Source organism: Anoxybacillus sp. FSL W8-1294 (assembly GCF_037965005.1).
Classification (GTDB): Bacteria; Bacillota; Bacilli; order Bacillales; family Anoxybacillaceae; genus Anoxybacillus; species Anoxybacillus flavithermus_G.
This window is the reverse complement of the sequence record NZ_CP150179.1, coordinates 1,564,731-1,622,401: the sequence shown is the minus strand read 5'-3', so window position 1 is coordinate 1,622,401 and position 57,671 is coordinate 1,564,731. Positions and strand designations below refer to the sequence as shown.

The 57,671-nt window shown below is 40.7% G+C and carries 56 protein-coding genes, 7 pseudogenes and 1 CRISPR repeat array (2 of these 64 cut by a window edge); of the genes and pseudogenes, 38 read left to right on the top strand and 25 right to left on the bottom strand.

Annotated elements, in window-relative coordinates:
• Positions 1-16, top strand: the final stretch of a protein-coding gene (locus tag NSQ23_RS08670; protein WP_339170201.1) for an MFS transporter. The gene continues 1,175 nt to the left of window position 1, outside the view; the window shows 16 of its 1,191 coding nt (coding positions 1,176-1,191); its start codon lies off the left edge, out of view; its stop codon occupies positions 14-16.
• A 165-nt stretch (positions 17-181) separates the two neighbouring features.
• Here the strand turns inward: NSQ23_RS08670 and NSQ23_RS08665 are convergent, their stop codons facing one another.
• From NSQ23_RS08665 to NSQ23_RS08655, 3 genes are read right to left on the bottom strand one after another with little or no spacing between them, the layout of a single operon-like run.
• Positions 182-886: a pirin family protein gene (locus tag NSQ23_RS08665; RefSeq protein ID WP_128356657.1), complete on the bottom strand. Its 705-nt coding sequence runs from the start codon at positions 884-886 to the stop codon at positions 182-184.
• 11 nt (positions 887-897) lie between these two features.
• Positions 898-1,296 carry a DoxX family protein gene (locus NSQ23_RS08660; RefSeq protein ID WP_035018704.1) on the bottom strand — a complete coding sequence of 133 codons (399 nt, stop codon included), beginning with the start codon at positions 1,294-1,296 and terminating at the stop codon, positions 898-900.
• 56 nt (positions 1,297-1,352) lie between these two features.
• Complete coding sequence (locus NSQ23_RS08655) at positions 1,353-1,793, bottom strand: MarR family transcriptional regulator (RefSeq protein ID WP_004890850.1); 441 nt, start codon at positions 1,791-1,793, stop codon at positions 1,353-1,355.
• Positions 1,794-1,972: 179 nt separating this feature from the next.
• Between NSQ23_RS08655 and NSQ23_RS08650 the strand changes: the two genes are divergently transcribed.
• The 7 genes from NSQ23_RS08650 to NSQ23_RS08620 are packed head-to-tail and all read left to right on the top strand — an operon-like array spanning position 1,973 to position 8,578.
• Positions 1,973-2,395, top strand: a complete 423-nt coding sequence (locus tag NSQ23_RS08650) for a c-type cytochrome (RefSeq protein ID WP_339170198.1) — start codon at positions 1,973-1,975, stop codon at positions 2,393-2,395.
• An 18-nt stretch (positions 2,396-2,413) separates the two neighbouring features.
• Positions 2,414-4,279, top strand: coding sequence for a Sec-dependent nitrous-oxide reductase (gene nosZ, locus NSQ23_RS08645; RefSeq protein WP_339170196.1), 1,866 nt, complete (start codon positions 2,414-2,416; stop codon positions 4,277-4,279).
• 49 nt (positions 4,280-4,328) lie between these two features.
• Complete coding sequence (locus tag NSQ23_RS08640; protein ID WP_339170195.1) at positions 4,329-4,895, top strand: hypothetical protein; 567 nt, start codon at positions 4,329-4,331, stop codon at positions 4,893-4,895.
• Positions 4,892-6,190 (top strand): nitrous oxide reductase family maturation protein NosD, encoded by a 1,299-nt coding sequence (gene nosD, locus NSQ23_RS08635; RefSeq protein ID WP_339170194.1) that lies wholly within the window; start codon positions 4,892-4,894, stop codon positions 6,188-6,190. The genes NSQ23_RS08640 and nosD overlap by 4 nt, the downstream gene beginning before the upstream one ends.
• Entirely contained in the window at positions 6,187-6,984 is a 798-nt protein-coding gene (locus NSQ23_RS08630; RefSeq protein ID WP_339170192.1) for an ABC transporter permease subunit, read from the top strand. Before nosD ends, NSQ23_RS08630 begins: the two co-directional genes overlap by 4 nt.
• Positions 6,981-7,652 (top strand): ABC transporter ATP-binding protein, encoded by a 672-nt coding sequence (locus NSQ23_RS08625; protein ID WP_004890837.1) that lies wholly within the window; start codon positions 6,981-6,983, stop codon positions 7,650-7,652. The genes NSQ23_RS08630 and NSQ23_RS08625 overlap by 4 nt, the downstream gene beginning before the upstream one ends.
• Positions 7,649-8,578 (top strand): FixH family protein, encoded by a 930-nt coding sequence (locus tag NSQ23_RS08620; protein WP_339170190.1) that lies wholly within the window; start codon positions 7,649-7,651, stop codon positions 8,576-8,578. Before NSQ23_RS08625 ends, NSQ23_RS08620 begins: the two co-directional genes overlap by 4 nt.
• Here the strand turns inward: NSQ23_RS08620 and NSQ23_RS08615 are convergent.
• The 5 genes from NSQ23_RS08615 to NSQ23_RS08595 all read right to left on the bottom strand — a co-directional run bounded on the left by NSQ23_RS08615 (position 8,575) and on the right by NSQ23_RS08595 (position 11,361).
• Complete coding sequence (locus NSQ23_RS08615; RefSeq protein ID WP_192953322.1) at positions 8,575-8,880, bottom strand: metal-sulfur cluster assembly factor; 306 nt, start codon at positions 8,878-8,880, stop codon at positions 8,575-8,577. The two genes, NSQ23_RS08620 and NSQ23_RS08615, sit on opposite strands and share 4 nt — an antisense overlap.
• A gap of 14 nt (positions 8,881-8,894) precedes the next feature.
• Positions 8,895-10,148 carry a hypothetical protein gene (locus NSQ23_RS08610; RefSeq protein ID WP_339170187.1) on the bottom strand — a complete coding sequence of 418 codons (1,254 nt, stop codon included), beginning with the start codon at positions 10,146-10,148 and terminating at the stop codon, positions 8,895-8,897.
• Complete coding sequence (locus NSQ23_RS08605) at positions 10,145-10,354, bottom strand: DUF2249 domain-containing protein (RefSeq protein WP_035019230.1); 210 nt, start codon at positions 10,352-10,354, stop codon at positions 10,145-10,147. Before NSQ23_RS08605 ends, NSQ23_RS08610 begins: the two co-directional genes overlap by 4 nt.
• Positions 10,351-10,590 carry a DUF2249 domain-containing protein gene (locus tag NSQ23_RS08600; RefSeq protein ID WP_339170185.1) on the bottom strand — a complete coding sequence of 80 codons (240 nt, stop codon included), beginning with the start codon at positions 10,588-10,590 and terminating at the stop codon, positions 10,351-10,353. The genes NSQ23_RS08605 and NSQ23_RS08600 overlap by 4 nt, the downstream gene beginning before the upstream one ends.
• Before the next feature lie 78 nt (positions 10,591-10,668).
• Positions 10,669-11,361: a Crp/Fnr family transcriptional regulator gene (locus NSQ23_RS08595; protein ID WP_004890822.1), complete on the bottom strand. Its 693-nt coding sequence runs from the start codon at positions 11,359-11,361 to the stop codon at positions 10,669-10,671.
• Between the two features lie 190 nt (positions 11,362-11,551).
• Here NSQ23_RS08595 and NSQ23_RS08590 point away from each other — a divergent pair, with 190 nt between their 5' ends.
• Positions 11,552-13,912 (top strand): nitric-oxide reductase large subunit, encoded by a 2,361-nt coding sequence (locus tag NSQ23_RS08590; RefSeq protein ID WP_339170182.1) that lies wholly within the window; start codon positions 11,552-11,554, stop codon positions 13,910-13,912.
• Between the two features lie 86 nt (positions 13,913-13,998).
• On the opposite strand, the gene NSQ23_RS08585 is transcribed toward NSQ23_RS08590, so the two are convergent.
• Positions 13,999-14,130, bottom strand: a complete 132-nt coding sequence (locus NSQ23_RS08585) for a hypothetical protein (RefSeq protein ID WP_284693473.1) — start codon at positions 14,128-14,130, stop codon at positions 13,999-14,001.
• 126 nt (positions 14,131-14,256) lie between these two features.
• Here NSQ23_RS08585 and NSQ23_RS08580 point away from each other — a divergent pair, with 126 nt between their 5' ends.
• The 4 genes and pseudogenes from NSQ23_RS08580 to NSQ23_RS08565 all read left to right on the top strand — a co-directional run.
• The gene (locus tag NSQ23_RS08580) at positions 14,257-14,490 is read left to right on the top strand and encodes a DUF2249 domain-containing protein (protein WP_183184666.1); all 234 of its coding nucleotides are present in this window, start codon (positions 14,257-14,259) and stop codon (positions 14,488-14,490) included.
• A gap of 65 nt (positions 14,491-14,555) precedes the next feature.
• Positions 14,556-15,173, top strand: a complete 618-nt coding sequence (locus NSQ23_RS08575) for a molybdenum cofactor guanylyltransferase (RefSeq protein ID WP_339170176.1) — start codon at positions 14,556-14,558, stop codon at positions 15,171-15,173.
• Complete coding sequence (locus NSQ23_RS08570) at positions 15,173-15,439, top strand: hypothetical protein (RefSeq protein ID WP_339170174.1); 267 nt, start codon at positions 15,173-15,175, stop codon at positions 15,437-15,439. Before NSQ23_RS08575 ends, NSQ23_RS08570 begins: the two co-directional genes overlap by 1 nt.
• Before the next feature lie 106 nt (positions 15,440-15,545).
• Positions 15,546-15,812: pseudogene (locus tag NSQ23_RS08565) on the top strand (GTP 3',8-cyclase MoaA); the annotation flags it as partial.
• A 40-nt stretch (positions 15,813-15,852) separates the two neighbouring features.
• Here the strand turns inward: NSQ23_RS08565 and ric are convergent.
• Positions 15,853-16,557, bottom strand: coding sequence for an iron-sulfur cluster repair di-iron protein (gene ric, locus NSQ23_RS08560; protein WP_064213990.1), 705 nt, complete (start codon positions 16,555-16,557; stop codon positions 15,853-15,855).
• Positions 16,558-16,835: 278 nt separating this feature from the next.
• On the opposite strand from ric, the gene NSQ23_RS08555 reads away from it, so the two are divergent.
• The 12 genes from NSQ23_RS08555 to NSQ23_RS08500 all read left to right on the top strand — a co-directional run bounded on the left by NSQ23_RS08555 (position 16,836) and on the right by NSQ23_RS08500 (position 33,928).
• Complete coding sequence (locus NSQ23_RS08555) at positions 16,836-17,423, top strand: cell wall hydrolase (RefSeq protein ID WP_339170172.1); 588 nt, start codon at positions 16,836-16,838, stop codon at positions 17,421-17,423.
• A gap of 588 nt (positions 17,424-18,011) precedes the next feature.
• The gene (gene cas3, locus NSQ23_RS08550; protein WP_192949375.1) at positions 18,012-20,204 is read left to right on the top strand and encodes a CRISPR-associated helicase Cas3'; all 2,193 of its coding nucleotides are present in this window, start codon (positions 18,012-18,014) and stop codon (positions 20,202-20,204) included.
• A 19-nt stretch (positions 20,205-20,223) separates the two neighbouring features.
• The gene (gene cas5c, locus NSQ23_RS08545; protein ID WP_035018693.1) at positions 20,224-20,934 is read left to right on the top strand and encodes a type I-C CRISPR-associated protein Cas5c; all 711 of its coding nucleotides are present in this window, start codon (positions 20,224-20,226) and stop codon (positions 20,932-20,934) included.
• The gene (gene cas8c / locus NSQ23_RS08540; RefSeq protein ID WP_339170169.1) at positions 20,915-22,690 is read left to right on the top strand and encodes a type I-C CRISPR-associated protein Cas8c/Csd1; all 1,776 of its coding nucleotides are present in this window, start codon (positions 20,915-20,917) and stop codon (positions 22,688-22,690) included. Before cas5c ends, cas8c begins: the two co-directional genes overlap by 20 nt.
• Positions 22,687-23,802 carry a type I-C CRISPR-associated protein Cas7/Csd2 gene (cas7c, locus tag NSQ23_RS08535; RefSeq protein ID WP_004890797.1) on the top strand — a complete coding sequence of 372 codons (1,116 nt, stop codon included), beginning with the start codon at positions 22,687-22,689 and terminating at the stop codon, positions 23,800-23,802. The genes cas8c and cas7c overlap by 4 nt, the downstream gene beginning before the upstream one ends.
• A 22-nt stretch (positions 23,803-23,824) precedes the next feature.
• Positions 23,825-24,436: a CRISPR-associated protein Cas4 gene (gene cas4, locus NSQ23_RS08530; protein WP_004890794.1), complete on the top strand. Its 612-nt coding sequence runs from the start codon at positions 23,825-23,827 to the stop codon at positions 24,434-24,436.
• On the top strand, positions 24,433-25,464 hold the full coding sequence (gene cas1c, locus NSQ23_RS08525; RefSeq protein WP_192949376.1) for a type I-C CRISPR-associated endonuclease Cas1c: 1,032 nt from the start codon (positions 24,433-24,435) through the stop codon (positions 25,462-25,464). Before cas4 ends, cas1c begins: the two co-directional genes overlap by 4 nt.
• Before the next feature lie 6 nt (positions 25,465-25,470).
• A complete protein-coding gene (gene cas2, locus NSQ23_RS08520) occupies positions 25,471-25,761 on the top strand; it encodes a CRISPR-associated endonuclease Cas2 (RefSeq protein ID WP_004890789.1) in 291 nt (96 codons plus the stop codon).
• A gap of 222 nt (positions 25,762-25,983) precedes the next feature.
• Positions 25,984-28,460: direct repeats of the CRISPR family, unit length 37 nt; unit sequence GTTGCACCCAGCATAAAAGCTGGGTGAGGATTGAAAC.
• A gap of 14 nt (positions 28,461-28,474) precedes the next feature.
• The gene (locus NSQ23_RS08515) at positions 28,475-28,657 is read left to right on the top strand and encodes a hypothetical protein (protein WP_155116428.1); all 183 of its coding nucleotides are present in this window, start codon (positions 28,475-28,477) and stop codon (positions 28,655-28,657) included.
• 132 nt (positions 28,658-28,789) lie between these two features.
• Positions 28,790-30,973, top strand: a complete 2,184-nt coding sequence (locus NSQ23_RS08510) for a malate synthase G (protein WP_339170163.1) — start codon at positions 28,790-28,792, stop codon at positions 30,971-30,973.
• A 59-nt stretch (positions 30,974-31,032) separates the two neighbouring features.
• Positions 31,033-31,803 (top strand): IclR family transcriptional regulator, encoded by a 771-nt coding sequence (locus NSQ23_RS08505; RefSeq protein ID WP_164970107.1) that lies wholly within the window; start codon positions 31,033-31,035, stop codon positions 31,801-31,803.
• Positions 31,804-31,867: 64 nt separating this feature from the next.
• Complete coding sequence (locus NSQ23_RS08500) at positions 31,868-33,928, top strand: GDYXXLXY domain-containing protein (protein ID WP_339170160.1); 2,061 nt, start codon at positions 31,868-31,870, stop codon at positions 33,926-33,928.
• 36 nt (positions 33,929-33,964) lie between these two features.
• Here NSQ23_RS08500 and NSQ23_RS08495 read toward each other — a convergent pair whose 3' ends face one another.
• Positions 33,965-34,729, bottom strand: a complete 765-nt coding sequence (locus NSQ23_RS08495; RefSeq protein WP_171700087.1) for a CAP domain-containing protein — start codon at positions 34,727-34,729, stop codon at positions 33,965-33,967.
• A gap of 226 nt (positions 34,730-34,955) precedes the next feature.
• Here NSQ23_RS08495 and NSQ23_RS08490 point away from each other — a divergent pair.
• A pseudogene (locus NSQ23_RS08490) lies at positions 34,956-35,390 on the top strand (PTS transporter subunit EIIC); the annotation flags it as partial.
• A gap of 236 nt (positions 35,391-35,626) precedes the next feature.
• On the top strand, positions 35,627-36,031 hold the full coding sequence (locus NSQ23_RS08485) for an ATP-binding protein (protein ID WP_339170155.1): 405 nt from the start codon (positions 35,627-35,629) through the stop codon (positions 36,029-36,031).
• A gap of 29 nt (positions 36,032-36,060) precedes the next feature.
• On the opposite strand, the gene NSQ23_RS08480 is transcribed toward NSQ23_RS08485, so the two are convergent.
• The 3 genes from NSQ23_RS08480 to NSQ23_RS08470 all read right to left on the bottom strand — a co-directional run bounded on the left by NSQ23_RS08480 (position 36,061) and on the right by NSQ23_RS08470 (position 39,899).
• Positions 36,061-36,951 (bottom strand): response regulator, encoded by an 891-nt coding sequence (locus tag NSQ23_RS08480; protein WP_004890771.1) that lies wholly within the window; start codon positions 36,949-36,951, stop codon positions 36,061-36,063.
• Between the two features lie 15 nt (positions 36,952-36,966).
• Positions 36,967-38,217, bottom strand: coding sequence for a sensor histidine kinase (locus tag NSQ23_RS08475; RefSeq protein ID WP_339170151.1), 1,251 nt, complete (start codon positions 38,215-38,217; stop codon positions 36,967-36,969).
• A 308-nt stretch (positions 38,218-38,525) separates the two neighbouring features.
• A complete protein-coding gene (locus tag NSQ23_RS08470) occupies positions 38,526-39,899 on the bottom strand; it encodes an IS1380 family transposase (protein ID WP_339174355.1) in 1,374 nt (457 codons plus the stop codon).
• A 16-nt stretch (positions 39,900-39,915) separates the two neighbouring features.
• Here NSQ23_RS08470 and NSQ23_RS08465 point away from each other — a divergent pair, with 16 nt between their 5' ends.
• Positions 39,916-40,674 carry a hypothetical protein gene (locus tag NSQ23_RS08465; RefSeq protein WP_339170148.1) on the top strand — a complete coding sequence of 253 codons (759 nt, stop codon included), beginning with the start codon at positions 39,916-39,918 and terminating at the stop codon, positions 40,672-40,674.
• Positions 40,675-40,718: 44 nt separating this feature from the next.
• Positions 40,719-40,877, top strand: coding sequence for a hypothetical protein (locus NSQ23_RS08460; RefSeq protein WP_339170146.1), 159 nt, complete (start codon positions 40,719-40,721; stop codon positions 40,875-40,877).
• 65 nt (positions 40,878-40,942) lie between these two features.
• Here the strand turns inward: NSQ23_RS08460 and NSQ23_RS08455 are convergent, their stop codons facing one another.
• The 5 genes from NSQ23_RS08455 to NSQ23_RS08435 form a co-directional block, all read right to left on the bottom strand.
• The gene (locus tag NSQ23_RS08455; RefSeq protein WP_339170145.1) at positions 40,943-42,601 is read right to left on the bottom strand and encodes an IS1634 family transposase; all 1,659 of its coding nucleotides are present in this window, start codon (positions 42,599-42,601) and stop codon (positions 40,943-40,945) included.
• Between the two features lie 825 nt (positions 42,602-43,426).
• The gene (locus NSQ23_RS08450; RefSeq protein WP_339170142.1) at positions 43,427-44,077 is read right to left on the bottom strand and encodes an amino acid ABC transporter permease; all 651 of its coding nucleotides are present in this window, start codon (positions 44,075-44,077) and stop codon (positions 43,427-43,429) included.
• 19 nt (positions 44,078-44,096) lie between these two features.
• Positions 44,097-44,750, bottom strand: a complete 654-nt coding sequence (locus NSQ23_RS08445; RefSeq protein WP_004890757.1) for an amino acid ABC transporter permease — start codon at positions 44,748-44,750, stop codon at positions 44,097-44,099.
• A 62-nt stretch (positions 44,751-44,812) separates the two neighbouring features.
• The gene (locus NSQ23_RS08440) at positions 44,813-45,664 is read right to left on the bottom strand and encodes a glutamate ABC transporter substrate-binding protein (RefSeq protein WP_004890754.1); all 852 of its coding nucleotides are present in this window, start codon (positions 45,662-45,664) and stop codon (positions 44,813-44,815) included.
• Between the two features lie 21 nt (positions 45,665-45,685).
• Entirely contained in the window at positions 45,686-46,414 is a 729-nt protein-coding gene (locus tag NSQ23_RS08435) for an amino acid ABC transporter ATP-binding protein (RefSeq protein ID WP_064214056.1), read from the bottom strand.
• A 228-nt stretch (positions 46,415-46,642) separates the two neighbouring features.
• Here NSQ23_RS08435 and NSQ23_RS08430 point away from each other — a divergent pair, with 228 nt between their 5' ends.
• Together NSQ23_RS08430 and NSQ23_RS08425 are read left to right on the top strand one after the other, a co-directional pair.
• Complete coding sequence (locus NSQ23_RS08430) at positions 46,643-46,990, top strand: YkgJ family cysteine cluster protein (RefSeq protein ID WP_339174353.1); 348 nt, start codon at positions 46,643-46,645, stop codon at positions 46,988-46,990.
• On the top strand, positions 46,945-47,148 hold the full coding sequence (locus tag NSQ23_RS08425; RefSeq protein ID WP_004890748.1) for a hypothetical protein: 204 nt from the start codon (positions 46,945-46,947) through the stop codon (positions 47,146-47,148). Before NSQ23_RS08430 ends, NSQ23_RS08425 begins: the two co-directional genes overlap by 46 nt.
• Here NSQ23_RS08425 and NSQ23_RS08420 read toward each other — a convergent pair.
• Positions 47,145-47,398: pseudogene (locus NSQ23_RS08420) on the bottom strand (sigma-G-dependent sporulation-specific acid-soluble spore protein CsgA). The gene NSQ23_RS08425 and the pseudogene NSQ23_RS08420 sit on opposite strands and share 4 nt — an antisense overlap.
• A 54-nt stretch (positions 47,399-47,452) precedes the next feature.
• Positions 47,453-48,181, bottom strand: a pseudogene (locus tag NSQ23_RS08415) (iron-containing alcohol dehydrogenase family protein); the annotation flags it as partial.
• Between the two features lie 32 nt (positions 48,182-48,213).
• On the opposite strand from NSQ23_RS08415, the gene NSQ23_RS08410 reads away from it, so the two are divergent.
• A complete protein-coding gene (locus NSQ23_RS08410; protein WP_329403927.1) occupies positions 48,214-48,390 on the top strand; it encodes a UPF0236 family protein in 177 nt (58 codons plus the stop codon).
• 59 nt (positions 48,391-48,449) lie between these two features.
• Entirely contained in the window at positions 48,450-48,800 is a 351-nt protein-coding gene (locus NSQ23_RS08405) for a UPF0236 family protein (RefSeq protein WP_276319113.1), read from the top strand.
• A 759-nt stretch (positions 48,801-49,559) separates the two neighbouring features.
• Here the strand turns inward: NSQ23_RS08405 and NSQ23_RS08400 are convergent.
• Positions 49,560-50,056 (bottom strand): annotated as a pseudogene (locus NSQ23_RS08400) (IS66 family transposase zinc-finger binding domain-containing protein); the annotation flags it as partial.
• Positions 50,057-50,377: 321 nt separating this feature from the next.
• Here NSQ23_RS08400 and NSQ23_RS08395 point away from each other — a divergent pair.
• The 5 genes from NSQ23_RS08395 to NSQ23_RS08375 all read left to right on the top strand — a co-directional run bounded on the left by NSQ23_RS08395 (position 50,378) and on the right by NSQ23_RS08375 (position 55,958).
• Positions 50,378-51,493 carry an IS4 family transposase gene (locus NSQ23_RS08395; protein ID WP_064214425.1) on the top strand — a complete coding sequence of 372 codons (1,116 nt, stop codon included), beginning with the start codon at positions 50,378-50,380 and terminating at the stop codon, positions 51,491-51,493.
• 511 nt (positions 51,494-52,004) lie between these two features.
• Complete coding sequence (locus NSQ23_RS08390) at positions 52,005-53,153, top strand: YcaO-like family protein (RefSeq protein ID WP_064220516.1); 1,149 nt, start codon at positions 52,005-52,007, stop codon at positions 53,151-53,153.
• A gap of 30 nt (positions 53,154-53,183) precedes the next feature.
• On the top strand, positions 53,184-53,939 hold the full coding sequence (locus NSQ23_RS08385; RefSeq protein WP_004890727.1) for a hypothetical protein: 756 nt from the start codon (positions 53,184-53,186) through the stop codon (positions 53,937-53,939).
• A 65-nt stretch (positions 53,940-54,004) separates the two neighbouring features.
• Positions 54,005-54,715, top strand: a complete 711-nt coding sequence (locus NSQ23_RS08380; RefSeq protein ID WP_155116425.1) for an AAA family ATPase — start codon at positions 54,005-54,007, stop codon at positions 54,713-54,715.
• A gap of 1 nt (position 54,716) precedes the next feature.
• On the top strand, positions 54,717-55,958 hold the full coding sequence (locus tag NSQ23_RS08375) for a pitrilysin family protein (RefSeq protein ID WP_064214547.1): 1,242 nt from the start codon (positions 54,717-54,719) through the stop codon (positions 55,956-55,958).
• Positions 55,959-55,964: 6 nt separating this feature from the next.
• On the opposite strand, the pseudogene NSQ23_RS08370 reads toward NSQ23_RS08375, so the two are convergent.
• The 3 genes and pseudogenes from NSQ23_RS08370 to NSQ23_RS08360 form a co-directional block, all read right to left on the bottom strand.
• Positions 55,965-56,490 (bottom strand): annotated as a pseudogene (locus NSQ23_RS08370) (transposase); the annotation flags it as partial.
• A 359-nt stretch (positions 56,491-56,849) separates the two neighbouring features.
• Positions 56,850-57,086 (bottom strand): annotated as a pseudogene (locus NSQ23_RS08365) (iron-containing alcohol dehydrogenase); the annotation flags it as partial.
• Between the two features lie 94 nt (positions 57,087-57,180).
• Positions 57,181-57,671, bottom strand: a protein-coding gene (locus NSQ23_RS08360; protein ID WP_339170135.1) for an IS630-like element ISBs2 family transposase (it continues 552 nt past the right edge of the window). Within the gene, positions 57,181-57,671 belong to an annotated coding region that runs on past the window's edge; the region does not span the whole gene.

Sequence of the window (57,671 nt, the reverse complement as noted above, 5' to 3'; positions counted from 1 at the left end):
GCCGAAAGAAGCATAGTGGCAAGTGTATCGCTTGCCACTATACAGATGCTCGTTCAATAAGGCGAACGGGTAGTTTTTCTTTTTTGGGCTGTGTAAAAAGGTCATGCATTCGCATGTTAAAGTAATGAAAAAGCATATAGACATCAATCCGGCTTGCCCGTTTTTCTGGGCAAGCTGGCAACTATGGTAAGTCGATAAGCATAAATTGGCTGTTTGTTTTCGATGTGATGTGTAATGTTGTTATATCTGTTATACGAGCAGCATCGCGACGTTGTAACATTGTATCATCATTTAATACGAGTTCTCCTTCAATAACAAACAGGTATATGCGACGTCCTTCTTGTTGATGGAATGTTATGTGCTGATTATTTTCTAAATCGGATAAATACATCGTTATGTCTTGATGAATGTAGGCAACTTCATTTCCGGCCTGTGTTTTCGAAACAATAGGCAATAAACGGTTCTTCATTTTTTGAATATCGTATGAAACTTGTTCATATGACGGGGTAAGGCCGCGTGCTTCAGGTAGAAACCAAAGTTGTAGAAGATTGACTTCTTCTGTAGCAGATGGATTCATTTCTGAATGTACAATGCCTGTTCCGGCTGTCATCCGTTGTACTTCACCGAATGAAATGATGCGATGATTGCCGAGATTATCGCGATGTTCAAGTTGTCCTTTTAGAACGACTGTAACAATTTCCATTTCTTGATGGGGGTGCGCTCCAAAACCACGTTGTGGCGCGATGATATCATCATTAAATACACGTAATGGACCAAAGTGCATATTGTTTCGATCAAAGTATTCAGCGAATGAAAAACTAAAATAGCTTTGTAGCCAACCGTGGTTTGATTGAAACCGTTTATGTCCAGGATATACGTGAATCATGGTGTGCCTCCTTATTTTATGAGTGCATCAATTGAGTAGTCGCCTGCGCCGATAAGAGCAATACCGATCACAACAACAATCAAAATAAAGTTGTACTCAAAGCCATTTTGAGTGACCCAAAATCCATTCGGAGCGTGCACTTTTACAATAGCGACGACCATTGTAGCAGCGAGCAACAAAGCGGCAAATGGGGTGAACAGCCCGAGAGCAAACAACAATCCCCCAACGAACTCCGCTAGGCCAGCAATGAGTGCCATTGTCACTCCCGGTTTTAACCCAATGGACTCAAGCCACCCACCTGTTCCTTTTAAGCCGTATCCTCCGAACCATCCAAACAACTTTTGAGCCCCATGACCGACAAACGTTAAACCAACAGCGAGACGAATAAGTAAAATACCAATGTGCATCATGATCATTTCTCCTTTCATATATCTTGATTTCAAGATAAAAGTTGTGCGATAGGCCTTTAAAAAGGCGCTAATGAAAGACCTATCTTTTTGAGCAAATGAATCGCCATTTCTTTTTCATCTGTGGACAAAGATTGGAAAATCTCCAACATTTTTTGTGCGTGTTGCGGAAAAATGTGATCCATTAGTGCTTTTCCTTCGTCAGTAATAACAGCGTACGTAATGCGCCGATCTTTTTCACAACGTTGCCGGACAATATATCCTTTTTCTTCGAGTTTGTCGACGACATATGTCATACTTCCACTAGTGAGTAAAATTTTGTCACCTATTTGTTGAATCGGCTGCGCTCCTTTATGATACAGTAAATCGAGCACACCAAACTCCGTTGGGTTTAGTCCGTAACGTTGGATGTCATGCTTAACATGTTCGGATACGGCTTTATGTGCCCTAGAAAGAACAACGAATAGTTTTAACGATAATGTTTGCTCGTTTTGATTCATACGCATCAACCTTTATCTTGACTTCAAGATAATTATAAACTTACGAAAAGTAAGTTGTCAACGGTTAATATGTCATCATTTGTTCAAAAAATTCCATCGTCAAGTGATTTGTAGCACAACTTGAATTTTATGTAAGACATTATAATAGATGTGAAGGAAAAATGAAAAGAGGTGAGGAAATGAAACAGTCACTGCTTATTTTTTTGCTTAGCGCTGTTATAGGCTTGGCAGGTGGATATACATATTTCCATTTCGCTAACAAAGAGCCTGCCAAAGAACAACCAACAGCTACTGAGCAAAGCAACGAAACGTCGACTGAACAAAAGGACACCACTGTAAGTTCGAAGGAGGGGGAAATTTTTAAACAAAAAGGGTGTATTTCTTGTCACGCTATTTCTAAATTGAATGTGCAAGGCGGTACGACAGGACCCGACTTATCGAACGCTTATGTAGAAGTCGAAGGAAAACATGGAAAACCAATTGATGAGTTTTTAAAGGAGCCAACGTCTGCCGTGATGTCTGGTGTAATCAAATCGAATCCATTAACGGATGAGGAACGAAATGCGATCGTTCAAGCGTTAAAAGTTGCCTCCGAAAAATAAACGAAAAGAGGTGTTCGTATGAAGAAAAAATGGATTTCCGCCATTTCTGGATTGGCTGTCGGTGTGTTAGCTTCCACTGTTTTTTTCGGCGATTTTTCTCCAAAACAACCGACTTCAACGGCATCTGCGAAAACCAATGCGGAAAAAGTATACGTTCCGTTTGGCGAGAGAGATGAATACTACTTATTTGCTTCTGGTGGCCACTCAGGACAGTTATTTGTATATGGTGTTCCATCGCTTCGACGCATTCGAACTGTCCCTGTATTTTCACTTGACTCCGCTACCGGATATGGATGGGACGAACATTCGAAAAAAATGCTTGGCGGCTACACATGGGGAGATTTGCACCATCCTGCGCTTTCCGAAACGAACGGAGATTATGACGGAAAATATTTATTTGCGACCGATGTCGCCAACAGCCGTGCGGCAGTGATGGATTTGAAAACGTTTACCGTTAAAGACATTATTAGTGTGCCAAATACAAGCGGTCCACACTGTGCGGCATTTGTGACGGAAAATACGGAATATTTATTTCTGCCGACGCGCTTTGCCGTTCCGCTTGGGGATAAATATGAATCGCTCGATGACTACAGCACAAAATATCGCGGCGTGATGAGCGCTGTCACATTTGATGAAAACGAGCAAAAATTAAATATTGCCTACCAAGTGGCGTTGCCGCCATGGTCATATGACTTGTCCGATGCAGGAAAAAAAGTATCAAAAGACTGGGCGGTTATTACGACATATAACACAGAAGAAGCAACAACGAACTTAGAAATTAACGCTTCTAAGGAAGACCGCGACTTTATCGTTTTATTTAACTGGCGGGAGCTTGAGAAAATGGTGAAAGAGGGAAAATACGATACGGTTGAGGGGCAAAAAGTGATTTTCCCAGAAAAACATAAAGGTGGCATTTATTTAATACCAGTGGCGAAATCGCCGCACGGGGTAGACGTTACGCCTGACGGCAAGCGATTTATCGCTTCAGGGAAATTAGCGCCATTACTTACTGTATTCTCGTTTGAAAAGGCGTTTAAAGCGATTGAAAATAAAGACTTCGCCGGTGAGCGAAATGGCATCCCAATTTTAAAATATGAATCTGTCATGGAGCGTGAAGTGAATCCAGAAAATGCAATTGGACCACTTCATACCCAATTCGATGATAAAGGAATGGCGTATACGACGATGTTCATTTCTTCTGAAGTCGTCAAATGGGATCCGAACACAGGCGAAGTGCTTGACCGTGTGCCGGTGCAATATTCGCCAGGCCACTCGGTTGCTGCAGAAGGCGACACCGTTTCTCCGGACGGAAAATATTTAGTTTCGTTGAATAAATTGGCAAAAGACAGCTATTTATCTGTTGGACCATCGCACCCAGAGTCGATGCAATTAATCGATATTAGTGGAAAAATGGAAGTTATTCAATCGGCACCGGTCGATCCGGAACCGCACTACGGGCAAATGATTAAAGCAGATAAAATTAAAACGATTGAAGTATATCCAAAAGACGAGAAAAACCCGTACGCTGTCTTTAACCAAAAAGATACGCGCATCGTTCGAAAAGGAAATGAAGTGCACGTATATGGTATTGCGATGCGTTCGAAATTCATTTTTGATGCGAAAGCAAAACGTCCAGATGTCATAGAGGTAAACGAAGGCGATAAAGTATTTATCCATCTCACGAACATCGACCGTGACGAAGATATTACACACGGTTTTGCGATTAACAAATACAATCTTAATATCGAAATACAACCAGGGCAAACGAACACAGTAGAATTTGTGGCGGATAAAGCAGGAACATATCCAATTTATTGCACAAATTTCTGTTCAGCATTGCACCAAGAAATGACAGGATATTTACTCGTCAAACCAAAGCAATAAGAAAAAGGGGGGAATCTTTCCCCCTTTTAATTAAAAGGAAGTGAAAAGAATGAAGAAAGCGAAATTATCTGTTTCATCCGCACTCATCATTAGCTGTGCGGCTGTTTTAATCGGTGCATCGCTCTTTTTTCCGTGGTGGGGAATGCGGTTTGTTGCACCGCAATATCCTGAGGGACTCGATATTATTGTCTATCCCAATAAGCTGAAAGGAAATATCGACATTATTAATGGGTTGAACCATTATATCGGCATGAAACCGTTCAGCGAAGAAAGCTTTCCGGAATTGTCGTATTTGCCGTACGTTATCGGGGCGCTGGCGGTTTTGACGTTAGTGGTCGCGTGGCTTCGCGATAAACGATGGCTGTTCGGACTAATCATTGTTTTTGCTTTCGGTGGATTGTTAGGGCTTTATGATCTTCATCGCTGGTTAGTTGACTTCGGAACAAATTTAAGCGATGATGCACCAATTAAAATCGAACCGTTCGTTCCGCCAGTGTTTGGGGAAAATCGCATCGCTAACTTTGTGACGAACAGCTATTTTTCTACCGGTGCGTATATGATTGGGGCAGCATTTCTCTTGCTTATACTTCCGTTATGGAGGGAGCGAAAACGATGAAAAAGTGGTTGCTTGGGCTTGTCCTTCTTTTCTTTCCGTTCCTCTCTCCACCGGCGACTTATGCAGAGGGGACGCTGCAACAACTAATTGATGAAACGCCAGCGAACGGAACGCTTTTATTAAAAAATAAAACATATGTCGGCGATATCGTTATCGAAAAGCCGATAACGATTAAAGGGGCAGCCCATACGGTTATTAAAGGAAGCGGCAACGGAAACGTCATCAGTATTCGCGCACCGCATGTGACGATTGCGAATGTGACGGTGACAAATAGCGGGAAAAGTCGTAGCACACAAGAAGAGTATGCCGCCATTAAAGTATATTCCGATGATAACACATTGAAACATATTACGATTACCAATTCGTTTCACGGTATTTACTTAAGCCAAGCTCATCATAATGTCGTCGAATATGTGCGCGTCATTGGGAAAAGTGGGGAGATAGCTGGACAAGGGAATGGATTGCACGTGTATTACTCTAATTTTAACAAGCTTGCCCATAATACAATTGTCGGAACGAGAGACGGCATGTTTTTTGACTACGCCAATCATAACGTTGTGAAAGATAATGACGTTTCGCGTACAAGATACGGACTTCATTATATGTATTCAGACGATAACGAGTTTTACCGAAACCGATTTACGTTAAATACTGGCGGTGCGGCAATTATGAATTCGAATCGCATCGTGTTAAAAGGTAATGAATTTTTGTTAAATAAAGGAATGCGTTCGTTTGGAGTGTTGTTGCAAATGGCGAATGACAACAAAATTATTGGTAACGAATTTTATCAAAACGAACGAGCGTTCTATATTGATCAATCGACGAACAACTTTATAGAGGGCAATACGATTGTCAAAAACCAAATTGGCGTTGAATTATGGGGAAGTTCACAGCGCCAAACATTTACGAACAATCGTTTTTGGAATAATACGATTTCTGTATTAAGTTTAGGGGGCGAAGAAAATAATCGCTTCAGTTTTCGTGGCGTAGGAAATCATTGGGGAGACGACGCGCACTTTTTCGACTTAAATCAAGACGGAAAAGGCGATTCTCCGTTTCAATATAAATCATCGTTACACAAAATCGTCGAACAAAATGAATTAGCGTATTTATTTTTAAATACACCAAGCATTAAACTATACGAAAAAATAAACGAGTTGATGCACGAAACAGAAGTTATGGCAACCGACAATCATCCGTTTGTCGATCGCCACAGCATGCCGTGGACAACGATATTAGTTGCGCTTGTAATGATGGTCTGGATTTTACAAAGCAAAAGGGGTCAACGACAATGAACTTTATTTGGAAAGAATGGTTAGAAATTTCTCGTGGAAAAGCGTTTTGGCTTTTCTTTATTTTGGTAGTTGCTATGTCTTTTTCCGTTTTTTTAAACACAAAAAATTTGCCGGTAGATGAAGGATTTGCAGTGTTTTTATTAACGCTGTTTGAAATGAATATTTATGTCATCCCAATTCTTTGTCTCTTTTTTGCTTCATTTGCTGTGATGCAAGAAAAAGAGTTTAAGACGCTCCTTATGATGATGGCGCGCAGCGGTTCATACGGCTCGTTTTTATGGCGAAAAAGCGTAGCAGTGCAAACGATCACGATCGGCATGTTTCTCCTTTCGTATTTTGTACTGATGATACCAGTAAAATTTGTTTTTTCGTTTCACGCGACACATTTTCTTTCTTTTTTAGCTGCTATCACGGTGCTCATTGTCATCTTTAATCAAATTGGGCTATTGTTAGGAAGCGTTTGCCGAACGAAAATTCAACTGATCGGTGCGAACTTATTTGTTCTTTTCTTTTTCTTATATTTGTACGATTTCGTGTTGCTTTATATGTTGCCGAACGTCACTTATGATAACGTCCAAAGCTTTGCGCTCCTTTATTTCTTGCAGCCGATGCATACGCTTCGTTTCTTTTTAGAAACGTCGCTTGGTGTTTTTTCGCTCGATTATTTATCGCGAACGATGGAAAAATTTTTCTCATTTCCACCGCTAACGTTAGTAGCACTCAATATCGTCGTTTGGGTTGGTATCGTCTTTTTCGCTTCTGTCTTGTTTTATCGGAAGGGGGAACAAGGATGATTGTGATGGAACATGTCACCGTCGCGTACAAGCAGAAAAAAGTGTTAGACGATGTTTCACTTGTCGTGGGGAAAGGAGAGCGGTGCGCGCTTATCGGAAGAAACGGAGCGGGCAAATCGACGCTTATTTCGAGTGTGTTAAATATGATCCCGATAAAGCAAGGGAAAATTTCGATTTGCGGCATCCCAAACAAACAACACCAGTGGAAACCGCATGTCGCTTATTTGCCGGAAAAGTTTCAGCTATATCCTCATTTGACAGGAGAAGAAAATATTCGCTTTTTCGCGTCATTGAACGGTTCGGCTGTCAATGAACAAAAAATCGAAGAGGCGTTGAAATTAGTCGGATTGTGGGAAGAGCGAAACGTCCGAAGCAAAGAATATTCCAAAGGGATGCTTCAACGGCTTGGGCTTGGAATTATGCTTTATTATGATGCCGACCTTTTTATATTGGATGAGCCGACGAGCGGACTAGACCCGATGGGACGGGCCGATATTTTGTCGATTTTGCATTCGTTGCACGGCAAAACGATTTTTCTATCTTCGCATCATTTAGACGAAGTGAAGCAAATTTGTACTCATATTGCTTATTTAGAGAACGGAAAAATGACGAAATATACGTTAGCGGAATTTGAAGCTAACGTGATGTATGGGGAGGAGAGAAGATGAGGAAACTAACCGTTTTTCTTTTCAGCTTGTTATTTTTGTTCACAGGATGTTCGAACGGTGACTGGGAAGTGACGATAAAGACGACTCCATTTTATAAAGAAGGGGTAGCGGCTCCGTTTGCCGTACAAATTAAAGAAAACGGAAAACTAGCTAAACAATTAAAAGTTCATGCGACGTTTGAAATGAGCAATATGGATCATGGGAAAATTGAGGTAGATTTGCACGAGAAAGAAAATGGCGTTTACGAAGGAAATGTACAGCTACCAATGGAAGGAGATTGGGAAGCGCTTCTTGTCATTAAGAAAGGGAATGACAAAGTCGAAAAATTGCTAAAAATGCATGTAAAAAAAGAAACAGCAGTCGCCAAAATCGGTAAAGAAAAAATTACGATGAACGACGTTCGTTTTTATCAAGCGTTGAGTAAAATCGAAATTGCGATTCAAAAAGAACGCGCGCAAGCAACGTATAAAGGAGCCGCGCTAAACGAACAACTTGCCTACTGGGATCGAAGAGAGCAGTACGCACATCGATTGGATCAAGCTTTGTCACACTTAGTAGAGTTGCAGGTGATGGCTTTATTAGCTGAAGAAAAAGGACATGTTGTTACAAAGCAAGAAATCACGAAAACGATTGCTGCGCTTCGCCGTCAATATGAGCGCTATGAAGTTGTTCAACAAGTGATTGATACGTATGGAGAAAAAAAGTTTTGGGAAGATTATTCCCACTATAGTAAACTCCGTTTGCTGGTGAGCGATGTTTACAACGATTTGGCAGGTGCAGTGAGAAAAGCGAACCCAACCGTCAACGACAACGAGATTCGCTATTTAGCGCAAAAACAATATAACGAGTTGTTTATTTCTCAAATCAATTCATTGCAAATCGATTTGTATATTCAGGGGCAAACAGAAGGTCGTTTGCCCCATTAATTTGATAAAAAGCCCAATTGCCGTAGTGCGGCTTCGCTCATTCGCTCTGGTGTCCATGGCGGATTCCACGTAATTTGTACATCGACATCTTTTACCCCCTCCATGTGTGCAAGCGCTCGTTTGACACCACCAACAATGGAATCGTGCAGCGGGCAGCCAGGGGTAGTAAGTGTCATCACAATCGACACAACCCCGTTGTCAACGCGTAAATCGTAAATTAACCCTAAATCTACCACATTAATGCCTAGTTCTGGGTCGTATACGGTACGAAGCTGTTCCATGACCATCTCTTTTAATTCCATTTGATTTTCCTCCTTTATTTCCGCAATACGGAGATGATTGCTCCTGCAAACAAGAGAGAAAATGCAACCATCCCACCTTGCGCAACATAAAATAACGGCAAGCTAGAAACAATAAGCGCTAGGATGACACCGATAAAGCTAACGAGAAATAGCCCGCAGGTAAAAACAGTACATTTTTCATTTATCATTTGCTTTAACGTCGGTACGTTTTCTTTGCCGATTTTTTGGCTATAGCGGTGCGTCCACCATAAAAACGGCACGATTTTATATAAATAACCGACAATGCTTAAAATAATCCATCCGAAAAGATACCCGTATATAATCACGCCAAAACCGGCCGTATTTCCTATGATCGCGAACAGAAAAGCGAATCCATGTAGGCAAAGCGCGATAGCGATTGCGAAAAGCGCAAATAAAAACGGACGATCTAATTTTTTCTTGACCCGCTTTCGCAAAATCGTTACGATATGGTAGCTAAATAGCGCAAACCCAAGCAACAACAGTCCTGTTCCACTAGCGAAAAGAGCAGAACTGTTCGTGAAAAAGCTGAAAAAGGTAACGGCGAGTCCGCTGACGTAAAAGGTGTACACATAGCGGGCGAGCGTCATCGAAAATCCGTGCGCCAACGAAAACATCGGCACCATTTTGTAAGAAAAGCCGATAATAAGCAACGTAAACCATCCGGCAATTCCTAATAATAGATGTGTTTTTAGCATGAATACATGATCTGCTATTTTGCTGCCGCTAAAAAAATGAAACGAAAGCGCTATTCCTAAAGAAACCGTCAATAACAAGCAAAAAAGCGCTGTACTGACAAATAACGTCATGATATTTTTTGCCGGCTGTTTTTTTAGCGTCATCGCCATTTGGATGAAAAAAAGAACAAACCCGAGCATAAGCAACAAGCCAGCGAAAAACACGAACTCCATTTTCCAAAGGAAACTAATCGAAAGCAGAAAAATGCCAAGTGCGGTGATAAAAAATTGCACAAATCCTAATGTTTCGTTCCATATCGGCGTTAAAAAGGCAACTGGAACGAGTTGATACATCGCGCCCATCGCGACCATTAACGCCCAACCGAGCACTGCTAGATGCATCGCCGCCCATACGCTAGGGATACGGAACGCCCCTTGAACGAGCGATGTGCCGGAAAAAAGCAACATCGCTTCAGAAGCGATGAACGCAACGACGCCAAATAAAATAAAAGAAAACGGCAAGCGAATATTTGTTTCATACGTTTGTTGTGTCGAAGGAAACATCGTCGTCATCCCTTTGTAATCGTAATTTCAAAGCTCCCATCCTCGCGCTCTTTCGTTTTATAAAGATAGCCAAGTTCATCAAGCTGTTCGTATAAAAACATCGGGCGGCGGTCATTAATAATCGTTAATGTCTCTCCTTTAGGAAGCGTTTCTAATGCCGCAAGCGTCCGCATCATCGGTTGCGGAGGTTCTAATCCACGATTATCTAAGATCATCGTTCTCCCCCCTGCTTGACAAACGTCACTTTCCAATGTTTTTTGTCGAGTTGTTCCGCTTCATACGTAAATCCTTTCGCTTTCATTACCGCAAAAAGTGGGACGGGCTTAAACGGTGCATGTAAAATAAACGTATCACCCACTTCGAGCGGTTGAACAGCGTTCATAATTTTTTGGAACGGCTCCAACTTTTTTTGCAAATCATCACGAACATCCAACTCCACGATTTTTCCCATCGTTCTCCCCCTTTCATGATCTCTTCACTTTCTATGATAGCGATTTTCACTCGTGGGTATTGTGATCTCTGTCACATATTATAAAAAAATCTCCTTTTCCAATTTTTCTGCATCAATTAAGTAATAGCCATTGTCATCAATATCGATCAGTCCTTTTCGCTTCAATTGGCTGAGCGTACGACTAATTGTTTCGCGCGATGTGCCAATCATATTGGCGAGTTCGCGGTTTGTAAAATGCGTCGTTAAGCGATGGAATCGTCCTTGCGAGACTGCGTTTGTTTTTGTCAGTCGCAATAAAAGCAAAATAATTTGTTCATACGTATTATGGAGAATTTGTTCTTCTAGGCGGTTTTGTAGGTCGATAATTTTTTCTCCCATCACGCGAAATAGTTTCATGCACAATTCTGGGTAACAAATAAGCGTTTGTTCAAATTCGGCGATTGGAATGGCAATGAGCGTTGCTTCTTCCATCACTTCCGCATGGGCTGGGTAGCTTCCACGACGGAAAAAGCCAGCGTGCGGGAACATTTCTCCTGTTTGCAAAATCGACACAATTTGTTCTTTGCCGTTAATATCCGTTTTGTAAATCTTTACTGTTCCTGATTGAATAAAAAAGACACGTTCAAGCGGCTCTCCTTGCATAAAGACGAACGTTCGCGGTTTATAAACACGCACTTGAGAAATTTTCACGATTGAGTCAAGTTCTTGATCGGATAATTCCCGAAAAAGCGCGACATTTTTCAACCTTGTTTTAATCCAATCATGCGTCATATTATCCACTCCTTATGGAATTTCTAAGCAAAATTTTACGTTGTTTTCTATTGAGAAGCTGTGACATAAATCATAACTTTTCGTGAACGTGTGACGAAAATCATAGGGAACGTTTGCGACATCTCACATAACGGAACATTTTTCAGCGCTACAATGAGAACGAAAGAAACGAAAAGGAAGGTGGAGGGATATGGAAATAAACCGGAACGTTCGCGCATCGGTCGCTCGTTCAACGCAAAACAGCTTTTTAAAGTCTGTCTTAATCTTTACTATTTTAATCAGTTTTACCGTTCTATTAGTCGGCGGATATTGGATTTTTAAAGAAATGGCGCCGCGCCCGAAAGAAGTCCGCAGCGAGAGCGGGGAAGTGTTATTGACAAAAGAATCGATTATCGGCGGCCAATCGGTGTTCCAAAAATACGGGTTGATGGATTATGGAACGGTTCTCGGGCACGGTTCTTACATGGGACCTGACTACACTGCCCAAGCATTAAAAGTGTATACGGAAGGAATGCAAGACTATAAAGCAAACGAATTGTACCATAAGCCATTTAAGCAACTATCGAGCGATGAACAACAAATCGTTCGCCAAAAAGTTATGAAAGAAATGAAGAAAAACCGCTATAACCCGGCAACAGATGTGCTCGTTTTAACGGATGCGCAAGTGTATGGATTAGAGCAAGTGCGGGATTACTACAAAAACGTATTTACAAACGGCGATGGCTGGGGATTGAAAAAAGGGCTTATTCAAGAGAGCCATATGCCAAAAGATGGTCGTGCTTGGGTAGCGAGCGGTGACCAAACGACACAAATTGCTGATTTCTTTTTCTGGACAGCGTGGCTATCGAGCACGTTGCGAAACGGGGATACGATTACGTACACGAACAACTGGCCATATTATGAAGATGCGGGAAATACGATGTCGTTCTCTGCGATTTGGTGGAGCGGGGCAAGTGCAACGATTTTAGTGTTATTTGTTGCGATTATTTTATTCATTCAGCACCGTTATCAACTTAGCATGCAAGAAGCGTATAAAGACGGTCAATTCCCGATTATCGATTTACGCAAACAGCCGTTAACCGCTTCACAAGTAAAAACAGGGAAATATTTCGCGGTTGTTTCCGTTTTATTCTTCGTTCAGTCGATGTTCGGGGCGCTATTGGCGCACTACTATGTCGAGCCAGATAGCTTTTTCGGTATCAAATGGATTCATGACATTCTGCCATTTAATATTGCCAAAGGGTATCATTTGCAACTAGCGATTTTCTGGATTGCTACTTCATGGCTAGGCATGGGGATTTTCATTGCACCGCTTGTCGGTGGCTACGAGCCGAAAAAGCAAGGGTTGCTTGTCGATGTACTGTTCTGGGCGCTTGTTGTGCTCGTCGGTGGAAGTATGCTCGGTGAATGGCTCGGTGTCAACGGATATTTAGGAAACAATTGGTTCTTGCTTGGTAACCAAGGTTGGGAATATATTGAATTAGGTCGGATTTGGCAAATTGTCTTAGTTGTCGGCATGTTGATTTGGTTGTTTATTGTGTACCGTGGAATTAAGAGCGGATTGAAACGCGAGAGCGATAAAGGCGGGCTAATCCACTTGCTATTCTACTCAGCAATCGCCGTTCCGTTCTTTTACGTGTTCGCGTTCTTTATTAATCCAGATACGAACTTTACGATGGCCGATTTCTGGAGATGGTGGATTATTCACTTATGGGTAGAAGGAATTTTTGAAGTATTTGCCGTTGTCGTCATCGGCTTCTTGTTAGTACAAATGAAATTAGTAACGAAAAAATCAACCGTTCGCGCGCTTTATTTTCAATTCATTATTTTGCTTGGCAGCGGCGTTATCGGAATTGGTCACCATTATTACTACAACGGTTCGGCAGAAGTATGGATCGGGCTTGGTGCCGTCTTCTCCGCACTTGAGGTGATTCCGCTTACGTTGCTTGTCCTTGAAGCGTATGAGCAATACAAAATGATGCGCGATGGTGGAGTTGACTTCCCGTATAAAGCGACGTTCTGGTTTTTAATTTCGACAGCGATTTGGAACTTAGTCGGTGCAGGGGTGCTCGGTTTCTTAATTAACTTGCCAGCCGTCAGCTATTTTGAACACGGACAATTTTTAACGCCGGCGCACGGCCACGGCGCGATGATGGGCGTGTACGGGATGTTCGGTATTGCCGTATTGCTTTATTCGCTCCGCAACATCGTCAAACCAGAAGCGTGGAACGACAAATGGTTGAAATTTGCATGCTGGATGTTAAACATCGGGCTTGCCGGAATGATTGTGGTGACATTGTTGCCGATTGGCATTATGCAATTGAAAGAAGCGTTCTTGCACGGTTATTGGGCATCGCGTTCGCCAGAGTTTCTAAAACAAGATATTGTGCAAAACTTACTTACGCTTCGTTCGGTTCCAGACACGATTTTCTTAGTAGGGGTCATTACGCTTATGGTCTTTAGCGTCAAAGCGTTGTTCCATTTGCGCAAACCGACCCATCAAGAAGAACAAGCGCTACCAGTTCCGGACCTAGCGAAAGAAGTGGAGTAAAAACAAAATTGTCCTAAGAGTGGTTGCTCTTAGGACAATTTTGTTTAAAAAAAAGAGGATTCGGGATCCTCCCTCGCTAATGTTTTTTATGTCTTTTTCTCATAGCACTCAAAGCAATACAACGTTTCTTTTTCGCCGCTAATGACACCGTTTAAAAAACCGGATAAACAATGAATCGGTTTGCCGCACTTTGCACAAAAGCCGACGAACTCTTCCAAGGGCTATTCCCCTTTCAAACGTATTGAGATTTTTCATAACGGACTGTGACGCCTGTCACTTCATGGACAACCTCTAGCCGTTATGATGTGTATATAGATCATTATACTATAAAGGGGGTTCGTTTTATGAGCCAATTTGCTGCAAAAATTTATGCACCTGCATATGAACCGAAAGATAGACATCCAGCGATTTTCCGTTTATTTGACAGCTTAAAATCAGGAGAAGTGATGGAGTTAACGAACGACCATGACCCGCGTCCGCTTCATTACCAATTTATGATGGAGCGAGAAGGACAGTTCACGTGGGAATATTTAGAAGAAGGTCCAGACGTCTGGCGTGTCGCCATTGGAAAAAAATAACAAAAGGTTCCCGGTTCAACGGGAACCTTTTCTTTTTTCGTTTGACATGGTAAAGTGAAGCAAAAATGGACGAGGTGATTGCGGTGTTCCGAATGGTCGGGGCGATTTTGGCAGGGGGAGAATCACGCCGTTTTGGCAGCCCGAAGGCGTTTGCAAAGCAAAATGGCGTGTATTTTTTTCAACGCGCGGTTGAAGCGTTGCGTCCATCTGTCGAAGAACTATATATTGTCAGCCATCCGACGCTTGTGGCACGCTTTCAACAAGAAGCAAGCGAAAAAGTGATTGTCAATGACGAAAAATACCGTGGCCAAGGCCCGCTTGCTGGCATTTATACCGTCATGAAGCAAACGGAGGCGGACTGGGTATTTGTCCTTCCGTGCGATATGCCGTACATAACAGACCGGATGATTGAAAAAATGGTTTCCTGTATCAATGATTCGTTCGATATCGTTGTTTCCGCTCATTTTGGGCGCGTTCAACCGCTTGTTGGTGCATACCATCGTCGAGTGGTTGCCGATATGGAACAACTGGTGATGGCGGGAAATAACCGGATGTTTTTATTGCTGGAAAAACGTTGCGTTCGCTATGTAAATGAAACGGACTTTTCCGAAGAGCCACGCGTTTTTCGCAACATGAACTACGCAACAGAATGTGGCGATATTGTGACAGAAAAAGAGTTGTGATGAACATCACACGCCTCCTTTCTGTCGAACATTGGGAAATGCGCATTATCGACCATGCCCAGTCGGAAGAAGAAGGGTTTTATAAGGAGAAGGTAGAGGGGGAGCCACAGCTAGTAGAAACAATCGCTATGCTGAAGCGTGACCATGATTTGTTGCGCATGCTTGTGGCAGAGATTAAACAACGCATACAAACAGAAGTAAATCGCGACGTATTAGATCGTTTTCGGGCATTGTTTTTCCGATTGATATGGTATACTTGTTCGTAATACCGTTTTTGTTGTGTGGGCGATGTCACAGAGCGATGAACGGTTGTTTCCTATAGTGAAAATAGAACGATGCGTAAAATAATGATGGATAAAGAATTTATGCTTGGTCGGCTTTATTTCCTCGGTGACGGAATCTTTTTGCCAAAGCTGTACACGAGCGCGCATTGCTGCTAATGGGACGCTTTATACGTGCTTGTTCGCTACGGAAGGGGTATCATTGAAACAACTGTTGCGCCAAGGAGCAGATCGAACAGCGCTGAAACAGCTTATTGTTGATACGTGGAACAAGCGAACCGATCGTTATTCGGATGAGCGAACGGAGCAAACCGCGAAAATGCGCAAGAAAATCGAAATGTCCTATATTGGTGGATAAAAAATGGGATCGCTTTTATCAAGCGATCCTGTTTTACTGATTATTTCGCATTAGCAAGAATGCGTGGAAAGAGAATATTGTTTTCAAGATGAATATGAGTGAATAGATCTTCCTCTAGCGCTTCAAGCCGATTGTAAACTAGTCGATACGTTCCACATGCATCAAAAGGTGGTGTAAAATCGTTCGTGATTTTGCGAATTTCTTTAATAATATCTCCTGCCGTATCGTGTTCGGTAACAAGTTCTTCAATAACTTCTCTCATCGCTTGTTCATTTTCTTTTGTCGGATTTTGTTCGAATTGGATGATTAATGGAAATGCTTTTGTTTCTTCTTTCATTAAATGTTGCTCTAGATCGGCTTTTAAATCGTTGAACAGTTTATGCACTTGCACTAAATGCGGCTGTTCTGGTCCGTGCACGCGCAATACTTTTGTCACGTACGGGCTGAGCTGTGGCAATTCCTCCATTAAAAAACGGTGGTGTTTTTGGATAATATGATCGATTAATTCTGTATAGGAAGCCTCCATCCAGTTTTTTTCTACCTTTTCGAGCGATTTTTCATACAGTGATTGTAGCTCGCTTAAAATTGTTTCTATATCTAATTGTTTTTCAGCGAGCACTTCAGATAAGGAACGATTTCCACCACAACAAAAATCAATTTTATATGCTTTAAACAAATCGCCCGCTTTTGGGAACATCGCCACAATTTCACCGACCGTCGATTGTGCATTGAATATATTTTCCATAATTTTCTCCTCCGAAATGTATTGATATTTACAATGTAATCATATCTTCTTTTTTGTCTGTTTGTTGTGATGCTCATCACATGATTCTTGTGATTTTGGAAAAAACTTTGACAAATAAACTGTTCATATTGAAAGTATAATAGTTTATGAATAAATTTCCATATACCTTCTCGGGCTTTGAGCGCCATATGATCCGGGTGTTTTCCATAAATTAGATAATGATAGATTGCTAAATCCCTGCTAGTCTTATAAGCGAGCAACGGACTAGGAGGGATAACATGAGGAGATTATTAGCACTTGCTTCTGTCTTTGTAGCAGCTTTTTGTTTTTCAACAAATGAAGTAGCTGCACAAACGACAGTTCATTATGTAAAGCCAGGTGAAACGTTTTGGACGATTGCAAAAAGTTACAATGTTTCATTGCTAGAGCTTCAACGAATCAATCAAAAACAATCCGATATTTTATTCGTTGGTGAAGCGTTGCGTATTCCGCAACCTATTTCTCAAGCCGATAAAGATTTGTTAGCTCGCCTCGTTCATGCGGAAGCAAAAGGAGAGCCGTTTGCAGGAAAGGTGGCGGTTGCTACAGTCGTGTTGAATCGTGTCGACCACCCGAATTTTCCAAATACAATTCGCCAAGTCATTTATGAGCGTTCAGGGGGATATTATGCGTTTACTCCTGTACAAAATGGCGAGATTAACAAACCAGCAGATCGTGAAGCATATCGAGCGGTTGAAGAAGCCATTGCTTTTCGCGGTTTAGGAAGCGGATCATTATATTTTTACAATCCAAAAACGGCGAAAAGCGAATGGATCCGTTCACGTCAAGTGACAGTTGTTATTGGAAATCATGTATTTGCGAAATAGTTTTTTCTATGTAGGTGGAGAGCGCTGAAAAAGTTCACGAGAACTGTGAACTTTTTCAGCCTTTTTTATTTCTGGTGATTTAAGTCTATATCTTGAGATTGAAGAGGATCTGCTTTTTCACGTTTTAGATTATGACAGTGATTCAAACTCCTGTACGTGTGGGACCCCATGTAACGTGCAAAACGTAGCTGGTGGAGTTTTTTACTTTCCGAAAAACTTCGTTCAATGGGGAAAGGCCGAATAAGTTCAAAGACTTTCCTATTTCCTCAAAGACCTCTCGATGAATCGAAACTTGTAATACTTGATTGTTTTTTTCTTCCGCTGCAGGGCAACTAAATTCGTAACTTTTTTAATTCCGACTCATAGTACATACTCGACATTATTCGACTAATGTGGGAAATATCGTGCCCGAAAAGGTGAACATAAAGCGGAGTACATACTCGACATTATTCGACTAATGTGCAGAAAAAATATATGTTAAAATTAAAGAAACTTTTTATTTAGGAGGATTATGAATATATTAGTCGAAATATTATAAATATATTAGTCGAAATATAACGAAAAACATGTGATGGAGTCGAAACGAAGATGGATAATGTATATGCTCATACCCCACGGAAAAATGATCAAGAATGGCATTACTTGAAAGATCATTTGTTAAGCGTAGCGGAATTGGCACGGTCGTTTGCTGAGCCTTTTCAAGGTGGAAGAGTAGCTTATTTATGTGGACTTTTACACGATCTCGGCAAGTTTCATCCCCTTTTCCAAACATACTTAAAAAGAAAGGAAGATGGAGAGAATGCCCGAAGTGTTCCTCATGCAATTTGGGGGGCGGCTTTTATGTATCAGCTGTATTATGAAAAGTTAAAACATCCACACATTTGGAAATGGTTTGCCTTGCCGATTGCCGGTCATCATGCAGGTTTGAACTCATCTTTTTATTTATCTCTCACTTTAAAAGAGAATTTGAAAAAAAATTTCGCCCATTTTTCAGAAATTTTACAGCAGGCTGAACTGTTCTTAAAAGAGTTCGTATTTCCTTCGATGCGGTCGGGGATCGACACTTTGCCATGTTCTGAAACAGAAAGAGAGATGTGGATTCGTCTTGTCTTTTCAGCGCTCGTCGATGCCGATTATTTAGATACAGAGCGACATTTCCAACCAGAACTGTCTCAATCCCGTCAACCATTGGTTTCTATAGAAAGTTTATGGAACGGTTTTGTTGCCAATCAGACGAGATTGACTAAAGAAGCTGATGATACAGTCGTCAATCGGGTGCGAAGAGAAGTATATGAGGAATGTATTTATGCTGCAACCAAGCCACAAGGGATGTTTCGTTTGACAGTGCCAACTGGAGGAGGAAAAACAAGAAGTAGTCTGGCTTTTGCGCTGAAACATGCTATGGAGCATCGTCTCGATCGCGTCATTGTCGCGATTCCGTATACAAGCATTATTGAACAAACAGCAAACGTGTATCGCGATATTTTCGGGAATGATGCAGTGCTCGAACACCATAGCCAAGTTGAAGTAGATGATCAGAGGGAAACTGGAGAAGAACAAATTATCCAGCAACGTTTGTCGGCTGAAAATTGGGACGTGCCTCTCATCGTCACAACGACGGTACAGTTGTTTGATAGCTTATTCAGCAACCGGCCAAGCAAAGTGCGCAAACTGCATAACTTAGCGAACAGTGTAATTATTCTTGATGAAATTCAATCGCTACCAGCTGAGTTGTTGAAGCCCACATTAGACGCACTTACTATGCTAGTCAAGCATTGTAAAACAACGGTTGTTTTATCAAGTGCTACTCAGCCGTTTTTTGAAGAAAGCAAGTTTTTGAATGTGTTCTCACGAATAGAAGTAAGTGAGATCGTGCCATCACTGCTAGTAGACAAACACTTTCAGCAAATGAAACGCGTGGAATATGACGTATGGAAAACACCTATTTCAATGCAAGAGCTTGTGCACTTCATTCGGCAACAAAAACAATTGTTAGTTGTGTTTAATACGAGAAAAGAGGCGAGAGAGTGTGTTGAACTCCTTCGAGAAGATGAGGGGGTATTTCATCTGTCCACTCTTCTTTGCGGAGCGCATCGTCGGCGAATTTTAGATGAAGTGCGTGAGCGTCTGCGGAAGAATGAGTCAATTCGTCTAATTAGCACGCAAGTTGTTGAAGCAGGAGTTGACTTAGATTTTCCTATCGTCATGCGGCAAATGGGACCGCTTGATCGGATCGTCCAAGCAGCAGGGCGTTGCAATCGTGAAGGAAAGATTGACAAGGGGAAAGTAATTATTTTTGAAACAAAAGAAATGCCAAGTCCAAAAGGTCCGTATAAAACAGCCATGGAAACAGCGCGATTTTTATTGGCTCAAAGGCAACCTGAAGATTTGTATAACCCAAATATATTTCGTGAATATTTTCGCCGTCTATTCGCTGCGGTGGATGTGGATTCGAAAAACATACAAAAAGATCGGGAAACACTTGATTATCCATTAGTTGCTGAAAAATATCGCCTTATTGATCAGGATACGGTTTCCGTTATCGTTCCATATGCAGAGGCATTGAAATGCTTGCGAATGTGGGAATCTTCTCCGTCCCGCTATTCGTTTCGCCGTTTGCAACCATATATGATCCAGTTGTATCGTTTTGAGGCAGAGAAAAAAGAAAAAGATGGATGGTTGCGTGAAGTGGCGGATAATGTTTATGAATGGCTCGGTGATTATGATGAACGGTTAGGAATTATAGAAGAAGTTCATGATCCGTTCAGTCTAATTGGATAAAAAGAAAGGTGATAATATGATGCAACGTCAAGCAAAAGTGCAAGTAAAAGTGTGGGGGGATTACGCTTGTTTTACAAGACCAGAGTTCAAAGTAGAGCGCATTAGCTATCCTATCATGACGCCAAGCGCAGCGCGGGGAATATTGGAAGCGATTTTTTGGAAACCGGAATTTCGTTACGAGATTCGAAAGATCGGGATTTTGAGTTTGGGGGGGCAGCAAGCAATTTTGCGCAACGAAGTCACAAGCAAGCAAAACGAAAGTCCGATCGTGATTGAAAGTGTCCGCGCCCAGCGCACGAGCTTGATTTTAAAAAGCGTCGCCTATTGGATTATTGCAGAGATCGTGTTAACAAATCGCGCGGTTGATCCAGCGGCAAAATACCGAGATCAGTTTAACCGCCGGGTTGAGAGAGGGCAGTGCCATCATACGCCATATTTAGGAACGAGGGAGTTTGCCGCTTACTTTTCATCTATAGACGTAGATGATGTTGTTCAGCCAATCAATATGGACATTGGCACGATGTTATTTGATTTTGCTTTTATTGAAGATGATTCTAGAAAAGAAATGGAGTTTATCCGCCATGATGAGACAGGTACACGAACGGCGGCGGGATTTGCGAAGCCGCTCTTTTTTGAAGCAAAAGTAGAAAACGGTTGGCTACGTGTTCCAAAAGAAACATATGAGCAACTGTATGCATTGGAGGGACAAGATGCTTTACGAGTTGATTGAGTTTGCCACTAAGTTGCAGACAGAAAAGAAAATGCCTCCTCTTTGCTATGAAAAAAAACAAATCAATTGGATTATTGATTTAAGTGGAGAAACCCCTTATTTAAAAGGTCCGTTTGAAAAAGGGGAATATCGCATGATCGAAGCTCCGATTCGCCAAAGGTCAGGACAAGTGTCCGAGAAAAACTTGAAGCCGTATTTATTAGTCGACGATGCACGATATGTGTTGGGCATTCCAGAAAATAAAGAATCAAAAAAGATTGATGAAGCACAGCTTATGCATCAGGGCTATGTCGAGCTTATAAGAGAGGCTTATGAGCAGACAAGTATGCCAGAACTAAAAAAAATTCTTGACTTTCTTCACAGCCCTTTGAAAGTACAGTTTTTTCAATCGATCAAACCAAGAGATATTGTCACATTTCAAGTAGATGAAGAATCACTGATTTGTGAACATCCGAAAATCCAACGATTCTGGGTTCGACATTTAGAGCAAGAGCTGGTGTCTAATGATAGAAACTACTGTACGATTTGTAGAAACTACGCCCCTTATGTGCGTATTTTTCCAAGTGGGATTTCACTATTTAGTCAACGGCGTGGATTAACAACCTTTAATGAAAGAGCATTTGAATCGATGGGTAAAGATCAGACGAATAATGCCCCTATATGTTTTCATTGTGCAACGTTGACCGTAGACGTTTTCAATTACTTGTTGCGGGAAGATAAACATCATACAGAGTTATACAGGGACAAAAAAAAGAAAGACACTTTGCAAGCCCAAATGGCTGTATATTGGATCAATGATTCTACGAATGAAGGAAAACGAGGCGAAATACAAATCGATGAGAGTGTGTTCGCTTCCATACTTGAACTACAATCTTTTGAAGACGAGATATACGACTTGGCACCTCCCCCTGAGTTGAAGCAGTTGGAAGAATTACTTTCTCTTCCGAAAACGGGGCGGGAACAGGCGTTTCATTTAGATAAGACATCTTTTCACATGGCCGTTCTTTCTGCCAATAAAGCGAGATTAGTCGTTCGTGAGTGGATTCATACATCCATTTCCCAGTTGCTTGTACATTTGGAACGGTATACAACGGCTTTGCGTATTGTTCAGACAAATGGAGAAAATGGTCGTTTGTTGCCGCTAGCCACATTGATTCAGGCGGTTGATATGTCTCCAAGTTTAGTGCGTCAATATTTGCGTACAATTTACCAAGGAGCTTTGCCCCCTGCTGAACTATTGTCATTAGCTCTTCAACGTTTTCGCTTGCCGAAAGTGTTAGGCGAAGTGAAAGAGGCATGGAAATATCATGCCCTAGCATGCTTATTAAAACTATCTTTGACTTATGGAAAGGAGGAAGCAAGTACAATGGAATCTTTGAACATTCATTATTCACAGCCATCTTATATTTGCGGCCGCTTATTGGCGATATTGGAAGAAATTCAGTTGCGTGCTTCCGGATACCGAATTGGGAGCACAATTGTCGATCGTTTTTACGGCGCTGCTTCAACCGCTCCAGCATCAACATTTGGTTCGTTGCTACGACTTTCAACGACGGCTCATCTTTCGAAAGTGTCTGTTGAGCTTAGAAGTTTACTCGAGGAAGTCATGAAGCAATTGGATGAATGTGGAGGATTTCCGATAACCTTGAATTTAAGAGGGCAAGCAGAATTTGCTCTTGGATTTTATCATCAGCGCGCAGAATTTAGCAAACACCGTCCAAAAAATCAAACAAATAAAGAGGGGGAAAAATCATGACAGAACGCTATATAGATCCGAAAAAAAGACATGAGTTTGTACTGCTATTCGACGTAAAGGATGGAAACCCAAACGGAGATCCGGATGCTGGAAATATGCCCCGTGTTGATCCAGAAACGATGCATGGTATCGTAACTGACGTTGCTATTAAGCGGAAAATTAGAGACTACGCTGCAACGGTTTTAGGTAAACCAATTTTTATTCAAAGCCAAACAGCGTTAAATACAGTCATTTTTCAAGCGTATCAAGAAATTGGCGTACAGTTTGCTGAGATAAATTTAAGCAAAGAAGAAAGAGAAAATGAATTGCTGATCGATTGGATTACCCAGCTGGAAGAGAAAGGAGTGGAGCTCGAGGAGGGACGAATCATTTATACAGGGGAGGATGTCAAAGAAGCTGATATTCGCAAAAAACTCACTGAAGGTCTCGAAGAAGCGGGGCTTAAAAAGCAACTCGAATCCATGTTGCGAAATATCGCAAAGCGTTTAGTACAAGCTGCAAAAAATACGAAAATTGATGAACAAACGCGCCAAAAAGCGCAATACGCTTTGTGCCAAAAATACTATGATATTCGTATGTTCGGTGCTGTTATGTCAACAGGACTAAATGCTGGTCAAGTGCGTGGTCCAATGCAACTGACATTTTCTCGATCAATTGACCCGGTATTTCCATGGGATTTAACCATTACACGCTCAGCGATCACTAAAGAGTCGGATCGCCACAGAAAACAAACGGAGATGGGAAGAAAGCCGTTAATTCCATACGGCTTGTATCGCTTGCATGGATTTTACAATCCATTTTTCGGGGAGAAAACAGGAGTTACTGCGGAAGATCTAGCTAATTTTTGGGATGCACTCATTCATTTATTTACATTTGATCATTCTGCAGCCCGAGGCGAGATGAATGTGAGAGGTTTGTATATTTTCAGTCATGAAAATGCCAAGGGGACGGCGGCAGCTCACAAGCTGTTTGAATTGGTCAGAGTAGAGCGCTGTCAAGCCGAAGCGCCACGGTCGTTCAATGATTATGTATTGCTCGGACCTGTGGATGATGGACAAAAAGATGTCCCACTTGAACGATTCCCTGGCGTCACAGTGACGCGTCTCGTATAAACGTTGGAAAAGGATTGATCCCATGTGTTGGAACGAAGATGAATGGATTATGCTATCTGCTTTGCAACATTATGTATATTGTCCACGTCAATGTGCCTTAATCCATCTTGAACAGACATTTGAGGAAAACGTATTTACACTTCGGGGAAACCGGGTACATGAGCGTGTTGATAAACCAGAAGGGGAACAATTAGGGGACAAAAGAATTGAACGAGCGCTCCCCATTTGGTCTGAGCGTCTCGGGGTCATGGGAAAAGCAGATTGTGTTGAATTTTTTTCTGATGGAACACCATACCCAGTTGAGTACAAAGTCGGAAAGAGAAAGACAAAGCAGGCAGACATAGTACAGCTGATCGCTCAAGCTCTTTGTTTAGAAGAAATGTTTAATCGGCCCGTGACGAAAGGGGCTTTATACTATTACCAGTCAAGAAGACGATTAGAAATCGACATGACACAGGAGTTACGGAAACTAACGGAAGAAATAATACAGAGTGTAAGGAAAATGTTGAAAAACGAGCAACTGCCGCCACCCGTTAACGATGCGAGGTGTCGCGATTGCTCGTTACAAGACGTTTGCATGCCACAAGTTCCTGCTAATGTGATTGTATGGATGAACGAGGAGAATGGACAGTGATTAGAGTATTGTTAAACACACTATACATTCAGACGCCACAGGCGTATTTGCGTCTTGATCATGAAACAATTGTTGTCGAGGTGGAGGGCACAAAAACATTACAAGTTCCTATTCACCACATTGGTGCCATTGTTATGTTTGGACATGTTTCTATCAGCCCATATTTGCTCGGTAAATGTGTCAATCGAGGTATCTCTGTTATTTGGTATGATGCATACGGTCGTTTTTTAGCTCGAGCAGTAGGGAGGACGAATGGGAACGTGTTGCTTCGGAGAGCACAACATCGAGTGTTAGAAGATGAACAACAAATATTGCATATTGCTTCACGTTTTGTGTTTGGCAAGATTCGCAACAGCAAGAGCGTACTACAGCGGGCGATGCGTGATTATCCGGAGCAACGTCCACGCTTAGAACAATCGGTAAAACAGCTGAATCAGAGCTTGCGAAATATCGCAAAACAAACCACGTTAGATGAACTGCGGGGAGTTGAAGGGTATGCTTCATCTGTGTACTTTGAATCATTTACATCGCTTATAAGGTCGGATGAAGACGAGTTTTTTGCCTTTACCGTAAGATCCCGTCGTCCTCCGCGTGATCCAATCAATGCATGTTTGTCTTTTGCTTATAGCATTTTGACGCAAGATTGCATTTCAGCTCTAGAGGGCGTGGGGCTGGATCCACAGATTGGCTATTTGCATGCACTGCGGCCAGGAAAACCATCGTTGGGATTGGATCTTGTTGAGGAGTTTCGGCCATACTTAGCAGACCGTTTTGTTTTGACATTAATTAATCGAAAACAACTAGATAAAAGCGATTTTGACATGCGTCCAGGTGGGGCTGTATTTTTGAATGAAAAAGGAAGAAGAACATTTTTGGCTGCTTATCAAAAGAGGAAACAAGAAGAGATCCAACACCCTATTATAAACCAAAAAGTTCCATTGGGGTTACTGCCCCACGTACACGCTCGACTATTAGCCCGACATTTGCGTGGAGATATAGATGAATACGTGCCGTTTATCATGAGGTGATTACTAGTGGATATTTTAGTGACATATGATGTTGAGACATTGGAGTCAGATGGTCAAAAACGATTACGAAAAGTAGCAACTATTTGTCAAAATTTTGGACAACGTGTGCAAAAATCTGTTTTCGAGTGTAATGTCAGCCAAGCGCAGTTGGAAGAAATGGAACATCAATTGTTGAAAGTTATTGATCTAGAAAAAGATAGCTTACGAATATATACGTTATATGGTCAACGATCCAAAGCAGTTCGCTCCTATGGAAAGGACCATTACATTGATTATAATGATCCGATTATTTTGTAAGAGTAGAACATATACAATATGTGTAGCAGTTATGAATTTTGGTGCGCGAACATAAAGCAATAGTAAACAATCAGGAGGATCGCGATGAGTAAAAAAGGCTTAGTAAAGCGAAGATCCAAAAATTCATCAGAGACTATCTTTAGCCACAATGCACACCAGACAAAACAGTTCGCGTTTTTATACTTTTACACTTGCTTCACGCATAGGATTGAAGCGTAGGCAGTTGCACCCAGCATAAAAGCTGGGTGAGGATTGAAACTAGTATTTTTTATTTAGATTTAAATTTTTTAAAGTTGCACCCAGCATAAAAGCTGGGTGAGGATTGAAACTACTGTAATTCGTAATATTTCGGATGGGTTTGCGTTGCACCCAGCATAAAAGCTGGGTGAGGATTGAAACACGTTCTTGCAATCTTTCAAAATATCATCAAGGTTGCACCCAGCATAAAAGCTGGGTGAGGATTGAAACGTTGCTATTAAAGACGATTGGCTTTTGCTTTCTGGTTGCACCCAGCATAAAAGCTGGGTGAGGATTGAAACACCAACAACTGCGATAAAACCTAAATTGTGTTTCGAGTTGCACCCAGCATAAAAGCTGGGTGAGGATTGAAACTCTGGTACTCTATGGTTATTGGTCTGGTCATTTTGAGTTGCACCCAGCATAAAAGCTGGGTGAGGATTGAAACTCGATGATCGACCGTTAATTGTATTACCCGCATTGGGTTGCACCCAGCATAAAAGCTGGGTGAGGATTGAAACTGATAAAAAAGTAAGACCATTAACAGATAAAGTGAGTTGCACCCAGCATAAAAGCTGGGTGAGGATTGAAACAATTTGCTCATATCGAAAACTTCCACCGCTCCGATGTTGCACCCAGCATAAAAGCTGGGTGAGGATTGAAACAAACACATTAGATGGTCTAAACGTGCATTGCGCTCGTTGCACCCAGCATAAAAGCTGGGTGAGGATTGAAACATACAATGTAACAAAAAGAGGTGATCTAATGGCAAAGTTGCACCCAGCATAAAAGCTGGGTGAGGATTGAAACACGGTGACGTGAAGCGGTTCCTTCGGGGAACGGCGTGTTGCACCCAGCATAAAAGCTGGGTGAGGATTGAAACGGTGAAAGTCGGCCAACGTTGGTCAAAAAATTAAAACGTTGCACCCAGCATAAAAGCTGGGTGAGGATTGAAACACTTTTTCAAGAGTTGAAGAGAAAACATATGATGTTGCACCCAGCATAAAAGCTGGGTGAGGATTGAAACATTTGCTGAATGATGAGCGTTTTAATCTCCAAAGTTGCACCCAGCATAAAAGCTGGGTGAGGATTGAAACATGTGCACCATATAAAACCTTTCGCAACCCATGCTGGTTGCACCCAGCATAAAAGCTGGGTGAGGATTGAAACAAGAAGAATGACAGGATCGCGAAGCACAACCTTGTTGCACCCAGCATAAAAGCTGGGTGAGGATTGAAACACAAGTGTATCACCGTATCGACGATGGGATGTTGTTGCACCCAGCATAAAAGCTGGGTGAGGATTGAAACTTAACTCATTTTCAAGGTATTGAATTCGTTTTTTGCGCGTTGCACCCAGCATAAAAGCTGGGTGAGGATTGAAACGGTGAAAGTCGGCCAACGTTGGTCAAAAAATTAAAACGTTGCACCCAGCATAAAAGCTGGGTGAGGATTGAAACACTTTTTCAAGAGTTGAAGAGAAAACATATGATGTTGCACCCAGCATAAAAGCTGGGTGAGGATTGAAACATTTGCTGAATGATGAGCGTTTTAATCTCCAAAGTTGCACCCAGCATAAAAGCTGGGTGAGGATTGAAACATGTGCACCATATAAAACCTTTCGCAACCCATGCTGGTTGCACCCAGCATAAAAGCTGGGTGAGGATTGAAACAAGAAGAATGACAGGATCGCGAAGCACAACCTTGTTGCACCCAGCATAAAAGCTGGGTGAGGATTGAAACACAAGTGTATCACCGTATCGACGATGGGATGTTGTTGCACCCAGCATAAAAGCTGGGTGAGGATTGAAACTTAACTCATTTTCAAGGTATTGAATTCGTTTTTTGCGCGTTGCACCCAGCATAAAAGCTGGGTGAGGATTGAAACACATTCCTGCTCTTTTTCTGTCAGTAGCTTATGTGTTGCACCCAGCATAAAAGCTGGGTGAGGATTGAAACCTCGCTATCTTCACCCCAATAGTACGGCATCAAGATGTTGCACCCAGCATAAAAGCTGGGTGAGGATTGAAACTGCTTCATCGGTGCACGTTCATGAGGCGGAAGCGTTGCACCCAGCATAAAAGCTGGGTGAGGATTGAAACAGCTTCACCGCTTGCCCAACAATCGACGCAAACATAAGTTGCACCCAGCATAAAAGCTGGGTGAGGATTGAAACAATTTGTTGTAGTTTCCTGTTATAATCAATCCGTGTTGCACCCAGCATAAAAGCTGGGTGAGGATTGAAACCTCATCTTGTTAATTTTAGCCTTAATCGCTTTTGGGTTGCACCCAGCATAAAAGCTGGGTGAGGATTGAAACAAGACCAGAAAATCCGCAAAATGAGCGTGTTGTGATGTTGCACCCAGCATAAAAGCTGGGTGAGGATTGAAACATTTTCCAGCTGAAACATGATATACCCCCCTGTTGTTGCACCCAGCATAAAAGCTGGGTGAGGATTGAAACTGCAGAAGGAAGTATTGCGTAATAACGTATGTGCTGAAACTGTCGTGCGCATGACGATGTTGATCGTGGAACAATTATCAAATAAGTACATGCAACTGTATAAACATAAACAATATGATCCCATTCGGCAAGGGGATTTGCTTGTACGGGAGTTAGAGGAATATGTGAATATTATAAAATATGGAATTTACAAGTAAAGGCGGGGCTTTTCCCGCCTCATTTATTTGTAAGAAAATTATTGAAATTTTCTGTTTTTATATGATATGATATTCTCAAGGAATTTGAAACTATGTTTCGTAATACGCAACAAAAAAGAAAGGGGAATAATGATGGGGGAATATGTACAAGTTGGACGTTTGCAAGTCGCTAAGTTGTTTTATGAATTTATCGTTGAAGAAGTATTGCCAAATAGCCAAGTAGATAAAGATAAATTTTGGAAAAACTTTGAGCAACTCATTAATGAGTTAACACCAAAAAATAAAGCGTTGCTTGCCAAACGCGATGAGCTGCAAGAAAAAATTCATGAATGGCATAAACAACATCGTTCGCAGTTCAATTTTGAACAATATAAATCGTTTTTACAGGAAATCGGCTATTTAGAGCCGGAAGTCGAGGACTTTGAAATTACGACAGAAAATGTCGATGATGAAATTGCTAAACAGGCAGGACCGCAATTAGTTGTTCCGATTACAAATGCGCGCTATGCACTGAACGCAGCTAACGCTCGTTGGGGAAGTTTGTACGATGCGTTGTATGGAACAGATGTCATTAGTGAAGAAAATGGTGCGGAACGCGGGAAAGGATATAATCCGGTGCGCGGTGAAAAAGTCATCGCTTACGTTCGCACTTTTTTAGATGAAACGGTACCACTTCGCGGATATTCGCATAAAGATGCCGTTCAATATGCTGTCGTAAACGGCGTGTTAACCGTAACGGTAAAAGATGGGCAAGCGACAACGTTACGAGATGAGGAGAAATTTGTCGGGTACCAAGGTTCGCCTGAGCAACCGTCTGCCATTTTGTTAAAAAATAATGGTCTACATATTGAAATACAAGTGGATCGTAACCATCCGATCGGGCAGACTGATCTAGCAGGGATAAAGGACGTTTATGTAGAAGCAGCTTTAACAACAATTATGGATTGTGAAGATTCCGTTGCCGCAGTAGACGCGGAAGATAAAGTACTTGTATATCGCAATTTGCTCGGTTTAGTTCGAGGTGATTTAACGGCGAGCTTCGCGAAAGGAAGCAAAACGGTTACACGCGAGCTAAATCCAGATCGTGTATATACAACGCCAAGTGGAGAAACGTTCACATTGCCAGGACGCTCACTTATGTTTGTACGCAACGTCGGACATTTAATGACAAACAATACAATTTTGCTTGAAAACGGAGAAGAAGTGTATGAAGGTATTTTAGATGCGGTTGTGACGACGTTAATTATGAAACATTCGCTTCTTGGTAATGGAAAATACGTCAATTCAAGAAAAGGTTCGATTTATATTGTAAAGCCAAAAATGCACGGTTCAGAAGAAGTAGCATTTGCGAACGAATTATTTGATCGTGTGGAAGATATGCTCGGTCTTGAACGCAACACGATTAAAATTGGTGTAATGGATGAAGAACGACGGACAACGTTGAATTTAAAAAATTGTATTTATCAAGTAAGAGATAGAATTGTTTTTATTAATACAGGCTTTTTAGATCGCACAGGAGATGAAATTCATACGTCTATGGAAGCGGGTCCGATGATTCGGAAAAACGAAATGAAATCATCAACATGGCTGCAAGGCTATGAAAAATCAAACGTTAGTGTGGGATTGGCGACAGGCTTTCAAGGACGTGCTCAAATTGGTAAAGGAATGTGGGCAATGCCAGATATGATGGCAGAGATGGTGAAGCAAAAAATCGCCCATCTTCAAGCGGGAGCAAATACAGCGTGGGTACCGTCCCCAACAGCAGCGACGTTACATGCGCTTCATTACCATCAAGTAGATGTATTCGCGGTACAAGACGAATTGAAAAAGGATGTAAAGAACTATCGTGATGATATTTTACAAATTCCTGTCGCTATCAATCCGCAATGGACGCCAGAAGAGATTCAACAAGAGTTAGATAACAACGCACAAGGTATTCTCGGTTACGTCGTTCGTTGGATTGATCAAGGGATTGGATGTTCGAAAGTACCGGATATTCATAACATCGGTCTCATGGAAGATCGTGCAACGTTGCGTATTTCAAGTCAACATATTGCCAACTGGTTGCATCATGGCATTTGTACGAAAGAACAAGTACTTGAAACGCTAAAGCGAATGGCGAAAGTTGTTGATGAACAAAACGCAGACGACCCAGCATATCGGCCAATGTCGGTTGATTATGACAATTCAGTTGCTTTCCAAGCTGCGTGCGATCTTGTTTTTAAAGGCTATGAGCAGCCAAACGGCTATACGGAGCCAATCTTACATCGCCGCCGTTTAGAAGCAAAAGCAAAATATGCACATGTAAAACAATAGTAAGATGGAGGGCATTCTATACGAGTGCCCTCGTTATTATGTTAAAGGTGGGAAACGTAATGAGGGAAGATTCGTTTGTGAAATCAGTCAGCCGAGCATTGCAAATTGTCGATATGGTAAGCAACTATCGTCATGGCGTAGGGGTAACCGAAATTGCTAAGCAAATTGGCATTCATAAAAGCTCGGTGTATCGGTTATTATCAACGCTTGTTGAGCATGGGTATATCGAACAAGATGAAGAAACAGAGCGTTATAAACTTGGTTATAAATTTTTAGAAATGAGCTCGAAGTTGTTGGAATCGATTGATTTGCGTAAAGAAGCAAAGCCGTATTTACGTGAGTTAGAACAAATGACGAACGAAGTGGTGCATCTTGTTGTGTACGATCAAGGTGAGGTGATTTATATTGAAAAATTGGACGGAAATGAAACGTTGCGCATGCATTCGAAAGTTGGAAAGCGAGCACCGATGCATTGTACGGCTGTCGGGAAAGCGATTTTAGCGCACTTACCAAAGCACGTTGTCATGGACATTTTAGAAAGAAAAGGACTACCGCCACATACAGATTATACGATTACAGAGCGAGAGGTGTTGTTTCATGAACTTGAATGTGTTCGAAAACGCGGTTATGCGCTCGATTTAGAGGAAAACGAGTACGGCATCCGTTGTATAGCTGTGCCTATTTTTGATCACACAAAGCAAGTTGTTGCAGCAGTCAGCGTTTCTGGACCGACGATTCGAATGACTGATGAACGACTAGAACAACTTCGCATACAAATGAAAGCGATTGGAAAACAAATTTCTGAGCGGCTTGGGTATATTGATAAATGACGTATACGTACGGTCTCCAACTATAGTATAATAGTAAGAAAGCGAAGTTTAAGGAGGTCGCTTTATGGTACAACGTGTTGTGAAAACAACCTACTTGCTTGGGCTTTTGTTTCTCGTTTCAGCACTTGTTTATTTTTTTGCTTCGAATTGGCCGGAGCTTGGACGGTTGACGAAAGTCGGGATTGGTGCTGGGTTTATGATTTTGTTTTATGGCCTGAGCGCCACGGTTTTTCGCCATCATTTTTTTAGTAAATGGTTGCTTATTTTTGGAGCGATTACGTTCGGGATTTGTGTTGCATTAATTGGGCAAGTGTATAATTCACACGCTGATAGCTTTTTGTTGTTTTTTATTTGGTTTATTCCTACTGCTATTTTGGCATGGCTTACTCGCGGTCGATTTCTCTCTATATTCAGTTTTGGGTTGCTGCAGCTTACATTTTGGTTTTACTATTTTCCGTCTTCGTATCAAATTGAACGTGGAGAATGGCAGTCGTTTTTTATTTTATTGCTTTTTGCTGTAATAAATGGAATGATTGCACTTCTTGGGCGCTCATCCATCTTGTCTGTTCTATCGTATTTCGCGATGCATAGTTGGTTATTTGTTGTATTTGTGCAAGGAATTTCAATGAATCAGTTTCATTTTTGGCCATACGTGTATGCACTCATGTTTGTGCTGTTTTTATTATATGTAAGGAAACAACCGTATTTTCTATGTACTTTGCTGTTCGCAGGCATGTTTTCCGTTATTCAATATTTTCGTTTCGTCGATCGATATTTTGGAGGAAATTGGTATATATTTGGGCTTGTATTAGCTATCATCATCGTTTATATAGGCATTTATGTGCTTCGTTGGATGAAAAAGCGAAGCAACGGAAAAGTAGAAAAAGTTTTCCTTGTCGCTTTTCAAATCATTGTCACAGGGGTTGCTTCGGTCATTGCGATTGGAAGTATTATGCAGTTATTATCGTTTTGGTTTGATGTGTTTTCTCCTTATTGGTTGTTTAGTATATCTGTTTTTTTATTTGTTGTTCCTGGGTTGTTATGGAAAAGATGGGATGATGTTGTTCGCTATACGTTGCTTGCGATTGGATATACGCTCGGTGCGTTTAGCGTAACAGAGGTTTCCTTTATCGTAATTAGTGTATATATCGCTGGATTATTTATTGTTGCGTGGCGTATGCCAGCAGGTGTGCGAACGATGACGAATATCGCTGTTTCGCTTTATGCTGCTATGATGATGCTTGATGAATGGAGCGACATTCGTTTCACGCTATTTGCTGTATTTGTTTTTTACGGCATTATTTATTGGGTTACAAAACATACGTATGAGCGACTCGTGTTCCTCATTTTTTCATTCACTTCGTTTCTGTTATTGACGAGTGCTGATTTAGTTGAGATGGATTGGATGTATGTTGTATGGAACGTACTGTTTCTTTGCTTTGTTGCCTTTGTTCTCTTTTTCCGTACAAATGAAAAGGAACAATCGATTGCTTGGTTATATACTTTTTTGTTTTTGATTCTAAAGTATTATGAGTGGGTTTGGAGTTTATTGCATAAATCCATGACGTTAGCGATTGTTGGTATATGTTTATTGATCGTTGCTTCGGTCGTACAAAAAAGAAAAGCGATTTCGTTTTCTGTCCGTGAACAAAAATGGTTACTCCTTTTGGTCGTCATCACCTTACAAGTTGTATTTATCGCGTATGTGACATTTGATAAGGAACGACATATTCGGCATGGTGAGCAAATCAAACTGCAGCTTGAGCCCATCGATCCACGTTCACTTATTCAAGGAGATTATGTTCGTCTTCAATACGATATTTCAACAATTGAAGGGATTGATGAATGGGGCAAAGTTCAAGTTATTTTACGAAAAGATGATACGGGGGTTCATCGATTTGTCGGTATTTATTCGGTTAATGGAAAAAAACGAAATGGGGATATGTATCAAGAAGGGGATGTATTAGTAAACGGAAATATATATGGAGATACGATCATTTATGGAATTGAAACGTATTTTGTCCCTGAAAAAACAGGGGGAGACATACAACAGCGCGCTCGCTTTGCATATGTACGCGTGAGTAAGACAGGAGATGCGTTGTTAGAGAAAATTGTTGAGCAGTGAGAAGACCCGCCGCCTCACACCGAGACGGCGAGTTTCTTATTTCCCAATAAACATTTGTGTCCAATAATTTCCGTTTCCGTCAAATCCGACACCGATATGCGTAAAGTTACGATTTAAAATGTTCGCTCGGTGTCCTGCGCTATTCATCCATGCGTTGACAACCTCTTGTGGTGTCCGTTGCCCTTTTGCGATGTTTTCCCCTGCTGTCCGATAAGAAACGCCAAAATCGCGCATCATATCAAACGGAGATCCGTATGTTGGGCTTGTATGCGAGAAATAATTATTTTTTCGCATATCTTCCGATTTTTTCTGAGCAACAGAGCTAAGTTGGGCATCAGCACGTAAGGCTGGAAGTCCTGCCCGAGCACGTTCTCTATTTGTCAAATCAATGACTTGTTGTGCATATTGGCTAATACTTGTTGTCGGTGTTGTCTGTCTTGGTTGCTGCTGAGCTGGTTGTTGTGTTTGTCTGTTCGGTTGTGCCGGCGTTACCTGATTCGGACGTTGATACGCGTTTGGTGCTGGCGTATAAGGTCTTGGTTGCATATACATTCTTTGCTGTTCCATCAACGATCGTTCAATTTGTGTGCGCAGATTGGCTGCGTCTTTCGGATCGATTGGAACAAATTTATAACGAGCTTCTTGAATCAATATCGCTTTTGTATGAGGATATTGATCGCTAGATAGCGTTGTATGCAAAGCAGAAATGTTTGAACGATTGTTCATATCCATTGCGTTGTTACAGCCAACAATGGCAAGTAAACTTAAAGCGGCAATAGATTTTGTCAACTTTGCTATCATTTCCTCATCCCTCCTTGGCATATTTCATCGTCATGCACCGTTAGTTTTTACAATGATGAGGCAAACTAAAGATGGGAATGGTTGAGAAATGTTTTTTCCTCTTTTTGTTTTTTAAAAATGACAAGATTGTGACAGACAAAATGATATTTACTTTAAATTGAATACAATCTGTAAGCGCTTTAATATAAAGCTATAGCAAGACCAAATAAACAAAGGAGGAGAGAACATGGAAAATCAAACAGGTTTTCGTGTGAAAGTGCAACGTTTTGGCAGTTATTTAAGCGGAATGATTATGCCAAACATTGGGGCATTTATTGCGTGGGGAATTATTACTGCATTATTCATCCCAACAGGTTGGTTGCCAAATGAAACATTCGCTAAATTAGTTGGCCCAATGATTACGTATTTATTGCCATTATTAATCGGTTATACAGGCGGAAAAATGATTTATGACGTTCGCGGTGGTGTCGTCGGTGCAACCGCAACGATGGGGGTTATTGTCGGTTCAGACATTCCGATGTTTTTAGGGGCCATGATTATGGGTCCACTTGGAGGATATGCAATCAAACAGTTTGACAAGCTATTCCACGGAAAAGTCAAACAAGGTTTTGAAATGTTAGTGAACAACTTTTCAGCAGGTATTATTGGTGGAGCGCTCACATTTGTTTAAAATACATGGAGATGTCAAGTAACAAACGAGAACCGGCTAGTGTACAAAGAAAAAGACATACTAGTGCTTTGATCGATTTTTAGGAAGCATGAACATCTTCTTCACTCCTTTATCTTTTTTTATTATATCTCATCAATGGCTTTTTAGGGATAAACGATCATAAAAAACCCCTGTTGCTTATTGTCGTTGTTTTCCATAGAATGATAGAGTCAAACTATTACAGATAGGTGAATACATTTCATGAAACGATTATTTGCACACTATATGTGACGCTCATTTCTTTGTTTGGGTGTGCATTATTTCTATACGTATGGCCATTTTCTAGTGTGCATGTGAAAGAGCAGTGGTTGTTGTTATTGTTGTTTGCTAGCTCGGCAGTTTTGTTAAGTAGGTATGTGATATATTTACCACCTAATGGGAATGCTTTCACTTTAGAGTCTTCCGTTTGCCTGTCTCTACTTTTTATTTATAGTTTGCATTTTATGACAACGAAACCGTTAGGGACAGGCTTAGGGTTAACGATTGTCAAACGAATTGTTGAAAACCATGGCGGAACTATTGCGCTTTATGACAGTTCGGAAAAAGGCACGACGTTTGTCATCAGCTTGCCGATTGGGCGAAAAGAAGAATAGAAAAAGGTGTCCGTTACGGGCACCTTTTTCTATCCATTTTTTATCTCCATATAAAAAGCGGTTAAAAATTTTTTTACGTTAATGCGACATTTTGTTGCTTTTTCCCCAGCTTCTAACTCTTGCATGCGCAGGCGAATTTCTTCAAAGTCAAACAAGCGTGGAGCGAAATGTTCAAATGTCGGGTTTGTGTAGTCAGCTAATCCGAGCGATGATAAATGTGTAAACGCTTGTAACACCATGCGGCGAATGCGTTGTTCCATGGCACGTATTTCTTTTTGAACTAATGGTTCCTCTTTATATACCCGCTGCAATGTTTGGGCATATAGCTCTTTTAATGGTGGCAAGTCATGAATGGATCTCCCTTGCTGTTCTTGCTCAAAAAGCCAACGTATAATAGCTAATAAGTCGGCTGTTCCTGCTTCGCCAGCGATGCCTAAAACGAGAAGAAGCTGTCGGGCTTTTTGTTCGAGCGTTGGTTCATGATTGGTGGCTGTTGGTTGCTTTGTATTTTCTAACGTTTGCACGAGACGACGAATCGAGTCAAGCGATGAAGCAACAGAAAGGTAATCGGCGACCCGTTTTAAAACGGAGACGACTTCGTAACGATTAATCGGTTTATGAATGTATGTATCGATGCCGTGAAGATACGCTTGGCCAATCATTTCTTTATTTTCTACTTGAGAAATCATAACAAATGGACCGGTAAACCCTTGAGCACGCAACTTTTTGATCGTTTGAATGCCGTCAAGCCCTGGCATAAGCAAATCGATCAGCACAACGTCAACACCATATAGCTGATCGATCGATACGTGCAGCCCGTCTTCGGCTTGTCCAACGACTTCCCCAAGCCCGCTTTCATGAATGATTTTTTCTAACATTTTTCTTACAACTGCGTCATCTTCAATGAGAAAAAAGCGCATGGCATCCTCCCCTTATCATAGTTGTTTGCTAGGAATGTTGACTTGAAACTGTGTCCGACCGTTCTCATCGGTTGTTAATGTGATTTTTCCGTTGAAACTATGAACAATTTCTTTTGCGTGCGTCAGCCCAATGCCAGTGGACGGGTTGCCGTGTTCATCGTATTTTGTCGTAAAGCCGAGCTGAAACACCCAATCCCGTTCGTCTTCTGGGATTCCGAGACCGGAATCAGTAACAATAAAGACGATATCCTCGCCATCAAGTTCAGCGCGAAGATCAATCCATCCTGATGACGGAATCGCTTCTACCGCATTGGCAACTAAATTATTTAAGACGGAAAGAAGAGCGTAAACGTGCCGCGTCGATAAGTCGAGATCGCACGTCCATTGAAAAATAATTTCTTTTTTCAACAATTCCGCGTATTTTTTATTCGCACGAACGACCATGCCGCAAAGTTCAGAGATTGATAAGTATAAATCTCGCCGTTCTTGGTTAATTAATTCTGATAGACCAGCTAAAATGCGCTGCGAATCTTTTTTTACTTCGTGGACATGTTCGGCGATATAGAGCGCCATACTTGGCTCAATCGTTTGACCGTCTATTAACCTTGTATATAGCTCATAGCTTTTGCGTGTAATGTCTTCCATATGGCTCATTGACTTACGTAAGTAAAATGCTTCTTCATAGAGGCTGGCGTTCATCATGACAAGCCGTTCAATCTCTTGTCGTCGCGCTTCTCCTAACGTTTGCATTTGCTGAATCATTAATATGTTATATAGTCCGACAACACAAAAACTTCGTAAAATTCCGAATAAAATAAGCATAAAAAACGTTTCATGCGTCATGGCGATCGTTTCGCCTGTTAGATGGCGAACAAACAGCTCAACGATATTTGAAGCGAAATCAATGCTTGCGCCAAGCAACGCCACATAAATGGGAAGCTCCATATAATTACGGAGACGAAGCACATGAACAAATAGGGAAAAAGCGACATAATAGCACGCAGCCGGCAGATGAGAAAGCAGGCTGTCGCTCCAAGAGACGTCTTTCATTAGTAGGTCAATGCTTGTACGAAACAAGGAAATAAAAAGCCCTGTCAACACACCCGTCCATATAACCGGCACTGTTCGAAACCAAATAAGCCCGAAAAAGAAAACGGCGCTTCCAAGTGAAAAGCGAAACGAACTCTCAAACGGATTTACTTTCATTTCTCCGAAGAAAGCGGTAGCGATGATAAGAAGGAAGATTGGTAGCATTCGTTCGCGCATAGGTGATCTCCCATGTTTTTCATTTATTTTTATCGTATCAGCCGTTGGATGTTCTTGTAAAGATTGTTTTTATTGGAGTTTTTTAAACAAAAATACTAAAAACCTGAATCCGTGATGGATTGACATCGACTTTGACTTTTTTGCTGGTTTTATGGATGTGTGATCCACCATTCCCTTTTTATGTTTAAAACAGATGTCATCTTCACTCTCAGAAATGAAATAAATATCTTTTTTAGGTATATAAACCAAAGAAAAAACAAAAAAGGACAGAGGGTTAGGATGAGTACAGAATTGCGAACAATCATTCGTTATGCTCCTTCTCTCCATTTTATGTAAATGTTCAGAAGGGGCTCGCTATAGCCACTCCTTCGCGTCAGTTTCATCCAGATCTGTCGTGATCGGCGGACGAGTCGACCTGCCATCGTGATCACCGTCTGAATGATCGTCTTGATGCGGCGGCGTTTCACTTTATGATGTAATGGATGTCTCGGATCGCTTAATAGATCTTGTCCAATCAGACGAAGAAGGTTGTACACGAATGCTCCCATGACTAACACGAGCGCATTCGTTTTCATCTTCCCTGATGGAAGTCGCTCTAAATCTAAGTCGCTTTTCAGTTCGCTATGAAACTGTTCGCATGTCGCATGATCGTGATACAATGCGAGCACATCACTCATTCGAACATGCTCGTATCCTTCGAGGCGCACCCAGTAGCTTTCGACTTCGTAATTAGGAACGAGCATCAGCTGTCCATTTCGTTCCATCGTTCGTTCCGTCACTTGGGTGACTTGAACGTACGTATACGTGTGTCCATCAATTGCTGCGGTCTGTGGAAGGCATAACTCATACGTTTGTACTCCTTCGGTTTGTCCATCATCGATGCGTCTGCCCTTTTGCGAAGCGATCTGGAACCAAAGCGCTTTCGATTCTCGGCGTAAGTTTCGCTTGATGACAAAGTCCACGTCTTCCTTTAGACATACGTGCACATTCGCTTCCGCATCGTTTCCTGCATCCATGCGGACAAGCAGACGAGACGAGGTCAGCGGACGAGCTCGACGGATGGCGGTAGTTAAAAACGAAGGCATGTTGTCTTGTACATGTTGTTTCCCTGGACGCAGCTCGGCATGAACGATATACCCTTCCTTCCCTGCGTACGCAAACAACGGCGTAAAACCGTCAAATCCTTTATACGTTCGACTCACTCCTTCTTTCTTCGTATCGGAGTTGTCAAATGGGGAAGCATCTATATCAAGGGGAAGCCATGTCGTTTTCCCTTTCGCCCAACAAGGGGACAAGGTAGCGTGTTGTCGAACCAACAGACGCATCGATTCCTCCCAAATGATGGTTTCGGTCATCGGAAGACAAGCGAGCTGATCGAGACGCTGTCGCAACGTTGGGGAGGAAGGTACGTGCCGAATGCCCATTGATGTCGAAAAGATATCGTCCTGACGATACGCTTCGATATGATCAAAATCCGTTTTTCCTGTGGCAAGCAAGCCGATCATCGAGCGAATGACGTCGCTATGGGAAATGTGCACATCTCGACGAACCGTTGGGAGCCGAAGGGCGTTTACTCGTTTATCCAGCTTCGTTTGGTGCAGTAAGTAGCCCACGAGAGCAAGCCCAGCACTTGGAGTAATCGCTTCATCTGTCAATACAAACCGAATCGGGAAATCTTTCATCACATTCACCTACTTGATGAAGAGTCGTCAACGTCGTTTTCCCTTATCGTATCAACGGTTTGCGACCATTGTAAAGATGTTTTGTCACGGATTCAGGTCTAAAGTGTATGCTGGATTTAAATGGGCTATCACCGCTGGGACAATAGATGAAAGGCATGTTCAGTACGTTGAATCCAAAAGCAAAAGCTTAAGTAAATTCTTTGAACCGAATGGTGAAGGGGCATTTTTAAAAGATCCTGTGACTGGGAACAAAATCGATTTCTTGCATATGGCTGCAACATTAGATGGAATATTATCAGTGTCTCCGATTCCTGATGACTTATCTGGATGGGCTGGGGATTTACAAACTGCAGTCATAGACCTTCAGCGGAATACAAACGATTCGAACGATTTGAAGATTCTTCAGAAAGAAGCTAAAAAGATTATAGGTGGGAATAGTTCGTTTTCTACCTCCGATTTGCTGGCAGATATAGACGCTGTGAATATTGCAAATATGATAAGAGAAAATTCTAAACTACATTTGTCCGACGCCATTGAAAAATATTATTCAAAATCTGGGGAAGTGAATAGACGGTTTAGTGAATTTATTGAATCGTTTGGAGGCAAAAAAGAGTTCAAAGAAGCTGTCAATAGTGTTAATTTAAAAACCGGACCTATTGTAATGGATAGTGGCAAGTTTGAGAAGTATGGAATTCCGACAGATAACCAAGTGAAAGCCATTCGTGAAGCTTTCATTAATCATGTGCTAAATCAAGCATCAAAAGAACAGAAATAGGGTACTTTTTCATTATTTAAATCTAAAGGAAGAGGAATGTCTTTATGAATCCTTTGAAACAAACAGGAAGCAAGACGATTATTTATAGTTCTCTATGTGTATCTGTCATCTTGTTCATTTATGCGATCAGCACGTTAATTACTCATATTTCGCACCTTGGTAGGGCGGAACAAAAGGATTTTTTATTCAGTTTTTTAGAATAACTTTTAAACCAACACCAAAAGCGATGGTATCCTTTTTTTACCATCGTTGGTCGTTCTTTATCCCATTAGACGTAAATGCTCTCGTCCATCCCTAATCCTTGCAGAATCCTTCGCTGCTCGTACGTGAGCGGTTGACCTAACGCGCGTTGAATTCGTCCATCCGGCAGTTCCAACAGGACGACTCTGACATACCAAAACAATTGAAAAATCGCTTGTCCGGTCGGTCGGGTCAGTTTCCGGCCTCCCGCGCCCTTTAATGGGTGTTCCGGGGTGATGAACTGACGCACCCGGCGCTGGAAGACGCGGTAAATCGCCAAGGCCAACAGAAACAAATAGCCCAATACCGCGACCCGTTCCGGTTTTTTTACGTAAATCTCATCCGTAAAGAACGGGTCTTTCAAGAAAGAGAAGTTCATTTCCACCGAGATTTGGCCTTTATACAACTTCAAGATCTCTTTCGCATCCATCGGTTGACCTTTCCATTCCTCCGGAACTGTCGTGACAAGGACAAACCGGGACGCTTTCCGTCTCGCCTGTTCCCACGCATCTTGGTCGAATTCCACGTTCAAGCGAAGGGCGTACAGCGTTTCCATGTCCGGTTCCGCCCCTTTTTTCGGACGTCCGCGCCGTTTTTTCGGACGCACGATCGCTTCGACCGACGCCTCGACGCGATGGAACCGGAGACGAAGGGACGCCTTTAGAGACGCTAGGGCTTGTTCGGCGTCTTCCCGGCACGAAAACAGACGGCTTTCCCACTGGGTTTGTTTCTGCCGAAGAAGCTCTGCTTCTTGGTTTCGCTCTTTTTCGAGCGTCTTTCCTTTTCGTTGGTCGAGCGCGCTGGATTCAACGACGATCAACCGGACCGAATGACCTTCGTACGTCGATGTCGTTTCCCACACCCGGTAGGTGGCTCCGTTTTTCTCCGCTAAGGAAAACGGATCGCTCCACGGCGTGTCTTGGGCATCAGCTTTAGCCAGCGCGGTTTTGACGATCCGGAGCGAAGAAGGGCCTCTTGTGATCAAAAAGGCTTTGGCGGCCTTCGTTTGCGCCAGTGTGTCTTTCGTCATGGCGGCAGAATCGGCAACATAAATCCATTCATCTTCGATCTTCGCCTGCTTCAGCTGTTTCTGCACACGGGACAACACCTCGGGATTCCACGTCTTATCCGGCAGGTTGCCGTCGTGTACATCGCCATAAAACGGGATGCCATCCTCGTTGCCAATCAGCCCAAATCCGATCTGCTTTTGCCAACGATGATGCCGGTTGTAGCCATGCGTAATCTGCAAGGCATCCGGCGAGGCCGATTCATACGCGCCATAAACGGTCTTGTCCGTCGTATCGGCGTGGAAGACGCGAAGAGAGAGGCCTTCTTTCTTGTAGATCTGCACGAGGCAAGACGAAAGGACTTGATGGATATTCGCCTCATACAGGCGATCCAAATGACGCGCGATGGCATCGTCGTTGAACCAAGACGGCTCCAGCCCTGGCCGAATCAGCTTCGGCAAATCGATGTCATGCGCCCATTGTTCCAAATGAACGAGCGCTTGCCGGCCGCTCAAGATATCCAGAACGATTAGTTTGACGATATCGCTGGCTCGAGTTTGGCATTGCGGATCCACGGGAACGAGACGATCAATCAACTGAGGAAGGTCAAGATCTTTGAACAGGGCGCTTATTATATTCAAATAAGAACTTTCATAAATGGCCCGAATTTGAACGTCCATGATGAGCAAACTCCTTTGCTTTCCTTGTATTCCAAGGTTTTATTCGACAGGAAGATAAAAAAATCCTCCCGATTTTTGTCGAGAGGGTGCGAAATGTGAGTTAATTATTGGGCCAAATATAATGAATACTTGGTTTGCTACTATATCTAGAGGTTTGGTTGCAATTATGTTTGGAGCAGTTTTTCTTAAGAAAACAAAAGGGGAAATGGATAAAAAAATTCGTTTTTTTAGAGTGTTTATTTGGACATGCACTTCTTTCATCATTTTATGCATCTTATTTGTCGTATTCCTGTATTTAGTTTTTTAACGTTTCGTCGGTATTAAACGGAATACCTAGTGATAATTAGGCAAATGCCATTCGCGAAGCTTTCATTAATTACATTGAGGAACTTCTAAAAAAGAGAAAAAATGAATTTTTGGAACTGAAAAGGTGAGATCATGTGGAGATTAGGAACGGATGAGGGTTTAAATAAAGCTATGATATATGTTACTTTGGCTTTGTCCTTAATTTTTTTAGCTATGCCATAGTCACCTTTATCGTCAATAATTATTCTGAACGAACAATGTTACTTGCGATATTCAAAGGAGGCATAGGCGCTTTTTTTGGTTATTTCTTTCTGAGGATAACAAAAAATAAATTAGGAAAACAATTACGAATTTTTCGAGTAGTAATTTGGATGTTTACTATTCTCACTACTCTGTACTTTTTGTTTGTTATATACCTGTATATTGTTTTTTGACATGTTATTTGTCTGAAAAAATACAAGTCTCATCGCTTCCAAAATTTTTTGTATATTTAAGGAAGTGATGAGACTTTTTATGTTTTTATATATGCTTATGTTCCAGTCTTCGCGAAACGAGCGAAAGGGAGTAGTTGATGACAAAATACATGACGGCAACTAATAAGAAAATCGGAATGACGTAATTGACGTTTTGCCCGTTAATAATTTGTGCATGATTCATTAATTCCGGAAGAGCAATGACGACAGCAAGCGATGTATCTTTCAAAAGCGAAATAAACTGCCCGACAATTGGTGGAACCATGCGGCGTAACGCCTGCGGCAAAATGATATGCCACAACGTTTGCGTGTAAGTGAGCCCTGATGAACGTGCCGCTTCGATTTGTCCTTTTTCAATTGAATTGAGTCCGCTGCGGACAATTTCCGACAGCATCGCCGATTCAAAAATGACAAGCGCTAAAATAGCTGCATAAAACTTATCCAGTTTGAATCCGACTTCCGGAAGGGCAAAATACGTAAAGAAAATAATTAATAAAAGCGGTAAGTTCCGAATCGTTTCCACCCCGACAGCAAGCAGGGGAGAGATGAAAGGAATGCGGCTGTAGCGCAACACACCGATGACGATGCCGATTAAAAAACTAAAGAAAATCGAGAGAAAGGCAACTTCTAGTGTAACAACAAATCCCTCTAATAAAAATTTCAAATGTGCAGGAGAATATGCACCAACAAAATCCATCTCTCACTTCACCTCGACTTTATCGACTTTTTGCTAGGCGGCGTTCTAACGCACCGACCCCTAAGCTTAATGGGATCGTTAAAAGTAAATAAAACAACGCAACGAAAATATATACATCGAACGTGACAAACGTTTCGGAAGAAATTAAGTCGCCGAAATACATTAAATCAAGTCCAGCGATGACTCCGAGAACCGATGAGTTTTTCACAAGGTTAATAAACTGGTTGCCCATTGGTGGTATGACAATTTTTACAGCTTGTGGCAAAATGATATACCACATCGCCTGTACATACGTCAGACCCGATGATCTAGCTGCTTCCATTTGCCCTTTCGGAACGGAAAGAATGCCAGCGCGAATGACTTCAGCAATAAATGCAGCCGTATAAACGGTTAGTCCTAACGTACCTGCGGTGAATGAATCAAAGCGAATGCCGATGGCAGGCAAACCGACAAAAAAGACAAAGACAATTAAAATGAGCGGGATGTTGCGAATAAATTCAACATAAGCAGCCCCAATCCAGTTTAATGGGCGAATGGGAGCGATACGAAAGATTGCCATGATTGTCCCAATGACCAAACTGCCGATTAATGCAAGTACACTAGCTTTTAACGTGTTGGCAAATCCTTGCATATACATATCGAAATGTTCTATAAGAATCGAATAGTCGAGCATCTTGTTGCCTCCTTTCCAATTAACAAGAGATGAGCGGATAGTTTCCGCTCATCGTCATGTCATTATTGTTTTGGCTTTTCGCCAATCCATTTTTCGTAAATTTTATCGTATTCGCCGTTTGCCTTAATTTCTTTTAAATATTCGTTAATCACTTCTAGTAATTCTTTATCGCCTTTGCGAACCGCAATTCCATATGGTTCTTCAGAGAACGTTTCATCAACGACGCGGAAGTTTGGATCTTGTTTTGCCATTCCGAACAATAACGCATTGTCTGTCGTGAGTGCATCGCCTTGTCCAGCTTTCAATGCGGTAAATGCTTCCGCGTAGTTTTCAAACTCTAACACCGTTGCTTTTGGTGCTTTTGCTCGAATGTTTTGTGCGGAAGTCGAGCCTTTTGCCGTTAATACTGTCACGCCTTCTTTATTCACATCAGCAATTCCGTTAATGTTGCTATCTTTTTTGACGAGTAGCGATTGGCCAGCCATGAAGTAGACGTCTGAGAAATCAACTTCTTTTTTTCGTTCTTCTGTAATTGTCATTGTTGCGATAATCGCATCGATTTCACCGTTGTTTAACATTGGAATACGCGTTTTTGACGTGACTTCTTTTAGCTCAATTTTGTTTTCATCGCCAAGAATTTTTTTCGCTAATCCTTTCGCGATGTCGATATCAAATCCTTCTACTTCACCAGTTTCCGGGTTTTTCAACCCGAAAAGGTTGAGGTCGTATTTGACGCCGACGACTAATTTGCCGCGTTCTTTAATTTTGTCTAACGTCGTTTCTGCTGCTTGTTCTTTTTTGTTATCGGTTTTGTTTTCTGTCGTTGTTTCACTATTACAGCCGACTAACGCAGTAGCGCTAAGCATAGCGACAAGCCCAAACCCAATCATTTTTTTCCAAACAGTTTTGAACATGAAAAATTTCCCCCTTATTCATTAATGATTCAAAATCCGGCTGAGAAACAGGCGCGCCCGTTCTTCGCGCGGATTAGCAAAAAACTGTTCCGGCGGTGCTTCTTCTAAAATTCTCCCTTGGTCCATAAAGACGATGCGGTCAGCGACTTCCCGCGCAAACCCCATCTCGTGCGTGACGACGACCATCGTCATTCCTTCTTTTGCAAGTGTTTTCATGACATCGAGCACTTCACCAATTGTCTCAGGGTCAAGCGCAGAAGTCGGTTCGTCAAATAGCATAATTTTCGGTTTCATCGCTAGTCCTCTAGCGATGGCGACGCGCTGTTGTTGACCACCAGACAATGCTGTCGGATAGGCGTTCGCCTTATCAGGAATGCCGACTTTTTCTAAATAGTACATCGCAGTTTCTTTTGCTTCTTTTTCAGGCACACCGAGCACTTTCATCGGTGCAAGCGTAATGTTTTGTAAGACAGTTTTGTGCGGATATAAATTAAAATGTTGAAAAACCATACCGATGTTGCGGCGCAGTTTATTAATATCGGTGTTTTTATCGTTCACTTTCACGCCATCAACGATGAGTTCACCGCTTGTGATCGTTTCAAGGCGATTAATACAACGGACTAACGTACTTTTTCCAGAACCAGACGGGCCAATAATGACGACAACTTCGCCTTGTTTGATAGTAAGATTAATATCTTTTAAGACGTGAAAGTCCCCATAATGCTTGTTCACTTGATGGAAGTAAATCAACATGTTCCCCCCCCTTTCTTTTTTTGAAAAATTTTGAATTGAATGTGAAGTTAAACTGTGATTAAGTGTAAAATCAAACTACGAAAAACGACAGAAACTAACAGAAACATTTAAAAAATTTTTATTTTTCTGTATTTATTTTGAAAACAAAATATTCGGACGTTTAATTTGAAAACATTTGTGATGTTTGTTAAATCGTTATAAAATTCAACTATCTGCAATTAAAAGATTGATAAACATATACAATGGTATGGTAAACATTATGCTGATAAAATAAAGCGAGTGAACATGTTAGATTTTACAGAAGATCAGCGTTTTAAAGAAATATACATGAAAGAACAATTGCCATGTATATTTTTAAATCGTGAAACAAATACATGCTTTGTTTATGAAGTAAGACCAATGCCATGTCGTACGTATTTAAACTACTGTTCCCCAAACGTATGCGCCGAATCTTATATGCCTGATGAACCGTTTAGTTATGAATTTTTATATGAGTTTTATATATATAAGTTGCAATTTTGTTTTACATGGCATTGTTCGCTCTTCTTGTCACCGTGCCAGCTTGTCAGGTGATAAAGACGGGACATGGAGATCGGAAATTCTTTATTACAACCTATATAGAAGCGCTTCATGATTTTATTCAAGCGCTCGTTTATGAAGGAGAAGATGTTGGCATCGACTATCCAGACGATTTGTTTGCCATGGACTATTTGTTTCGTTTTTTTATTTAAATGAGTTGCTCGTATATTTCATTTAAATGATGGACGCGAACATCGTCTTGTTCTTCTTTTGCATATTTCATTTCTTGGAGCAACATGCGATCTAAAAATACTGCTTCTTTTGTGATAAATCACGGACGAATTGTTCTTCATTTTTGTACGGTTTACTTATTAATTTTTTGTATAAATGAATGGCTACCGCGTGATGACGGTCAGCATAGTTTGCTAATATTTCGCGTAAATACGCTAACGTTTGATTCAACCGCACCACCTCCTTAAACAGTAGGGTAGGCGGTTTCGCAATGAAATATGTGTGCTATGTAAAAATCTCTTGTAAAATAGGGTCTTCATCAAGGAGCCGAATGGCCCGTTTTCGATATTGTTCATCGTGAATGTACGTATAACGATTTGGCTTGATCGTTGGTGCAATGTTGATGGCTTGGCGATACTCTTCCTTATTTAATTGTAATGTTTTGACGTAATCGAAAAATCCAGTACGTGTAAACACTTTTGTGATGCGTTCAGCCCGATGTTGTTGAACATGTGCCATGATATATGTGGCGATTCCTACTTGAATGCCATGCATGTGTGGCGACGGGCTGATTTTGTCAAGTGCATGGGAGATTAGGTGTTCAGATCCGCTAATCGGTGCACTATTTCCGCTAATCACAGTAGAAATGCCGCCCATTGTTAACGAACTAATTAATTCTTTTAGAAAAATAGGATGTTTAATATTTTGCATTGGTGTACGGATAAAGCTGTTGACTGCTTTTTTGCTAATCATCGCAGCAAAAGCGTTTACCCGACTGACGCCGTGATTTTGTTCAAATTCCCAGTCATATAACGCCGTAATATTCGACATTAAATCACCGATGCCCGCTAAAATAAATCGTTCAGGAGCTTGCTGAATGATATTTAAGTCAGCTAAAATGCCAAATGGTACTTTGGAAGGAACGGTTGTTTTTTTACCATTGACAAGTAACGAGCAGTTTGTGCTTGCAAAACCGTCATTTGACGCAGATGTTGGTATGCTAAGAAACGGCACTAAATCATGAACCTGTCACATACGTAAGCAAAATAGATGAATTAAAAGAGATCGAACTAGAAGATCGGGTCGTCATCAATGGATATGGTGTCCCATGGATCACAGCGTGTCGAGAATATTTCGGGGATAGGGGGTACTTTCAGCTCGATCGGTTCCATGTGGCGAGAGAGATTCGGCAATTGTTCCGAGGTCATGCGAGATATCGGTGATTCGAAAAAAATTCGCATCATGGGATGAAGAGGGGGTGTTGTGAGAACTCGCAAGTGCCATCGGTACGCTAGAACATGAGGGGAAGGAAAAGCAACTCGAGGCGCTTGTTCGTCGAATCGAGGAGATGCCAGGGTGTTTGCGTGACTATCGCATATGGCTGCAGGAAAAAGGGATCGATGCAACGAATATGGGAGCGATGGGCAGTGCAGGGGGGACGATGCATATGTTTGCGAAACGAAGCAAAAACGGTCGAAGTTGGAAGGACGCAGGGATTGAAGCGATGTTACGAGCGATCGTCGCGATAAAAGATACGTTACTTATTCGGACACGCCATGGAGTGGTATGTTGCGTGGAAGAACGAGAAGAAACGAAACGCGAAGCGAGCGTGAAAGCGTTTCATCTCGAATGAAGGAAGTGATTCGAGACAATATTCCGTATTTCCGTCAGTCTTCAGGAACGCCGATTTACGAGGCCCTGCAAGCACTAAAAGGTTTTTAAAACGAGAGAAAACGCACATACCTACAGGATGAGAGTAAGTAAAAGCACTCACATGAAACAAGTTCATAAAACCATATATAAGCAAAAAGTCGGTCGAGAAAAAAATCTCCCACAAAGTCTTGACTCAAACACATCATAGATAAGAGAAGAAAAAATATTCCTCTTATGATATGGACGATGCGGCTAAATGCTTACCTTTTTTGGTTAAAAATCTATAAATTTTCATTAAAAGTATTGTTTTCTTTTTTTTTTTTGTTATAATTGTGCATGTAATAGTTTTAATTTTTTGATAATTTTAAAAGTAAAAGAGAGGAGGTGAAATGTATGTATAGTGAGGAATCTTTACAAGAAGTGAGACATCAGAAAGTTAACACGAAGTATGAGTATTCACAGAAGCAAACAAATATGTTTGGAGTGGGAGCTCTATCTTCAAGCTATGTTATGGATACAGTTCGACATGGGGATAATTATTGTTGTTGTTGCGTTTATAATTGTGGGGGTGCAGTGAATAAGACGAATAAAATGTAGATAAACCTTATATATCCAACTTATATATCCAAATGGATATTTTAATCCAGCATACTCGGTGCGATGCAATATCTCATCTGGATGCTGTAAGACGCGTTGTTCAAACTAGGTAATAACTGGCGATATTATTTTGATCATTAATTTGTATGTTGCACAAATACACGACAAGCGCAGTGAGCCACGGACCATATTGTACATGATTTGTGACATGTGATGGGAACTCGGCTTGTTGCACGCACCGATAGTGCGGACATGATTTCACTTCGCGTTCATGTTGTGTGACTTCCATCGTCACGGGAGACAGATCCAATACTTTACAGTCATCGACTTTGAACGGTTTTACGTCACGCAAAGAAGCCCCACATCTTTGACACGTATGGACGCGATGGACGACACGATGGAGTGGCTGTTCTACTTGCCGGAGTGTCGTCCCTTCATGTCTCTCCTGTCCACCAGACTTTTTGTCAGACGGTTCGCAATAGGAAATATTTTTCATAAAGCCAAGAGGATATTGGAATATGACTATTCTTAACGCAAATGTTCATTTTCTTGAATGAGTTGATGAATGAGCTGTTTTTGTTGTTGGACTTTGTGGATTAAGCTTTCAACCGTAAATACAGCTTGTCGTACCGTCACCATGCAATTCACACTTGTCTATCTGTATTCACATCATAGACAAGGAAAGAATATTCGGCTCACTTTATGAGGCGGATGATATAGTTGCGTGCTGAAAATCCGATTCTACAACATAAATTTTTTAGAAGGAGAAAGACTATGAATGCATCAGTTTCATGTCTGAAAAGTTACAGATTAAATCAATCACTAGTGTTGCATTAATTTGATTTTAATATTAAAAAGACTCACAATCTTCACTTATTTTATTTTGTGAAAAGAAAAAGTCCTTTATAATGGATAAGTCAGGTGGTAACCCGTCCAAATCCACTAAAAAGGACCAAACTCATGGACAAGATTACACGAAAAACTTCATTTGGACAATGGTTTTCGCCAATAAATCTTCAATTATTTGAAGAACAGGTGAAAACGATGAAATTAGATTACTATACGAAAAAATTAACGACAGAGTCATTTCTAAAATTACTGCTTTTTGCGCAATTGGAAGAAATCGAAAGTCTCCATGCGCTAAGCGATTGCCTTTTTGATGACCAGCTTCAAAAAGGGGTCGGCCTTAATTCTATCAGTATTTCACAGTTGTCACGGCGATTAAATGGTATAAACCCAGATCTATTTCAAAAGCTTTTTCTTGATTTAGTCGCAAAAATTCATGCCAAAACACAACACACAAAACGGGTCATGCCTTTAAAAATCATTGATTCAAGCACATTGCCACTTAATTTGACCAACCATAAATGGGCGAAGTTTCGTAAAACAAAGGCGGGTGTAAAGCTACATTTGCGCCTTGTGTTTATGGAAAAGGGGATATCCTATCCTGAAAAAGCTTTGATGACAACGGCAAGAGAACATGACCGTGGACAGCTTGAAATCATGGTGGATGACAAGGAATGCATGTATGTGTTTGACCGTGGCTACCTAGACTATGAGCGCTTTGATCGTATGACGGATGACGGCTACTTCTTTCTTTCCAGACTACGGAAAAACGCTGTTATACGGGAAGTTTATGATTTTAAACTACCCGAAGATACGAGTGTTTTGTCAGATCAAATGGTATTGATTGGAACAACTCAAAACCGTGCTGAAAATTACTTTCGCCTTCTAAAAGTGATGGATTCAAAAGGAAATGAACTCCATTTAATCACAAATCGTTTTGATTTAAGCGCCGAAGAAATTTCCGAGATGTACAAATCACGATGGGCTATTGAACTGTTTTTTAAATGGATCAAACAACATCTCAGCATCAAAAAATTCTATGGTCAAAGTGAATGGGCGATTCAAAATCAAGTATTTATCGCACTTATTGTTTTTTGCCTACATGTTCTGGCACAAATTGAAACAAATAGTACGCGAAAAACCTTACAAATTAGCCGTTATTTAAGGGCTGCATTGTGGAAACCAGCACATATCTGGCTTCGAAAAATTGAAGGAAAAGCCATCCCTTAATAAGTAAATTGTCGTCGTCGCACAGGTCTAATTGTCAATAAATTTCCAAATGGATGGAGTCACCTTTAATTGGGTATTCACCTTTTTGGCTCTAAACAGGAAAAATAATAAAACTGAAAATTACGACAATATTTATGCAACACTAGTGATTAAATACAAATTATTTAGGAAAAGATAGTTCTGCACAAGTAAAGAGTGATATTCAGTTGGAATATCTTTTAGAAATGGATGCCTTACCTTATTATATTTCTTCAGACAGAACATATTCAGATGGGGATATTAGAGATTGTTTTCCAAAATGGTTAACCAATCTACATATTATTATGCTACAAAATGAGCTTTATCCATTATTAAAGTGCGTAAAGGTTTTTTCATTAGATCTATATAATCATGTCCCTATTAAACAATATTTAAAAGTGAATCAAAAAATTAATGTGGAAACTGTTAAGATATCGAAAGATGTCTTGTGTAAAATTCCTGATTGCATTTTTGTGTGAGGTGATTTATGTAAATGTATATATTTAATCAAAAAGGTTCACCTTTTATATTGAAGGAAGCCGGTGTATATCGTTCATTGTTTCAAAATGCACCCAAAAAAGTATTTATCCGTCCCTCTCTTTTAGAAGGGGCTCATGGGGGAGCGACTCATTTTGAAATTTCTCGAGTAATCAAAGCTGCCTTAGGTGAACATATTGAGCGTACTTCTTTATATTTGAATTTAGGGAATTTTAAACAAAAAACTGTACACGCTTTAAACTTAGTAACATTAAAAACAATCGAAATCCCATTAAAAAGAGTTTTGCTTTGTTATAATGCTAAAGTTTTTGATGGAGATCTAGAGGAAGGAATCGATTATAACGATTCATGTGGTGTTGCATCACATGTTAGTTCTTTTCGCGCAGTAAATAATGCATTTTTAGAGTTTTTTGAAAGACAGTGCTTTGTACATAACTGGCTTACACAGTCTTCAGGTAGAGAAATTAGGCAAGAAACAATAACTAGTGAATTGCTAAAGGAATTAATATATAAGGCAAAGCAGTTTGTAGACGATGTTTTCTTTTTTGACATTTCTTTACATAACAACTTGTATGTTATTCTCACATTAGGCTTTGGTAAACAGTATATGGCAATAGGATTAAGTAGCCATTGGAATTTGGAAGAAGCTATGTGTAAATCATTAGAAGAATGGTTTCAGTTTTTTGGTGGTAAGGTGAGTAAATACTATCTTTACGAAAAAAATAATATAGATTACAAAATGGCACATAGAGAATACAAGAGCAATTCTAACTATGTTCATTATGATCCTTGTTACTATTCTAACTACTTTTTTAGCACTTTCACACCTAGTAAGTTAAAGGAGAGCTTTGGTTACTTATTTGAACGTTCCATATCTATTGATTATAGAGAGCAAAGTAACCATCGAAGTGTTTCTTTTACAAACTGTATAAAAGAGATTTCAGAGGATTTACAATTAGATATTTTATGTGTATTTATTCCTTGCGTTTTAGAGAATGTTCCAGCAAAAATAGTTAAGGTTCTTTCTGAGAATGGTTATCCTCATATGCTAACGCAGTGGCTTAACCCACGGGATTACGTGTTTAGTAGGGTATTTAACCAAAAGGAGTTTCCAAACGAAGGCAAGCCCATTCCGTTTCCATGATAACTGATAAGAGAGGGAAGAGACGATTGTATGTTAAGAAGAACATGGGAATTTTTCGTTTTGTTCAATAAAGAGGTTTTTTATAATAAGATTGCGTTTTTTTGGACACTTATTATTCCAATCATTTTTATTGTTTTTAATAATCTTGATTGGTTCTTAAAATACCCAGATTATAGTACTTTTCGACATAATATATCCTTTTATTGGTGCTACATGATTTTGATTACTGCCATAAATGGAGTCGGAGTAAGTATTTTAATTCTTCGGGATAATGGGTTTTTAAAGATGTTTAAGTTTATTGCGCGAACCAAAACTCCTATCATTGTGGGAAGAATTTGTTCACAGTGGCTTTTCACAGTTGTTAATATTGTCATTTTTACTGTTGTGAGCTCACTGCTATTCCGCCAACCGATTTTCCCATTATTAAGTGCTATCATGGTTATTGCTTTCATAGCGCTATTACCTGTTTTTCTTTCTTTTTTATGGATCGGTTCTCTGCCATATCGTCAGGAATCAGTTTCTCCTATATTTACAATTTTAGTGTTTATACTTATATATTTGACGAAATTTTCTTTAAAGGAAGGTAATATGTTTGTATTAGAATGGCTTAATCCAGCAGTGTTTATTTTGTATTTGTCTAAACTAGTTTGGACTTTTGAACACAATTGGAATGGAGAATTAATTTATCAATTACTACTAACGATTTTAGTTTATGTTTTTATAGGAGTCATATCCTATCGCAGAATTAATGTTATTCCAAAAATAGGAATAAATGAGAGAGAATAATTCTATTTTAAATGCTCTATTCCGAAAAAAGGTAATAAAAAATGATTTTTGAGGGAGGAGAAACTGTGAAAGTAAACTCTTTGACATATTATTATAAAGATCAGGTGAAACCAGTATTAGATAAATTATGTATAGAGTTTGAAACTGGAAAATTAAACGTTATTATTGGGCCAAATGGTGCGGGTAAAACTACATTATTGGATATTATATCTGGGGTTATATCTACAAATCAGTTTAAAAGCCCTTTTTCTGAAAAAGATATAGTATACCAATTACAGGGGATTCCTCTTCCCGCAGCAATGAAGGGAAAAGACGTTATTCGCGTAATCTTTAACTGTGATAGTGAATTTCCTTTTATAGAAAGAATAAAATTATTTGAACAATCTTTGAATTCGAGAGAAAGAGAATTGTTCAATAAATTATGGGATCGAAAAATTGGACATATGTCTGTTGGTGAGAGAAGATGGCTACTTATTCGTTCTATATGTCAACTTGAACGGGAATTGTATATTTTCGATGAACCAACGTCCGGAATTGATCCAGACGCAAGACTTTTTATTCTTGAGAGTATCGACAATTTGGTTAAAAAAGGGAAATTAGTAGTGATGACAACTCATATTTTATATGAATTGGAATATATAGATTGTAAATTATATTTTTTGCATAGAGGGAATATTTTATATGCAGGAGACTATATATCGTTTTTAAATAAATATAATACCCAAAATCCTGATGTCGCCTTCCAATTATTTCTGAATGGGGATGGAGATGCATAATATGAAAAAGTTATGCTTGTCTAACGGTCTACGTTTAATTATTGATCAAGTTCCAAATAGCCGATCGATTTCTATAGGTGTTATGATTCGCGTAGGCACAAAACATGAAACAAAGAAAACAAATGGAATAGCACATTTTATTGAACATCTTTTATTTAAAAATCGCATCGGTTCTGATAATTTGTACGGAAATATCTATATTGAGGAGTTAGGGGGGAAAATTAATGCATTTACGGGGAAAGAGTTTACATGTTTTTACATGCATATTTTAAATGAATATCTAAACGAAGCTTTATGCATATTAAGAGATATGGTTTTTTCTTTTTCGATTTCTAATTTTGATTTTGAAAATGAAAAAAGAGTAGTGATCCAGGAGATATATCAGTATCAAGATAATACATTAGAAAAAGTCAAGATAGCATCTCTAGCGCATGCTTTAGGTGAAAGTTCTTATGCATTTGATATTTTAGGCACAGTATCTAATATAGAGTCGTTTACGTTAACTGAAGTGTATGAGTTTTATCGGAAATTTTATTTATCAAATAATACTGTTGTTTCGATTTCAGGAGATGTAAAAGAGGACATGTTACATGATATAGTGAAAATATTAGAAAATATCGGTTTCGGAAAGACAGTAGACAAGAAAACACAACCTATAATGTTTAATGGAGGTATTAATTACATTCCTATCCACAGTCAAGAATACCAGTCTCACATGTGTATATTGTTTCCTGCTATTTCATCTGATGTTCCTATGCGTGAGTATTATACTTATTATATCATGAGCCATCTTTTTGGAGTAGGAAGAAATTCTCGATTAAACAAGGTGTTACGTGAAGAAAGAGGGCTAGTCTATAATATCCAGTCTCATCCAATAGTGTTTGAAGAGGTAGGATTGTTTCGAATCTTAGCTTCAACGGGCAAAGAAAATTTGTGGGATGTGCATAGTGCAATTATGGAAGTTATTGAAAGTGTCAAAGAAGTAGGGATTACACTAGATGAATTTAATCGTTCTAAAAGAGTTCTTAAGAGCGAAATAATATTCTTAACTGAGAATACGATACAAAGGATGTTTTTCTTTGGCCAGGAGGAGCTTTTAGGTATACATAAATCTTCTGATGTTGATAAAATTTTGGAAACTATTGATGCTATTGATGTATGGGAAGTAGAAAATACATTAAAGGGTATATTTGACGATATTTACTCTTTAACTGTAACTATTCCCCCCAGTGCTAGTGTGTAAAGTAGCCTAGCACATATAGGATGATTCTGTCATAGAAAATGCCCTACGTAGTGTGGAAAGAACACGATCTATTGTTTTATCCGACAATAGAAGGAGCCAGTTCTACCCGTTTTTCCGTGCTTGTTGAGTGTAGAAATGATGCTTTTTGCGATACAAAACAACTGGGCGAACGAACATTCCTGAGATGTTCTATTTAACTTTGAACATACAAAGATCTCGTTCGTCTTGGTTGTTGTCAAAGGGAACGTGGGTTTCACTCAAAAAAGCGCAACGCTTTTTCCTTTCGATTTTGAAGTCTCTGAATCAATGAGAGCACTTTTTTCGACAACGGCGTCATCCCTTCCAACTGATGTTTGGCTTTCGCGAGTATGCGATCATACATGCGATTCCAACGTTTTGTTTCTTTTCCAAGCAGAAAGCCACCATATTATTCGACCACTTGTTTAGCGTCTAATAGAAACGCAGGTACATGTTTCGCCTGTGTATGCTCTTGTTCACCGGAAAATATTTCAACTTACTCTATAATGTGGCTGATTATTTATCTATTCGTTGTGTATAATCTAAAATAACATTAGAGATTCCATCCCACGGCATTCATCGTTTCCTTTCTCTTGGGAGGTACTGCATTTTCTGTAATCACCAGATTGAATGACAAGGGTTATTTTCTCTTGATTGAATCGTTCTAGACCGATTCGTACGACGACCTCTGCTGACTTCTGATGTTCAGCTACTTTAGGTTATGAAGCGTACTTCGCGTATCCATCAGACCTCCCCGAGTAAGCGTGCCATCTTCCCTTCCATCTATCTGCTTCATTCCCTCTGTATCACCTTTAGCAGAAAAGCTTTTGTTTAGCAAACTCATTCAATGATATCTAGCCTTATTATGAAGAACGCCGTAATATTCGACATTAAATCACCGATGCCTGCCAAAATAAATCGTTCAGGAGCTTGCTGAATGATATGTAAATCAGCTAAAATGCCGAACGGTACTTTGGCGGGAACGGTTGTTTTTCTACCATGAACAAGTAACGAGCAGTTTGTGCTTGCAAAACCGTCATTTGACGCAGATGTTGGTATGCTAAGAAACGGCACTTGTCGTAAAAACGCCATATACTTGCCGCAGTCGATATCTTTTATTTTTCCAGCACGCCATTGTTCGAATAATCGTTTCCCTTCAGGAAAATATTTTTCAATAACAATCCATATAAGTTGAATTAAAGATTTACAACTGAACACACAAACGATCGATCGTTTGTTCTGGTTTCTGGTTGATTCGCTGAATAAAGGCTTGGACATTCTTTCTAATTTCTTGCACACTCGAATAGAACACGTTGTAAATCACGTCTGATTTCAGCCATTTCCATAGCCCTTCAATCAAGTTCAATTGCGGACTGTATGGTGGCAAAAAGACGAGCTCTAACCGATCTTCGTGTTCTTTTAAAAATGGCTGAATGAGTTTGGCATGGTGAATTCGAGCGTTATCTAAAATCATCACTATTTTGCCTGTGGGATAGCGTTCTAACACAAGTTGAAGAAATCGAAGAAATGTTTCCGCGTCATAGCGTTCTTCTTCGATGCAAAACACTTCCCCTGTTTCGTAGTTCAACGTGCCAATCAGCTTCAGCCCTTGATGTTTTCCAAACGTCGGAATGATTCGTTGTTTTCCTTTGACAAACCATGTTTTTTGAATCGCTTGGTAATCACGAATCATCG

Bases quoted from the DNA above. Each gene is read 5' to 3' on its own strand.
- NSQ23_RS08660 (WP_035018704.1), bottom strand. From the start codon at position 1,296: ATGATGCACATTGGTATTTTACTTATTCGTCTCGCTGTTGGTTTAACG.
- NSQ23_RS08630 (WP_339170192.1), top strand. From the start codon at position 6,187: ATGAACTTTATTTGGAAAGAATGGTTAGAAATTTCTCGTGGAAAAGCG.
- NSQ23_RS08375 (WP_064214547.1), top strand. From the start codon at position 54,717: ATGAAAAAGTTATGCTTGTCTAACGGTCTACGTTTAATTATTGATCAA.
- NSQ23_RS08590 (WP_339170182.1), top strand. From the start codon at position 11,552: ATGGAAATAAACCGGAACGTTCGCGCATCGGTCGCTCGTTCAACGCAA.
- NSQ23_RS08575 (WP_339170176.1), top strand. From the start codon at position 14,556: ATGGACGAGGTGATTGCGGTGTTCCGAATGGTCGGGGCGATTTTGGCA.
- NSQ23_RS08615 (WP_192953322.1), bottom strand. From the start codon at position 8,880: ATGGAATTAAAAGAGATGGTCATGGAACAGCTTCGTACCGTATACGAC.
- NSQ23_RS08625 (WP_004890837.1), top strand. From the start codon at position 6,981: ATGATTGTGATGGAACATGTCACCGTCGCGTACAAGCAGAAAAAAGTG.
- NSQ23_RS08610 (WP_339170187.1), bottom strand. From the start codon at position 10,148: ATGACGACGATGTTTCCTTCGACACAACAAACGTATGAAACAAATATT.
- NSQ23_RS08455 (WP_339170145.1), bottom strand. From the start codon at position 42,601: ATGGACGTTCAAATTCGGGCCATTTATGAAAGTTCTTATTTGAATATA.
- NSQ23_RS08470 (WP_339174355.1), bottom strand. From the start codon at position 39,899: ATGAAAGATTTCCCGATTCGGTTTGTATTGACAGATGAAGCGATTACT.
- NSQ23_RS08500 (WP_339170160.1), top strand. From the start codon at position 31,868: ATGGTACAACGTGTTGTGAAAACAACCTACTTGCTTGGGCTTTTGTTT.
- NSQ23_RS08605 (WP_035019230.1), bottom strand. From the start codon at position 10,354: ATGATCTTAGATAATCGTGGATTAGAACCTCCGCAACCGATGATGCGG.
- NSQ23_RS08465 (WP_339170148.1), top strand. From the start codon at position 39,916: ATGAAGAGTCGTCAACGTCGTTTTCCCTTATCGTATCAACGGTTTGCG.
- NSQ23_RS08655 (WP_004890850.1), bottom strand. From the start codon at position 1,793: ATGAATCAAAACGAGCAAACATTATCGTTAAAACTATTCGTTGTTCTT.
- nosD (WP_339170194.1), top strand. From the start codon at position 4,892: ATGAAAAAGTGGTTGCTTGGGCTTGTCCTTCTTTTCTTTCCGTTCCTC.
- cas5c (WP_035018693.1), top strand. From the start codon at position 20,224: ATGCAACGTCAAGCAAAAGTGCAAGTAAAAGTGTGGGGGGATTACGCT.
- NSQ23_RS08640 (WP_339170195.1), top strand. From the start codon at position 4,329: ATGAAGAAAGCGAAATTATCTGTTTCATCCGCACTCATCATTAGCTGT.
- NSQ23_RS08650 (WP_339170198.1), top strand. From the start codon at position 1,973: ATGAAACAGTCACTGCTTATTTTTTTGCTTAGCGCTGTTATAGGCTTG.
- NSQ23_RS08555 (WP_339170172.1), top strand. From the start codon at position 16,836: ATGAGGAGATTATTAGCACTTGCTTCTGTCTTTGTAGCAGCTTTTTGT.
- NSQ23_RS08390 (WP_064220516.1), top strand. From the start codon at position 52,005: ATGTATATATTTAATCAAAAAGGTTCACCTTTTATATTGAAGGAAGCC.
- NSQ23_RS08460 (WP_339170146.1), top strand. From the start codon at position 40,719: ATGAATCCTTTGAAACAAACAGGAAGCAAGACGATTATTTATAGTTCT.
- NSQ23_RS08475 (WP_339170151.1), bottom strand. From the start codon at position 38,217: ATGCGCGAACGAATGCTACCAATCTTCCTTCTTATCATCGCTACCGCT.
- NSQ23_RS08505 (WP_164970107.1), top strand. From the start codon at position 31,033: ATGAGGGAAGATTCGTTTGTGAAATCAGTCAGCCGAGCATTGCAAATT.
- ric (WP_064213990.1), bottom strand. From the start codon at position 16,557: ATGGAAAATATATTCAATGCACAATCGACGGTCGGTGAAATTGTGGCG.
- NSQ23_RS08395 (WP_064214425.1), top strand. From the start codon at position 50,378: ATGGACAAGATTACACGAAAAACTTCATTTGGACAATGGTTTTCGCCA.
- NSQ23_RS08600 (WP_339170185.1), bottom strand. From the start codon at position 10,590: ATGGGAAAAATCGTGGAGTTGGATGTTCGTGATGATTTGCAAAAAAAG.
- NSQ23_RS08665 (WP_128356657.1), bottom strand. From the start codon at position 886: ATGATTCACGTATATCCTGGACATAAACGGTTTCAATCAAACCACGGT.
- cas7c (WP_004890797.1), top strand. From the start codon at position 22,687: ATGACAGAACGCTATATAGATCCGAAAAAAAGACATGAGTTTGTACTG.
- NSQ23_RS08595 (WP_004890822.1), bottom strand. From the start codon at position 11,361: ATGACGCATGATTGGATTAAAACAAGGTTGAAAAATGTCGCGCTTTTT.
- cas4 (WP_004890794.1), top strand. From the start codon at position 23,825: ATGTGTTGGAACGAAGATGAATGGATTATGCTATCTGCTTTGCAACAT.
- nosZ (WP_339170196.1), top strand. From the start codon at position 2,414: ATGAAGAAAAAATGGATTTCCGCCATTTCTGGATTGGCTGTCGGTGTG.
- NSQ23_RS08450 (WP_339170142.1), bottom strand. From the start codon at position 44,077: ATGGATTTTGTTGGTGCATATTCTCCTGCACATTTGAAATTTTTATTA.
- cas3 (WP_192949375.1), top strand. From the start codon at position 18,012: ATGGATAATGTATATGCTCATACCCCACGGAAAAATGATCAAGAATGG.
- NSQ23_RS08385 (WP_004890727.1), top strand. From the start codon at position 53,184: ATGTTAAGAAGAACATGGGAATTTTTCGTTTTGTTCAATAAAGAGGTT.
- NSQ23_RS08580 (WP_183184666.1), top strand. From the start codon at position 14,257: ATGAGCCAATTTGCTGCAAAAATTTATGCACCTGCATATGAACCGAAA.
- NSQ23_RS08510 (WP_339170163.1), top strand. From the start codon at position 28,790: ATGGGGGAATATGTACAAGTTGGACGTTTGCAAGTCGCTAAGTTGTTT.
- cas8c (WP_339170169.1), top strand. From the start codon at position 20,915: ATGCTTTACGAGTTGATTGAGTTTGCCACTAAGTTGCAGACAGAAAAG.
- NSQ23_RS08480 (WP_004890771.1), bottom strand. From the start codon at position 36,951: ATGCGCTTTTTTCTCATTGAAGATGACGCAGTTGTAAGAAAAATGTTA.
- NSQ23_RS08570 (WP_339170174.1), top strand. From the start codon at position 15,173: ATGAACATCACACGCCTCCTTTCTGTCGAACATTGGGAAATGCGCATT.
- NSQ23_RS08495 (WP_171700087.1), bottom strand. From the start codon at position 34,729: ATGATAGCAAAGTTGACAAAATCTATTGCCGCTTTAAGTTTACTTGCC.
- NSQ23_RS08445 (WP_004890757.1), bottom strand. From the start codon at position 44,750: ATGCTCGACTATTCGATTCTTATAGAACATTTCGATATGTATATGCAA.
- NSQ23_RS08440 (WP_004890754.1), bottom strand. From the start codon at position 45,664: ATGTTCAAAACTGTTTGGAAAAAAATGATTGGGTTTGGGCTTGTCGCT.
- NSQ23_RS08620 (WP_339170190.1), top strand. From the start codon at position 7,649: ATGAGGAAACTAACCGTTTTTCTTTTCAGCTTGTTATTTTTGTTCACA.
- NSQ23_RS08425 (WP_004890748.1), top strand. From the start codon at position 46,945: ATGGCATTGTTCGCTCTTCTTGTCACCGTGCCAGCTTGTCAGGTGATA.